General features: G+C 35.8%; 48 protein-coding genes and 10 pseudogenes (2 of these 58 running past the window's edge). 3 read left to right on the top strand and 55 right to left on the bottom strand.

Annotation, left to right across the window (positions count from 1 at the left end; translation table 11 throughout):
- The 21 genes and pseudogenes from LEP1GSC190_RS07365 to LEP1GSC190_RS20740 form a co-directional block, all read right to left on the bottom strand.
- Positions 1-757 (bottom strand): annotated as a pseudogene (locus LEP1GSC190_RS07365) (IS110 family RNA-guided transposase); it reaches 338 nt to the left of the window's first position.
- A gap of 160 nt (positions 758-917) precedes the next feature.
- Positions 918-1,826 (bottom strand): glycosyltransferase family 2 protein, encoded by a 909-nt coding sequence (locus LEP1GSC190_RS07360; RefSeq protein ID WP_004280241.1) that lies wholly within the window; start codon positions 1,824-1,826, stop codon positions 918-920.
- Between the two features lie 5 nt (positions 1,827-1,831).
- On the bottom strand, positions 1,832-2,806 hold the full coding sequence (locus LEP1GSC190_RS07355; RefSeq protein ID WP_004279964.1) for a glycosyltransferase family 2 protein: 975 nt from the start codon (positions 2,804-2,806) through the stop codon (positions 1,832-1,834).
- Between the two features lie 531 nt (positions 2,807-3,337).
- Positions 3,338-4,222: a glucose-1-phosphate thymidylyltransferase RfbA gene (rfbA, locus tag LEP1GSC190_RS07350; protein ID WP_004280167.1), complete on the bottom strand. Its 885-nt coding sequence runs from the start codon at positions 4,220-4,222 to the stop codon at positions 3,338-3,340.
- Entirely contained in the window at positions 4,223-5,272 is a 1,050-nt protein-coding gene (gene rfbB, locus LEP1GSC190_RS07345) for a dTDP-glucose 4,6-dehydratase (RefSeq protein ID WP_004280595.1), read from the bottom strand. It lies immediately after the preceding gene.
- The gene (gene rfbD, locus LEP1GSC190_RS07340) at positions 5,269-6,189 is read right to left on the bottom strand and encodes a dTDP-4-dehydrorhamnose reductase (protein ID WP_004282548.1); all 921 of its coding nucleotides are present in this window, start codon (positions 6,187-6,189) and stop codon (positions 5,269-5,271) included. The genes rfbB and rfbD overlap by 4 nt, the downstream gene beginning before the upstream one ends.
- Positions 6,190-6,192: 3 nt before the next feature.
- Positions 6,193-6,753 (bottom strand): dTDP-4-dehydrorhamnose 3,5-epimerase, encoded by a 561-nt coding sequence (rfbC, locus tag LEP1GSC190_RS07335; RefSeq protein ID WP_004280431.1) that lies wholly within the window; start codon positions 6,751-6,753, stop codon positions 6,193-6,195.
- Positions 6,754-7,052: 299 nt separating this feature from the next.
- On the bottom strand, positions 7,053-8,813 hold the full coding sequence (locus LEP1GSC190_RS07330) for a glycosyltransferase family 2 protein (RefSeq protein ID WP_002762895.1): 1,761 nt from the start codon (positions 8,811-8,813) through the stop codon (positions 7,053-7,055).
- 1,001 nt (positions 8,814-9,814) lie between these two features.
- The gene (locus tag LEP1GSC190_RS07320; RefSeq protein WP_002762891.1) at positions 9,815-10,660 is read right to left on the bottom strand and encodes a glycosyltransferase family 2 protein; all 846 of its coding nucleotides are present in this window, start codon (positions 10,658-10,660) and stop codon (positions 9,815-9,817) included.
- A gap of 541 nt (positions 10,661-11,201) precedes the next feature.
- Positions 11,202-11,999: a glycosyltransferase family 2 protein gene (locus LEP1GSC190_RS07315; protein WP_004280393.1), complete on the bottom strand. Its 798-nt coding sequence runs from the start codon at positions 11,997-11,999 to the stop codon at positions 11,202-11,204.
- Between the two features lie 269 nt (positions 12,000-12,268).
- The gene (locus tag LEP1GSC190_RS07310; protein ID WP_004280824.1) at positions 12,269-13,360 is read right to left on the bottom strand and encodes a DegT/DnrJ/EryC1/StrS family aminotransferase; all 1,092 of its coding nucleotides are present in this window, start codon (positions 13,358-13,360) and stop codon (positions 12,269-12,271) included.
- On the bottom strand, positions 13,357-13,788 hold the full coding sequence (locus LEP1GSC190_RS07305) for a sugar 3,4-ketoisomerase (protein ID WP_004280663.1): 432 nt from the start codon (positions 13,786-13,788) through the stop codon (positions 13,357-13,359). The genes LEP1GSC190_RS07310 and LEP1GSC190_RS07305 overlap by 4 nt, the downstream gene beginning before the upstream one ends.
- 622 nt (positions 13,789-14,410) lie before the next feature.
- A complete protein-coding gene (locus LEP1GSC190_RS07300) occupies positions 14,411-15,424 on the bottom strand; it encodes a glycosyltransferase family protein (RefSeq protein WP_004280269.1) in 1,014 nt (337 codons plus the stop codon).
- Between the two features lie 274 nt (positions 15,425-15,698).
- Entirely contained in the window at positions 15,699-16,580 is an 882-nt protein-coding gene (locus tag LEP1GSC190_RS07295; RefSeq protein WP_004280238.1) for a TIGR04325 family methyltransferase, read from the bottom strand.
- A 262-nt stretch (positions 16,581-16,842) separates the two neighbouring features.
- A protein-coding gene (locus LEP1GSC190_RS07290; RefSeq protein ID WP_100224632.1) for an IS5 family transposase occupies positions 16,843-17,651 on the bottom strand; the annotation gives its coding sequence in 2 pieces (ribosomal slippage) (positions 16,843-17,312 and positions 17,312-17,651; 810 coding nt in all).
- Between the two features lie 741 nt (positions 17,652-18,392).
- Positions 18,393-18,629: pseudogene (locus LEP1GSC190_RS20195) on the bottom strand (transposase); the annotation flags it as partial.
- Positions 18,630-18,738: 109 nt separating this feature from the next.
- On the bottom strand, positions 18,739-19,644 hold the full coding sequence (locus tag LEP1GSC190_RS07285; RefSeq protein WP_004280660.1) for a glycosyltransferase family A protein: 906 nt from the start codon (positions 19,642-19,644) through the stop codon (positions 18,739-18,741).
- Positions 19,645-19,647: 3 nt separating this feature from the next.
- Positions 19,648-20,991, bottom strand: a complete 1,344-nt coding sequence (locus LEP1GSC190_RS07280; RefSeq protein WP_004280559.1) for a flippase — start codon at positions 20,989-20,991, stop codon at positions 19,648-19,650.
- Positions 20,992-21,487: 496 nt separating this feature from the next.
- Positions 21,488-22,272 (bottom strand): IS5 family transposase gene (locus tag LEP1GSC190_RS21020; protein ID WP_420844245.1). Its coding sequence is split into 2 segments (ribosomal slippage): positions 21,488-21,924 and positions 21,924-22,272, totalling 786 coding nucleotides; the frame shifts between segments, so codons are not numbered across the junction.
- A 51-nt stretch (positions 22,273-22,323) separates the two neighbouring features.
- A pseudogene (locus tag LEP1GSC190_RS07265) lies at positions 22,324-23,486 on the bottom strand (IS256 family transposase).
- A gap of 252 nt (positions 23,487-23,738) precedes the next feature.
- Positions 23,739-24,058 (bottom strand): annotated as a pseudogene (locus tag LEP1GSC190_RS20740) (transposase).
- Positions 24,059-24,158: 100 nt separating this feature from the next.
- On the opposite strand from LEP1GSC190_RS20740, the pseudogene LEP1GSC190_RS21015 reads away from it, so the two are divergent.
- Positions 24,159-24,284: pseudogene (locus LEP1GSC190_RS21015) on the top strand (IS5 family transposase); the annotation flags it as partial.
- Between the two features lie 39 nt (positions 24,285-24,323).
- On the opposite strand, the gene LEP1GSC190_RS07260 reads toward LEP1GSC190_RS21015, so the two are convergent.
- From LEP1GSC190_RS07260 to LEP1GSC190_RS20735, 24 genes and pseudogenes are all read right to left on the bottom strand, one after another.
- Entirely contained in the window at positions 24,324-25,625 is a 1,302-nt protein-coding gene (locus tag LEP1GSC190_RS07260; RefSeq protein WP_004280841.1) for an O-antigen polymerase, read from the bottom strand.
- A 40-nt stretch (positions 25,626-25,665) separates the two neighbouring features.
- Positions 25,666-26,931: an exopolysaccharide biosynthesis polyprenyl glycosylphosphotransferase gene (locus LEP1GSC190_RS07255; RefSeq protein ID WP_004280746.1), complete on the bottom strand. Its 1,266-nt coding sequence runs from the start codon at positions 26,929-26,931 to the stop codon at positions 25,666-25,668.
- 19 nt (positions 26,932-26,950) lie between these two features.
- The gene (locus LEP1GSC190_RS07250; RefSeq protein WP_004279944.1) at positions 26,951-28,147 is read right to left on the bottom strand and encodes a glycosyltransferase family 4 protein; all 1,197 of its coding nucleotides are present in this window, start codon (positions 28,145-28,147) and stop codon (positions 26,951-26,953) included.
- Positions 28,148-28,156: 9 nt separating this feature from the next.
- Positions 28,157-29,284 (bottom strand): non-hydrolyzing UDP-N-acetylglucosamine 2-epimerase, encoded by a 1,128-nt coding sequence (gene wecB / locus LEP1GSC190_RS07245; protein WP_036047963.1) that lies wholly within the window; start codon positions 29,282-29,284, stop codon positions 28,157-28,159.
- Entirely contained in the window at positions 29,277-30,287 is a 1,011-nt protein-coding gene (locus LEP1GSC190_RS07240) for a polysaccharide biosynthesis protein (protein ID WP_004280227.1), read from the bottom strand. The genes wecB and LEP1GSC190_RS07240 overlap by 8 nt, the downstream gene beginning before the upstream one ends.
- On the bottom strand, positions 30,280-31,176 hold the full coding sequence (locus tag LEP1GSC190_RS07235; protein WP_004280426.1) for a dTDP-4-dehydrorhamnose reductase family protein: 897 nt from the start codon (positions 31,174-31,176) through the stop codon (positions 30,280-30,282). The genes LEP1GSC190_RS07240 and LEP1GSC190_RS07235 overlap by 8 nt, the downstream gene beginning before the upstream one ends.
- 41 nt (positions 31,177-31,217) lie before the next feature.
- On the bottom strand, positions 31,218-32,063 hold the full coding sequence (locus LEP1GSC190_RS07230; protein WP_004280555.1) for an NAD-dependent epimerase/dehydratase family protein: 846 nt from the start codon (positions 32,061-32,063) through the stop codon (positions 31,218-31,220).
- Positions 32,056-32,769 (bottom strand): sugar phosphate nucleotidyltransferase, encoded by a 714-nt coding sequence (locus tag LEP1GSC190_RS07225; RefSeq protein ID WP_004280193.1) that lies wholly within the window; start codon positions 32,767-32,769, stop codon positions 32,056-32,058. Before LEP1GSC190_RS07225 ends, LEP1GSC190_RS07230 begins: the two co-directional genes overlap by 8 nt.
- Entirely contained in the window at positions 32,762-33,760 is a 999-nt protein-coding gene (locus LEP1GSC190_RS07220; RefSeq protein WP_004280233.1) for an NAD-dependent 4,6-dehydratase LegB, read from the bottom strand. Before LEP1GSC190_RS07220 ends, LEP1GSC190_RS07225 begins: the two co-directional genes overlap by 8 nt.
- Positions 33,761-33,817: 57 nt before the next feature.
- Positions 33,818-34,900 (bottom strand): glycosyltransferase family 4 protein, encoded by a 1,083-nt coding sequence (locus tag LEP1GSC190_RS07215; RefSeq protein WP_004279917.1) that lies wholly within the window; start codon positions 34,898-34,900, stop codon positions 33,818-33,820.
- 19 nt (positions 34,901-34,919) lie between these two features.
- Positions 34,920-35,684, bottom strand: a complete 765-nt coding sequence (locus LEP1GSC190_RS07210; protein WP_004280036.1) for an AglZ/HisF2 family acetamidino modification protein — start codon at positions 35,682-35,684, stop codon at positions 34,920-34,922.
- A gap of 3 nt (positions 35,685-35,687) precedes the next feature.
- Entirely contained in the window at positions 35,688-36,302 is a 615-nt protein-coding gene (gene hisH / locus LEP1GSC190_RS07205) for an imidazole glycerol phosphate synthase subunit HisH (RefSeq protein WP_004280357.1), read from the bottom strand.
- Positions 36,299-37,441: an N-acetyl sugar amidotransferase gene (locus LEP1GSC190_RS07200; RefSeq protein WP_004280272.1), complete on the bottom strand. Its 1,143-nt coding sequence runs from the start codon at positions 37,439-37,441 to the stop codon at positions 36,299-36,301. Before LEP1GSC190_RS07200 ends, hisH begins: the two co-directional genes overlap by 4 nt.
- A 46-nt stretch (positions 37,442-37,487) precedes the next feature.
- The gene (locus LEP1GSC190_RS07195) at positions 37,488-38,390 is read right to left on the bottom strand and encodes a glycosyltransferase family 2 protein (RefSeq protein WP_036047968.1); all 903 of its coding nucleotides are present in this window, start codon (positions 38,388-38,390) and stop codon (positions 37,488-37,490) included.
- Positions 38,391-38,428: 38 nt separating this feature from the next.
- Positions 38,429-40,321, bottom strand: a complete 1,893-nt coding sequence (locus tag LEP1GSC190_RS07190; RefSeq protein ID WP_004280058.1) for a TIGR04326 family surface carbohydrate biosynthesis protein — start codon at positions 40,319-40,321, stop codon at positions 38,429-38,431.
- Positions 40,314-41,312 carry a phosphoglycerate dehydrogenase gene (locus LEP1GSC190_RS07185; protein ID WP_004280071.1) on the bottom strand — a complete coding sequence of 333 codons (999 nt, stop codon included), beginning with the start codon at positions 41,310-41,312 and terminating at the stop codon, positions 40,314-40,316. The genes LEP1GSC190_RS07190 and LEP1GSC190_RS07185 overlap by 8 nt, the downstream gene beginning before the upstream one ends.
- Positions 41,313-41,356: 44 nt before the next feature.
- Entirely contained in the window at positions 41,357-42,319 is a 963-nt protein-coding gene (locus LEP1GSC190_RS07180; protein ID WP_004280032.1) for a methyltransferase domain-containing protein, read from the bottom strand.
- Between the two features lie 86 nt (positions 42,320-42,405).
- A complete protein-coding gene (locus LEP1GSC190_RS07175) occupies positions 42,406-43,362 on the bottom strand; it encodes an FkbM family methyltransferase (protein WP_004280817.1) in 957 nt (318 codons plus the stop codon).
- Positions 43,363-43,487: 125 nt separating this feature from the next.
- Positions 43,488-44,000, bottom strand: a pseudogene (locus LEP1GSC190_RS07170) (IS630 family transposase); the annotation flags it as partial.
- Positions 44,001-44,035: 35 nt separating this feature from the next.
- Entirely contained in the window at positions 44,036-45,265 is a 1,230-nt protein-coding gene (locus tag LEP1GSC190_RS07165; RefSeq protein ID WP_002749093.1) for an IS256 family transposase, read from the bottom strand.
- A gap of 85 nt (positions 45,266-45,350) precedes the next feature.
- Positions 45,351-45,831 (bottom strand): annotated as a pseudogene (locus LEP1GSC190_RS07160) (winged helix-turn-helix domain-containing protein); the annotation flags it as partial.
- A gap of 82 nt (positions 45,832-45,913) precedes the next feature.
- Positions 45,914-47,026, bottom strand: coding sequence for a hypothetical protein (locus tag LEP1GSC190_RS07155; RefSeq protein WP_004280054.1), 1,113 nt, complete (start codon positions 47,024-47,026; stop codon positions 45,914-45,916).
- Between the two features lie 108 nt (positions 47,027-47,134).
- Positions 47,135-47,803 (bottom strand): hypothetical protein, encoded by a 669-nt coding sequence (locus LEP1GSC190_RS07150; RefSeq protein WP_004280208.1) that lies wholly within the window; start codon positions 47,801-47,803, stop codon positions 47,135-47,137.
- Positions 47,804-47,957: 154 nt separating this feature from the next.
- A pseudogene (locus LEP1GSC190_RS20735) lies at positions 47,958-48,654 on the bottom strand (putative sugar O-methyltransferase); the annotation flags it as partial.
- Between the two features lie 331 nt (positions 48,655-48,985).
- Between LEP1GSC190_RS20735 and LEP1GSC190_RS07135 the strand changes: the two are divergent.
- Positions 48,986-49,165 carry an IS5 family transposase gene (locus LEP1GSC190_RS07135; protein WP_002747124.1) on the top strand — a complete coding sequence of 60 codons (180 nt, stop codon included), beginning with the start codon at positions 48,986-48,988 and terminating at the stop codon, positions 49,163-49,165.
- On the opposite strand, the pseudogene LEP1GSC190_RS07130 reads toward LEP1GSC190_RS07135, so the two are convergent.
- Positions 49,142-49,533, bottom strand: a pseudogene (locus LEP1GSC190_RS07130) (transposase); the annotation flags it as partial. The gene LEP1GSC190_RS07135 and the pseudogene LEP1GSC190_RS07130 sit on opposite strands and share 24 nt — an antisense overlap.
- Here LEP1GSC190_RS07130 and LEP1GSC190_RS20180 point away from each other — a divergent pair.
- Positions 49,534-49,790 (top strand): annotated as a pseudogene (locus tag LEP1GSC190_RS20180) (IS5/IS1182 family transposase); the annotation flags it as partial.
- A 311-nt stretch (positions 49,791-50,101) separates the two neighbouring features.
- On the opposite strand, the gene LEP1GSC190_RS07120 reads toward LEP1GSC190_RS20180, so the two are convergent.
- The 9 genes in view from LEP1GSC190_RS07120 to LEP1GSC190_RS07080 are tightly spaced (at most 54 nt apart) and all read right to left on the bottom strand, a layout consistent with a single transcriptional unit that may run on beyond the window.
- Positions 50,102-50,866: an inositol monophosphatase family protein gene (locus LEP1GSC190_RS07120; RefSeq protein ID WP_004280361.1), complete on the bottom strand. Its 765-nt coding sequence runs from the start codon at positions 50,864-50,866 to the stop codon at positions 50,102-50,104.
- A 16-nt stretch (positions 50,867-50,882) separates the two neighbouring features.
- Positions 50,883-51,911 carry a Gfo/Idh/MocA family protein gene (locus tag LEP1GSC190_RS07115; RefSeq protein WP_086005246.1) on the bottom strand — a complete coding sequence of 343 codons (1,029 nt, stop codon included), beginning with the start codon at positions 51,909-51,911 and terminating at the stop codon, positions 50,883-50,885.
- A gap of 2 nt (positions 51,912-51,913) precedes the next feature.
- Positions 51,914-52,669: a 3-deoxy-manno-octulosonate cytidylyltransferase gene (gene kdsB, locus LEP1GSC190_RS07110; protein ID WP_004280443.1), complete on the bottom strand. Its 756-nt coding sequence runs from the start codon at positions 52,667-52,669 to the stop codon at positions 51,914-51,916.
- 36 nt (positions 52,670-52,705) lie between these two features.
- Entirely contained in the window at positions 52,706-53,461 is a 756-nt protein-coding gene (locus tag LEP1GSC190_RS07105) for an HpcH/HpaI aldolase family protein (RefSeq protein ID WP_004280627.1), read from the bottom strand.
- A 1-nt stretch (position 53,462) separates the two neighbouring features.
- A complete protein-coding gene (locus LEP1GSC190_RS07100) occupies positions 53,463-54,098 on the bottom strand; it encodes an SIS domain-containing protein (protein ID WP_004280836.1) in 636 nt (211 codons plus the stop codon).
- Between the two features lie 54 nt (positions 54,099-54,152).
- A complete protein-coding gene (locus tag LEP1GSC190_RS07095; protein ID WP_004280060.1) occupies positions 54,153-54,995 on the bottom strand; it encodes an FkbM family methyltransferase in 843 nt (280 codons plus the stop codon).
- Between the two features lie 30 nt (positions 54,996-55,025).
- A complete protein-coding gene (gene pgl / locus LEP1GSC190_RS07090) occupies positions 55,026-55,685 on the bottom strand; it encodes a 6-phosphogluconolactonase (RefSeq protein ID WP_004280777.1) in 660 nt (219 codons plus the stop codon).
- A gap of 17 nt (positions 55,686-55,702) precedes the next feature.
- The gene (locus LEP1GSC190_RS07085) at positions 55,703-57,472 is read right to left on the bottom strand and encodes an LIC12162 family transferase (protein WP_004280842.1); all 1,770 of its coding nucleotides are present in this window, start codon (positions 57,470-57,472) and stop codon (positions 55,703-55,705) included.
- Between the two features lie 21 nt (positions 57,473-57,493).
- On the bottom strand, positions 57,494-57,671 hold the end of the coding sequence (locus tag LEP1GSC190_RS07080) for a putative sugar O-methyltransferase (protein ID WP_004280480.1). 878 nt of this gene lie beyond the right edge of the window; only the last 178 of its 1,056 coding nucleotides appear in the window; the start codon falls outside the window, past its right edge — the gene reads right to left on this strand; its stop codon occupies positions 57,494-57,496.

The following is a 57,671-nucleotide window of genomic DNA, read 5'->3' as shown; positions in this document are numbered from 1 at the left end:
AACCGGCTGTTTTGAATCGTTTGAAGTCACAAACCTCACAAAGTAAAAACATTGCGGTTAAATAATCCACTCCTCGGAAACATCTTAATATTCCTACTTTCTCTCGATACGGTTCACTTTCCGCTATCTCTTGTATTCTCTTATCCATCGCTTTTAAATTCTCTTCTTGAACTCTTACCCGACTATAATAGTCGTTAAATGTCTCTTGAAGGATCTCGTTGTTAAACTGTAGATTGTTCAACCATTTGTTATGACTGACTGTCCAATACTTTGTTGCTGAGTAAGTTATACCCTTTCTTAATAAGAATTTCATCAACCTTTGACGATTCCTTCCTAAATCCAAACGAAGACTGTCACGGGATCTTAGATAATCCCTTACCGCTTCGTCCTCTTCACTCGGTACATGAATCGATTCTAATTCTCCACTTCGTAATAATTTTGCTAATTTGATTGCATCTCTTTTATCCGTTTTGATCTTATCCGAGCTTTGTCTTGGTATCTTTCCGGGTGCTACAAGGATACAATTCACTCCCAAAGACTTTAGATTTCTGTAAAGTGGATAACCCGTTACTCCCGCCTCGTAACAACTATGTATCTCGTTCCATTCTGATTTTAGTTTATTGACGAACTTTTTGATCTAAACCTCATTATGTTTTATCTGCTGTTCTTTTACTATTTCCTTTGTATTGTTCGTTAAACACGCAATTCTAATCGTTTCTTTGTGGACATCCATTCCTACATATACTTTTCTTTTCATTACGTTCCTTCTGTTGGTTTTCTTGTTTTGTGGTAAATGCTTGCATCTTACCCACGCTTTTCAAGCCCAGAAGGGGCGCCATTTTGTCTGATATGCGAGCTTTCAAATCGAAGATCTACAGTCCAAAAGCAAAAGGCGATAAATCGGATTTTTCATCGACCTAACTCTGGGACATTCTACCAACAAGATGTTTATAAAAAGACGATTGTTTTTTCGTAACCCCATCATAGATTCCCCATAGAATATGACGATACGTCTGGTATTTCGAATTTGAAAAAATGGGCAAAATCAAAAAACGAAAAATCGCTTTAAAAACCACTTCTAATTTAAACCGAAGTGGAATATGAGACATTCTACACATATATATTCCGTTTCTAAATAGAAAATACCACCGAAAAGGAGAATGAATCGCTACTTTAAAAAGTCCCAAAATGCTTCTGGAATCGTTTCCTATGGAATGGTTCATTTTCACTTTGGAAACGATTTTATGAACATAACCTTTATAATTTGCCCGAAAGCACCACTCGTAATCCAAATAGTCTATAAAGAAATCCTGATAGATCAAACCCACATCCCTAAAGACATCTAAGGAATAAAAACTTCCCGAAGTAATTAAAAATTCCACGTTCAGAATTCCAGATTCATTCTCCCGAATTCTGTAAATATTACGATTTTTGATTGTATCAAAAATATTAGGACCGAAGGATGCTATTTTCTCATTCCGGGACTTTTGTATCCCATATTCCCCGACTTTTTGCAGAAAAGTTCGAATCGCCGACGTTTCCAAAAAGCTATCCTGATCGAATAACCAAACATGTGTATATCGATTCGTTTGTGCGTATTCGATTCCTCGATTTAAAGCGAACCCTAAACCTAGATTGGATTCGTTTTCTATAAGTACGTTTTGTTTTCCAATCTTGGAACGGATTGAAGATATATTTTTGGATCGGTTATCTACGACTAAAACCGGAACGGAATTCGAATTTAAGTTTTGGATATTTTTGTGGGTAAAATTAAAATCTGGGTTGAAAGTGACTATAACAGCTAACGGAGAAAATTTCTCTAACATACATTTTACTTTTTACGAAAAGGAGTAAACCACCTACGGTCCATCCATATTAAAATTTCGTCAGATTGATAGTTTTCAACATTACAAATCTCTAATCTTTTACGGATGATCCCAGGCAACATCCTTAAAAAATCGAAAGGTACCCCCAATATTTTAGGACTCGTAAAGACCGTATGAAAACAAATACTTACTCCGAAAAAAAACATATGATGAAATATATAACGTAAAGCATAAGACAGTGGCATATTTTTCCAATAAACGACTAACGCGTTTCTTAAGCCGTAATAGAGGGAAAACGTGCTTTTCTCTTCCGTGGACCCAAATCCGTGATGATAAACTTTGATATTCGGACTAAAAAGTACTCTTTCTCCCGTAAGCCTGGCCCGAAAGCTTAAATCTACATCTTCCATATAACAAAAAAAATCGGAGTCAAATCCGCCCATTCTTTCATAGACTTCTGTCCGAATAGCCATCGCACCTCCGCATGCGGAAAAAATCTCCGCTTCTCTCAAATACTCTTCGGAGAGAACTCTTTTATACCCCCTTCTCCATGCAGCCCCCGAGACGTGATAAATATCGCCCGCTCCGTCTATTAACTTCTTTTCCACCTGATCGTCTTTAAGCATTAAAAAGGAAATGATAGAATACTCCTTTCCTTTCGATTCAAGTGTCTTCTCGCATTCGGAAAAGAAATCGTCACTCAAACGAGAATCCGGATTGATCAGTAAGGTCCAATTTGACTTAGGCGCTACTTTGATCGCTTCGTTGTTTCCACCTGCAAAACCTAAATTCTTAGAACTAAAATAAATCAATCTCCTATCTTCTTTGGAAAGCCGTTTGAGTTGTTCCTGCGTATCATCCTTGGAATCATTGTCCCAAATCACCCAAGTCCAATTGGGAGGCAATTTCATGGAATCGTTTAATGCAGAAATGTATTTTCCTGAATTGTATGTAACTGTTATAATATTATAATATTGCATTCAAAAACTTAAATTCCGATCCACTCAATTCTGTAAAAATTAGCATCTACGCACAATAAAGTCGTTGAAAATTAAATCTTGCACCATTTCTTTTACATTCAAACGAATAATTGGAACCGTTTTGTTAATCGGAGATATCAAATTCATAAACGATTTTAATGAAAAAATGTGGAATTAATGAAACCCTTGGAAGGATCAATTAAGAGAAGTCAGCTAGAATCATTTGATAAATTCGTAATAGAAACGCTCGAATTCCCACTTTTTAGATGTCAATTTGCAAGTTTGATCGTTGTCATTGGATCCTCCTTTCCGACAACCATGAGACCATCTGCTTCCTAGATCAAAAATCCTGAAGTTTCTGGAGACAAATTCTAAAACAAAAAAAGAAACTAAGATCGAAAGAAGAAACCCTCATAAAAAAAGGGAATATAATAAAAACTGCAAAACGTCGACAAATAAGAAATAATACGCTGATATAAAATCCAGAGATAAAAACTTTGGGAAGTTTTAGAACGTAAAATCTTCACTTATTCAGTAAATTTTTTCTTGAAGTATTTTTACAAGATATTCTCCATAACCTGTTTTTTTAAGAGGAACTATCAATTTTTCTAATTGAGACCCATCTATAAAACCTTTTCTAAACGCGATTTCCTCCGGGCAGGCAATTTTAAGTCCCTGTCTTTTTTCAATCGTTTCTATAAATACAGATGCCTCTAAAAGAGATTCGTGAGTCCCAGTATCCAACCAAGCGTATCCTCGTCCCATCACTTGAACGTCTAAAATTCTTCTTTCTAAATAAATCCTATTTACGTCCGTAATTTCCAATTCTCCCCTTGCGGAAGGTTTGATGGACTTGGCGATATTTACGACGTCCTCATCATAAAAATATAATCCAGTGACTGCGTAATTGGACTTCGGCTTAGAAGGTTTTTCTTCGATCGAAACCGCACGTCTTTCCGAATCAAATTCCACCACTCCATACCTTTCCGGATCATGAACCGGATACGCGAACACGGTAGAACCCTTAGTTTTTTTAGAAGCGTTCTCTAAAAGAACAGCAAGATTATGACCGAAATAAATATTATCTCCAAGAATCAATACGGACGGATGCCCATTGACGAAATTTTCTCCGATCCAATATGCTTGCGCCAATCCTCCCGGTTCGGACTGAACCGCATATTCGATAGAAATTCCCCATTGTTTTCCATCTCCTAAAAGTTCCCGATACATAGGAGTTGCCTGTGGTGTGGAAATTAAAAGTATTTCTTTAATACCCGCTAGCATAAGCGTTGTTAGTGGGTAATAGATCATCGGTTTATCGTAAACCGGCAAAAGTTGTTTGGAAACGACGTAGGTAACCGGATAAAGCCTTGTTCCGGAACCGCCTGCGAGTATGATTCCTTTTCTTGATTTCATCTAACGTTTCTCATATTGATTTTGATAATATTCTTTATATTGACCGGAAAGAATTTCCTTCCACCAAGACTCGTTGTCTAAATACCACCGAACCGTTTCTCTGAGAGCCGATTCGAACGCGAACTTGGGTTTCCATCCCAGTTCTCTTTCAATTTTGGAAGGATCAATTGCATAACGAAAATCATGCCCAGGCCTGTCCTTTACATGTTGAATCAATTTAGAATGCGGAACTCCGGAAGGATGAAACTCGTCCATGATCGAACAGATCGAATTTACTATATCTATATTTTTTTTTTCGTTTCGAGTCCCTATATTATAAGTCTCCCCCGGCAATCCTTGGAACAAGGCAAGACGTAATGCTTCGCAATGATCTTTAACGTATAACCAATCCCTTATATTCCTTCCGTCTCCATAAACGGGAAGAGGTTTCCCTTGTAGACAATTCAAAATTATCAAAGGAATCAACTTCTCTGGAAAATGATAGGGGCCGTAGTTATTGGAGCAATTCGTAGTCACGACCGGCATTTGATACGTATGAAAGTAAGATCTTACGATATGATCCGAACCGGCTTTAGAAGCCGAATAAGGTGAGTTAGGCGCATAAGGGGTTTCTTCGGTAAAATATCCAGTATCTCCTAAAGTCCCGAACACTTCGTCCGTAGATACGTGAAGAAATTTTTTTCCTTCATAAGCCCCCTTCCATTGTAACCGAGCGGCATCCAAAAGATAAAAAGTACCCAGCACATTCGTTTTGATGAACTCTTCCGGGCCCAAAATGGAACGATCCACATGACTTTCCGCCGCAAAGTGCGCTACGTAGTCGAATTTATGTTCTTGAAAGATCGAAAATACCTCTTCCTTATTTGCAATGTCCGCCTTTACAAAAATAAACCTAGGATCTTTTTTCCAGGATTCCAAACTTTTCAGATTTCCCGCATAAGTCAGCTTATCTAAGACGATTACCTGATATTCTTTGGTATCGTTTAAAATGAGATTCACAAAATTAGAGCCTATAAAACCGGCTCCGCCCGTGACTAAAATTTTTTTCATACTTTTTTTCCGGAAATCTCGGCGAGTTCTTTCAGACAGAGAGTTAAATCTTCTTTCCAATGTGGAACAGGACCAAAAACTTTTCGAGTTTCATTTAAATCTAAAATTGAGTATCTAGGCCTTGGAGCAGGCGTAGGATAACCTTCCGTAGGAATCGGGAAAATCGGTTTTAAATTCTCTATCAAAGAAAAAGAATATGAGATATCTCGAATTGCAACCGCAAAATCATACCAACTCGCGACTCCGGAATTGGAAAAATGCAAAACCTTCGAATACCCCTCGCCCTTTAGAATTCCATAAATTAAGAATATTATAAAATCCGCAAGCCTTCCTGCCCACGTAGGCCTTCCCAACTGGTCCTCAATTACTTTTAATTCAGTGCGATCGAAATCCTGTAAAAGTTTTAGAATCGTTTTAGGAAAATTATTTCCGTGCGAGGAATACACCCAACTGGTACGGACAATGTTGGCTTGCCTAGAATCTGCAAACGTATTTCGGACCCAGCCTTCCCCTTCCGCTTTCGATAATCCATAAATCCCTTTCGGAGAAAGAGTCGAATCCGGTTTCCAAAAGCGAATCGTATCTCCGATCGTTTCCGAATTTGCATCGAAGACAAAATCAGTGGATATATAAATCAGATGAATGTTTCTTTTTAGACATTCTTCCGAAATTTTTTTTACAGATAAGGAATTGATCTTGTAGGCTTTTTCCGAATCCGATTCCGCCTTATCCACTGCCGTATAAGCTCCACAATGAACTAAAATTTTAGGAGAATCTTTTAAAATTTTTTCTACAGAATCAAGATCCGTTAGATCCCATTCTTCTCTACCGAATCCGACCGATTCTAAACCTTCGGATTTGAATCGTCTGGCCAATTCCCAGCCCAATTGACCATTTTTTCCTGTATAATAAATCATATTTTAATATACGAATGGACTTTTGAAATCGATGAGAAAAGGGGTTTCTTGATCCCTTTGAGACACTATAAATTCAGAATCAGACAACCAGGTTTTCCAAGGAATGCCTAACGCAGGATCATCCCAGCGAATTCCAACCTCGTTTTGAGGGTTATATTCCTTCGTCACCTTATATAAAAAATCCGTTTTATCTTCTAAAGTTAAAAATCCGTGAGCGAATCCGGGAGGAACCCAAAATATGTTTTTATTTTCCTCCGATAGTTCAACGGAAAACCATTTTCCATAACTAGGAGAACCCACCCGAACGTCCACCACCACGTCTATCACCTTACCTCTCACTACTCGGACTAACTTTCCTTGTTCGTAAGGAGGAACTTGTAGATGCATCCCCCTCAATACTCCTTGAGAGGATCTAGAATGGTTATCTTGAGAGAAGTGAGTCGGTATATTCTCACTTTCGAATAGTGATGCCTTAAAAGTCTCAAAGAAAAAACCTCGTTCATCTCCAAAAACTTTGGGTTCGATTAGAACAGGACCTTCTATGGAAAATCTTTTAAATTGCATATAAATTAACTTGTTTTAGGAGATAGGGTCTTTCAAAAACTACGGCAAAAACATTTCGCCTTCGAATAAAAGTACTTCAAAACTATAATAAATTATTCTTGAGATAAGTTATAATTTCATTAAGCCTTTCAATCTACATCCCAGGATTACCAAAAAATCCGAATTGCTTAAGATCGCGATCAAAATTTTCATCTTTCTCATTCACAGAAAATATGAATTTATTCCCGACGATTTCTTTGGGAATTCTAAGTTTTGGGGCAGAATGTAAAGTTTTAAATCGATTCTTTACATTCGCTTTATCAGTTTAGACTCCATTTTCTTCTGTAAATCTTATACTGCAAACTATGAAAAAAATTTCTAGGATACATATCAGATCCTAATAAGTCGCTATGAGGAGAATAAAATCTGTCTGATTCCAATAAGCCTCCCCATTTTCTGATTAGCAATTTTCGATCCGATCTACCAATTTTATATTTAGAATCATATTCCTGAAAAGATCTCTTAAGTGTATAAGAAGAGACAAAACTTGAGAAAGGGTTACTTACAATCCTAAAATTTTCCTCAAGGAGCCTTAGAGAAAAATCCACGTCCCAATAGTCGCTTTGAAAAGATTCATCAAGGCCATTTAATAAATCCCAATTCTTTCGAGATACCAAGAACACATTACGCGAAATTGCAGAAACGTTCTTCTCGACAAATTCTCCAGACCAAATTTTAGCTCCCGCTACTGTAACCCCATTACCCGCAATACCAATGAATCCTCCTTTCCCAAGAAGCAAAGAAGAATAAATGAGTTCATTTTTTTGATTGAAAATAACCGGACAAACTGCGCCTATTCCCGAAGATTGCGCATGCTGCAGCAACTCATACAACCAATTCTCGTTCTTCGGTTTAAAACAAGGGTTCCAAAATAAAACGTAAGAACCTTGTGCATCAGAAACAATTGAATTGATATTTTTAGCGTAAAGATCCGAGCTTGAAAATTCAAATATTTTAAATCGAACTCGACCTTGAAATTCTTTCAAAACAGATCGAGGAATTTCAAATTTCGTCTGATTCTTTCCAACGCTTAGAAAAATTTCTAAGTGAAAATCAGAAGGGGTCAATCGAATCATTTCATAAATATCTTGAAATCCATTTCCCAGTATAGCCTCTATATCAAGAACAACAACCGAAATCAATTTGTTTGATTTCAACCTACGAATTGGATGATAGGTAAACGGATAATATCCTGGAACGATTTTTTCTACTTCTTCTCTTCTGTCTTTATAATATTCTAAGATAGCCCTTTTAGAACTTTCTTCACAGATTTTCGCCTTTTGTCTTGAAAAACTTTCTCCATGAAGACGCCATACGTATAAAAAATATGGAAGTCTTCTAATACGATCCGTATATCTACACGCGCGAAGCGCAAATTCATGATCCTGGCTTCCGTCGTAACCTTCCCGAATTCCACCCATTCGATAGATTAAGTTTTTTGAAACTATCACAAAATGGCAGATATAATTATAAGATATTAATTTTTCAGGCGAGAACTCCGGTTTTGTAGATAAGGAAAATACTCCGGGAATCTTGGATTGAAAAATCTCATCGGAATAAAGAAACTCAGGTCTGTTTTTTTCCTCTTGGAGAGCTTCCAATACGATTGATAACGCGTTTTTTGACAAACGATCATCGTGATCTAAAAATGCCACATATTCACCCCCGGCGCATTCGAACGCTTTCCGAGTCGCTAAACTGATTCCTTCATTTTTATCCGAACGAAAATATCGAATTCGAGAATCTGTTTTACATCGTTCTTTCAGATAATTTCCGGGGCTTTCATCCGGAGAAGCATCATCAAGAAGAATTAATTCCCAGTTTTTGTAAGTTTGCATCTCAACGGAGCGAACCATTTCCTCTAGATATCTTTTTCTCGTGTTATAAACGGGCACAAGTATGCTAATCAAAGGTTGATAAGAATATTCTGATTTATGAGTATTCTTATTCCACGAATAGAGAAAAAAATAATATTGATACTGCCTCAGCCAATAGAGGATCTTCCTTACAAAGGTCTTCATGCAAACCTCTTTAACACTGCAACACGATATAGATTAACAAAATGCTTTAAACGACTTCGCTCTTTGAACATCACATTTGATACATTCCAAACAAGCAAGGATCGATTCGAATCTTAACAAAGTTTTTAACTGAATTTGTTTTCGAGTAAACTTACGTGAGTTCGGGGTAAGAAAACAGGAGCATGATTTAAATACGAAAACCTCCACAAAATCAGAATTGCTTATTACTATATTATCCCGACTATCGTCAATTGGTATAAGAACCCTGCCGGAACTGCATTGTGAAAAACTTTTTACTATTACTACTCAGTCGCATAAATAGAATACCGAGTTAAAATAAAAAGAATGATCCAACGAGTTTAACATTCCCTTTAATAGTTTCAAAACACGCTCAAACAACATATAAGATAGTTTGATTGGAACCTAAGATTTTTTGGTAATAGATTTGTCTTTAAATGATTCCAGACAAACTCATGTGGATTTAAGTCAGGAAAGTATCTCGGAAGAAAACATGTAATAGCTAGAACTTGTTTTTACACTTATATCTATTAAACTATTATTATTTTCACCTTCAGGGTATTATTTTTATCCGACTGAGTAATAAAACGCGTAAAGAAACATAGTTTATGGTAACCACTGCTCTTCAAACAATGAGAAGTTTGCCCCAGAAACAGTTCCGCCAGAGCTTTTACAGATTAAATTCTTTTGACGATTTATGAATCTCATTGTTGGAATACTCTCGTAGTGAAGTATAGCATTTTGTTTTTATAGAAAAATGAACATATGAAAAAACGCCGAATTTACGTTATTTGAGCTTTGCTACAATTAAAAATGTAAGAACTACTTTTTTTTAGGAAACCTCTATAGAATGAATTTTTCATCGATGGTGGTTCCCAAAAGCTACGGAAATTCGATTTCAAAATTGCTCTTTTTAGATTTTTCCAAGGTCTTTTCGCTGTTTACAGTTAATCGAAATTTAAAGCCTTACATTTAATTTTGAATCAGACGTTTAAGAACTTTCTTTTTAATAGGGAAAGATGCTTTAGAAAAGTTATCAACACCTTTATAAACGAGTAAACGAATGGATTTTTAGTCAAAATTAAAAATTCGTCTTCCAACCGCTTAGCCTCCAAATGCCTCTGAAATAAAAATTGAATATTCTTCAAATATAATTCTTTATGATTTTCATATAGTTGCATATATAATGGAAGAAAGTGGTTGAGAGATCTTTGCGAACGGGACGAATGTCCAATCCTATAGTAAAATAAAACCTTGGGAATTCTATAAACCTTTCCCCCTTTTTCAATCAACGAAAGCCAAAAATCATAATCCTCCCATTCGTTTTTCATATTTTCATTAAATCCACCGACTTCCTTCCAATCCGACTTTTTAAATACGGCGGATACAAATATACAATTGTCCAAAAGTATATTCGGAAAACGATATTCAGGAAGATTCCATTTCCCTTTTATAGATCCGAAAAACTCCGCTTCGCAATATACGATCCCTAAAGACGGATTCTTTTCGTAAGCGGATATCGCTTCCAAAAGATAATCCTCGTGAATCATATCATCCGAATCTAAAGGAAGTATAAACTCTCCTTGAGCCGTATCAATCCCAATATTACGTGCCGTCGAAGGTCCAGAACGCGGAATAGAGAGAACCGTAAAACCGGATTTATTTTTGTATTCTTCTATAATTGAAATTGTGAATGGATCGATAGACCCATCATCTACGATTATTACTTCCCAATTCTTATACGTCTGTCTCAATATACTCTCAACGGTTTCGTGAATATATCGACCATAATTATAACATGGAATTACGATAGAAACTAGAGGATTCATTTAGGTAAAATTATATTATTTTAATATTTCTTTTTAAGGAGCACTAAAGATAATTCAATTTATATATCTCTTACTTTGAACTTGCTAAAAATATACCGTCAAAAAATAAAATTCAAATAAATCTAAAACATCCACTAAAATAAATAAAAAATTTTCATGCCGTCTTTATAAAATCCAAACACGAAGGTTGTAGAAATTAAATTTCCGCATAGATCATCATTGAGCAACTACCGTATAATGAAAAATGCATTTGTTAGAAAGCTCTTCATTTCAAGTAGACGTTACAGATTCCTCAACACAATAAAAGAGTCTTTTAGAAAACAATCTGAAGAAAAAATTTTGATTCTAGGGCGCGGAAACTAACTCTTACAAATTGAATTATGAAAATACCATGGGAATATACTCAGAGTTTGCACCAAAAACTTAGAATTATATGTTATTTAACAATGAAAAAACGATTTAAAATCCAAACGTAAATCAGCGAAAACTACTATGTTTGCTGTCAGAAACTTAGAAATTATAATTAATCGTGGTTTCCTCTTCAGACCTTAAGACAAGTTCTTAATAAAATAAGCGTTTTTCTTAAAATAAATTTTCCTAACGAAAATAAAAATCGAATTACCTTCAAAAGATCTCTATATAAAAATAAAGTTACGCGATTAAAATAAAGCGATTGAGCCCTCTTTCTCTCTTGAAGAAGAAAATTCTGATTTTGCGGTGCAGAACTCAATCCTTGCAAATTGAACCGAGAGAATATTACAGGAATATATTTTGTCGAAACACCTGCTGAAAAAATCTTCAGCCAAAATTCATAATCCGCAGCAATTCTAAAATTAAGATCATACAACCCGTACTGTTCAAACAACTTTCTTTTTATTAAGCACGCTGGATGCCAAATTGTATCGAGCAGAAGATGACTTAACGTCATCACAGGAGGCTGCCTACCCAAACGTAGATTCCCCTCCTTAGACTCAATAAGCATATCTCCATAAATCAAATCGGAACTCAGTTCGAATGAAAGTATCTCACTAAGTGTATTTTCACTCGCAAGAGTATCGCCCGAATTTAAAAAAAGGATATATTCTCCTTTCGAATTTAAAATCCCTTTATTTTGACCATAGTAGATACCTAGATCCGGTTCGCTAAGCCAAAATGAAAATAGATCGCTATATTTTTGAATTACACTCAAACTCCCATCTTTGGAAGCCGCATCTATTATAATATATTCAATCTGTTCAAAACTTATCTGATTACGCACGGATAAAATAGTTTTTTCTAAACCGACACGGTCATTATAGTTGATAGTAACAATCGAAATCTTAGGTTTTTTTTCGGTCATTGATCGAAATATCTTTTTGAAACCATTTCATACGATAAAGTTGTTGAAAAGTTCAGCTTAACAAAACTGCTTCAATCGATCATTTCCATGAAACGGAAACAGATGAAAAATTAATTTTTCAGCAACTTTACTATTAGTTATTTTTCCCTTTTATATGAGGATCCTCTGGATTGAGCACAATACTCTAAATCATTTTCCTCTTTCGTTTCTAAAAAAGGAATCAATCTTTATTTTGTAGTAGATACTCTTGATTTTATTCAATTCTTTATTCAAAATCCGTTCATAATCTCCACAACTTTACAAATATCATCTTCGGTATGAAAAGTTGAAATAGGAAGACTAAGTGTCGTGCCATGAATTTCCTCTGAAATTGCGAACTCGCCTTCTACGTATGGAAATACGTCCTTCATTGCAACTTGTTTATGAGGAGGTATCGGATAATGAATTTCCGTTTTCACTCCGTTTTTTAGTAGATAGTTTTGCAACTCGTCGCGCCTTGTATGACGAACATTAAAGATATGATATACGTCGTAAGTTTCCTCGTCAACTACCGGTTTTATAAAATTGTCTTTTAGATTTTCCAGATAAATCTTAGCTAAACTTCTTTTATGTTCGTTCATTGCATCCAAATATTTCAACTTGATATTTAAGATTGTAGCCTGCAACTCATCCAAACGGGAATTATATCCGAGTAAATCATTCTTGTATTTGATCGAAGAACCATAATTTCTCAGTTTTCTAATTTCCTCGTAATATAGATCGTTATCCGTTACGACAGCGCCCGCATCTCCAATAGCCCCCAAATTTTTAGTGGGATAAAAACTAAATCCGTTAATTTCTCCAAACGTTCCCGTTTTCTTTCCTTTATACAAAGCACCGTGAGATTGTGCACAATCCTCTACTAAAAATAGATTATTTTTTCTCTTAATCTTCAAAATAGAGTCCATCTCGCAAGGCTTACCATACAGATGTACAATTAGAATTCCTTTCGTTCTGGAATTAATTTTCTCTTCTATTTTTTGGGGATCAATATTATAGGTTCCAATGTCCGGTTCAACCAATATAGGTTTCAAACCTGCATGCAAAATTGCTAAAATAGAAGCTATATAAGTATTCGAAGGAACTATAATTTCAGAGTTTTTTTCTAAATTCAATGCCTTCAGTGCTAGTATCAGCGCATCCAGACCATTCCCTACTCCAATACAATACCGGTTTCCATTGTATTGAGCAAATTGATTCTCAAAATTAGAAACCTCTTTTCCTAATATATACCACCCGCTTTCGATGGTTTCAGAAAACCGCGCTTCATACTCTTTAAAGAACCGCGCATTCGTTAAACGCAAATTTTCATATTCAATCATATAGAATTTCTCTCGGTCAATCGGATAAAATCCGAATAATTTCTTATATAGTCGTCTTCTTTATAATAATCGGAAGCGGCAACAAGAAGAATACAACCAGAAGAAAAATTCTCCATAGTATGCCAAAGCATCTTCCCCAAAAGCACCCCAACGTTATCTTTATTCATTAAGATTTCCTGTTTTGCCTTCCCGTCATCCAATTTTAATGTAAAACTTCCGTTAATGCAAAAGATCACCTGTTCAATTTCTTTATGAGCGTGTTGTCCTCTAACGCTCACAGAATTTTCTAAATTGTTAATATAATAAACTCGTTTTATTTCGAAAGGCACATCTTTCATGCTTTCTAATATGATTAAATTTCCATCTCTATCGTCTCTGACTTTTTTTAGGTTTATATAACTTGAATTTTTAACTATAATTTGATCCATAAAAATTATCCAAACACACTATCGCAATGATCCCTTTTTAAATTCCACACCAACTGAATCGATGAATCACATACGATACTCTCTACCAAAATAAGGCCTAATTCAATGCAATACGAACATTGAATTCTAAGGCATCTATAACACAAACTTCAAAATCCTAAAAGATATACATACTACTATATAACTACAACATTATACGAAACCACTTTTAGAACATTTATATCATAGTAACTTCAATATTACCTTAGAAATTATCTCAAAAATATCTTAGAATAATCGAAATGAGCGCTAAGCAAAGATTAAGAATTATCCTAAAACCTTAAAAATTAATTAATCATTCGATAAATTCGTAATAACACGTTGAAATTCTGCAGATACGTTCCTTTGCGGAATTTGCGAGCTTCCAAACAGATTTTATTTTTATTCAATTTCTGTAGAAGTCCTAAATTTTACTAAGAACTGCATACAAGTGCCTAATATTTTACACTGAAACAGGGCTTTAGAATTAAAGTACGGTACTTAATTTTATAGAGATCAGTAGGACAAGCTCTAAGTATTTTTTGAAGTAGCTCTACAGTTTATTGATTACAATTGATTTTTAAAATTTAAAATAGGTTTCGAATCATTTCTTACTTAAAAGAAAACTTTGACCGCTTCTCAGGATCTTTTTTAAAATTACCAAACTATAGAGCAGAACATTCCAAAAAACTCCATTCAAAATGGAGTAAGAATAAAAATTCTTTTTCTCCATCATGATGCACATTTCCCAAATATTCAAACTTCTTAATTTCAGATTAAAACGGGAAACCACATCGATCAATTGTTCCACATAAACATCATAAATAACCTTTAACACCTTGTAATTCAATCTATAATCGGAAATTCCAGTTCCATAGATGTTCCCCTTGTAGAATTTAAACATATGAAAATGATAAAATATGAGAGGGTTTTCATTGATCAAAATCTTTTCGTCTTTCAATCGAATTTTGTATTTTTCCGCGTTCCAAAGTGCAACACCAGTTTGTTCATTTTTTAATACACATATGTTTTTGTAAGTTTGCGGCCATACGTCCAAATATTTTTGATCTCCCAAACGACCGTCTTCCACTCGGTTATAACACCACTCCAAACACTGCTCTCTCCAACGGCTGAGACATTTTATTCCTATCTCGTCCCGTTTAAAATATACCATTTGGACATTGTAAATTCCGTTGGCTTCGAGATGCTTAAGACGATCCGGAAAGCGATGTGGTATGATCATTATGGAATGTTTTCCGATTTCATCGTAAATAGGACTCACGTCGGAAAAAAAATATATGTCGGAATCCAAATAAGTAACGTGATCTATATTTGGATTTTCTTTTAAAATATAAGCCGGCAAAACCGGAGAAAGAGTCCAGCAATATTCCTGCCAAGTCCGATTCCCTTTCGCAACGAGAACGTCCTCGGACTCAATATCGCTTAATGAAAGTATTGTAACATGATCGAATGAATTCTCCTTAAAAAAAGTATAAGTTTTGTCGTCCATTGCAAGCACCCAAAGATGAAAGTCTCCAAAATGGCACCGAACAGATTCGTACAGAGATAATCCCAGAGGTAGATAATTAGAATCGAAAAGTGTACAAAGATACTTCATTGTCGGATTTTTTTAAATCATATTAGATAAGTGTAAATTTGGCAAAATCTGCCTATAAAGATTATCTCAAAAAGATTTTTAACTTTTGTATGCTGAGTTACTACGGCAAATAGAAAATTTTTGAGATATATTTTATTTGAGTACAAATCTTATTGATCGATCTCTTCGAATTTTGAGCCTATTTCAAAATCCTAAAAGAAATTAACCACCATCTTTGAGCAAGTTTGTAATAAACAATATAGGAGCATACGTTTTAAGATCTTGAGATAGCACCCTATAAAGATTTTCTGAACTCAAAAATCATTCCCATTTCCCGGGTCGGTATTCCTTTCAATATATCCGTTGCTTGCAAATAACTATTAAAATCTGCTACTAAGTCGTATTTAACTTGAAACAAGGAAACGAATTCTTCCAAATTAAAGAACCAAGCGGGATAAGAAGCATCGTAAATTTCAGGAGGAACATGTTGAACTGATACGATAGAATTCGGCAAGTCTATAAAATAGGTCCTATCTATTATAATATAAGGAAAATTGTAATTTATTATTTTTTTGATTAACTCAAAAGGATCTTTTAGATATGGAAAGGAACTCGATGCTAAAAATACATTAATTTTTCTATCTCTATCGCTAATACAAGACTCGATGGAATCATAAAAACTTAGGATGTCGTCTTCAAAGTGTTTTTTGCCAACTTGAACAAAATTAGATTGTTCTACTATATTCCAAGATAGTTTTTGTATTCCTTGTAAAAAGTTTCTATTCTGATAATAACTACTTCCTAAAGATCCTCCGAAGTCTAAAACATCCAGCCTTAAATTGGACTTAGTCGCCGAATAAAGTAAGCCAGCAAGCAACGGCCAAGAATATTGAACCTTGTCAAATAATACGGAATCTCTTTCGTAAATCGCCTCGCCTTGTTTTACTTTTAACAACGATCGCGTGCACTTTTCGATAATTTTCTCTGAATCGTAAGATCCACACAATGCCGCCGCCTCATCCCAAGTTTTATACAGTCCGTTAAAACCGCTGCGAACAATCCCACTGCGTATTTTGATTTTAATCCGTTTGGAAAATTTTCTCTTTCCGAATCTTAGCAAATCCCAAATGATAGGAGGTAAAAAATTATATGCTATTTTCTTTATATAATTTCGCAAACCCATTTCCTTATCTTTAATAATAATTAACTTTGTTAAAAAATTAAAGTTTCTATATCCTAACTTTAAACCCTAATAATTGTTAAGTTCAATTGAAAGAATTTCTAAAAGATCAGGCAAATTCTCTCTAAGTGCTGTATGACAAAATATGTTCATAACCTAAACGACGACTTTGCCTCAAATTTACAACGCTCCATTACCGCGGAACCAATCATAAAAGGATCAACACAAGGCTCATTTTATTTAGAGCTTGTCCCAAAACCTATTTCCAGGACATTCTAATTAAAATGATAGCAAATGCGATTTGGAATAATGCCTTATAATTTTCAAATTTGAATTCCCAACAAGTTTTTATGGCTCTAAATGCATTAAACCAAGCAAAAGTACGTTCGACTGTCCATCTAAAAGGATTTAGCGGAGCAATCCATTCAGGATTTCTCGCATTCTTTTTATTTGGAATTCGATATTGAATATTCTTCTTTTTTAAATTGTTCTTAATCGTTTTGTTAGAGTAAGCCTTATCTAAAGAAAGGATTTCTGGTTTAAGCAATTTTTTGTTTCTAAATACTTTGAACTTTTCTAAAGTAGGAAAAAGTAATTTAGAATCGTGAGTTCCTGCCGAAGCGATTACAAAAGCTACAGGTGCTCCACGCCGATCGACGAGAATATGCCTTTTAAGGCCTCTTTTGCCGCGATCCGTCGGGTTTGGACCCGTGAAAGCCCCCCTTTGGGAGCTCTTGCGAAGCTACCATCAGATGCCATTCTTTTAGTTCTAATTTTAACAGTGCGCTCATAAAGTTTTAATGCTTCTTTTTCAATTTTATCAAAAACTCCGCTGGCTACCCATTCCTGAAATCTTCTATGTAACGTTGATTTTGAACCGAACATCGGAGGTATATATCTCCATTGAATTCCTGTTCTTACCCTGTAAAATATTGCGGCCATCGCCACTCTATCATCAAGCCGAGGACGACCTCCTTTCTTGGAGTTTGTTTTACGCTTTGGTAGCAAGGGATGAAGGCGTTTCCAAATCTCTTCAGGGATATCTAAATGACCTAAATCTGATTTCATATGTCATATCTATTTCCTGAGACTACAAGTACAAGGAGGTTTTGGGACAACCTCTAAGTTCTAATTTTAGAACTTGCCTCCAAACTTTGATAGAAATATCATCGTGAATCTTTCACGAGACGAAGGAGTCCCATAGATTTCTTCCTTTTGACTATTGATTGGCTTTCGAATAGGCTTTATTATTGTTAAACTCCGTAAGAACCTACATTCTGAGATTTTGAAACAAACTTTTATTGAAAAAATTTGATTGGAACGGATCAACTCAAGAACTTTCGTCTCGGATATACCTCGAACCTTTTATGGCACGTTTTATTTATTTTGCATGAAAGTAACTATCTTGGTAAATTAACGATAATTCGCTTTTTTATTTATAACTTTATTTTAGTTGATATTTTCTTTTAACGCTTCTTTCACTAAAACTCATCGAATGTTATAATACAATCTCGCATTTGTTGGAAAAGAGATCGCTTTCCCCTGAACCGTTTCTCACTCTTTTAAACTTTTGATCTTTCATCTGGTCTTCTCCTTATCCTAACAAGACTATCTCTTCTAAAAATTTCTATACCCTTGGATTCGCTTCTCCACTTTACTTAGAGCCCGTCTCAAAATGTAGGAACTACTACAATTTTAAACGACAGAAAAAACAGCCAATGCGATGTAGTCTGTGGGAACTCTCACGTTTTTTAGAAACTTACCGGATCGTTTAGAGATATTCTTTTAAGGTTTTGAGGCAGGCTCTTAACTCGTTAGATCACAAGGAAAATCATGTTTGAAATATTTATTTCTGCAAAATATTGCCAATAAGAATTCTCTAAATAACCTTCTAAGACTGCTTCATCAAACATGTTATACACATACATACTCAAGGGATAAAGGCCTATCAATAAGCGTATTCGTTATACAGGTCATCCTGTTTTCCCTACGCAATACTTTCCGAATCCTTTCTCAATTTTTTTTCCAGTTTATCTTTTTCGATATTTAGTATAACGGATTTATTTACGTTATACTCTATTTGGAACCTTTTTCAGGGCGACGAAATAAGCGATTTAAACCTTGAGCAAATCAAGATTTTAACGTCCAGCCTTATTCAAAATCGTTTTATAAAACGCACCACTCGATCGAAAATCCTGTCTTTAACACTCGATCGACTAAGTTTACGAAAATAATCTCGATACAAATTCCTTACTTTAACGTCTTCTTCAATTTTAATTTTTTCGATTCGGATCGGCGATAAACTCAATTCAACGTCGTATTCATGCGTTGTATCGCAATGTGTTCCGGAAGCGTCCAATCCAATATTAAACACTAAAGATCTGGCCGGATACAACGTTAGTTTATTTTGTAAAAAAGCGGAAGCATACCATCGTATAGCCCAGGAATCGTTTTTACCCGCAATTTGATCCTTTAACATTTGAGTATAAGGGTACGAACCCTGCATATCAAATCCATACATTAGATTTTCCGAAATTAACTTATCTAAAAGTTTTTTTCCATCTTGCTCGAATAAATCCCATCCGCTCTTCCAAGTCGCCCATCCCCAACAATCAGCGCCTCTTAAAAAATACGTCTCCGGTGTTTTTACTCCGAATGGTAAACGATAAGCATGTATGGAAATCACACGATCTACATTTTTATAATATTCCAATCCATGATTCAGATAAGTCAAAAAATACTTCGAGGTGATCATATCATCTTCTAAAACAATAACTTTTCCATACTTTCCTACAAGCTCCGTCACTCCCGATATAATGGATTTGGATAATCCTGCATTTATTTTCTTTTCATAAATAGTGACTTTTTTGAAACCTATCGCATTTTTGACAACCGATCTGACCTCTTTGATCTTATCCGTATTCAAATCGGATTTAGGCCCGTCGCAAAATACAAATAGTTCCGACTGGTCTGCATCATCATTCCTTGATAAAGAATCAATAGTTCTTCTCGTATGTTCCGGTCTATTATAAACAAACAGTGCGATCGGTGCTAATTCCATCACTCAACCATCCTTAAGGAGCCGACTTCTAAGATGATTGAGACGACTAAACATTTTCCAAAAGAAAACCGATTTTAATTGGATAAAAAATATTTCGCGAGTACGTTTGAATAGAAGATTGAATAAAGTGCTAGCTACAAATTGAGAAATTACCGTAGCAATGGCGGCTCCTTTAATTCCGTAGAGTGGAATTAAAAAGTAATTTAGAATTATATTCGTCAAACAACCAGATATACTTTTATACAATTCACCCTTTGGTAAATTTTCCGTTAAATAATATCGACTACTTGCGACTCCTAAAAAAACAAAAATTCCAGCCCAAATATGAATCGCCAATATGGTTCCTGCTTCCGAAAATTTTTCTCCGAAAAATAGACGTATAATCGGATCCGATAAAAATGTCATCGGGATCGCTATCATCAGGGCTAGTAAAAACATAAACGAATGTAAAAGACCCAAACGCTCTAGATATAATTCTTGACTAAACTCTTTCGCTTTTAAAATAGCGGGAAAGATCGACGAAGCGACCGCCATAGGGATAAAATACCAAACTTCGCTAATTTTAACAGCCGCGGTATATACTCCTACTGCTTCGTCTCCCATCATCTGGCCGATCATAATCTGATCGATCCGCATATATACAATTACGGCCAATCCGGAAAGCAACAACATCCAACTATCTCTCAATAACGTTCGCGCCCTTCTCCAATTTGTGTGAAACACGGATAAAGATCCATTATGATATTTATATAATAAAGAATAACCGAATAAACTAATAGATGATTCGATTAGACCAACCCAAATGAACGAAAATATTCCCAAACCATTCAAAATCAACAAAATCCTTATTCCGGAAAATACGAAAAATAATCCGTTATCAAGCCACACAAAATATTTGGATAACACTTGCGCTTCGTACCAATACTTTACGACACCAACGGCCCGAAAAATTAACGTTAGTCCGACAAGAAATACCATCCAGAATAGATCCGACTCATCAGGTCTAAGAAGGGGAATAAGTAGAATTGCTCCTGCAAATGCAATTATTCCAGCAATAAATTGCAGTAAAAACGAGGTTGAAATGATCTCTTCTTTATGGGCTTTTTCCTTAATGAGCTCTCTTACAACAACTCCATCGAGTCCTAAATTTGTAAAACTACCGATCAACGCGATATATGCGACTACATAATTTAACTTTCCATAACTATTCGGACCTAGGTAACGGGCGATCCAAACTCCCAAAAACATTCCCATACCCATTCTGAAAATTTTATCAAAAAACAACCAACCACTATTGTGTAGTATGTCTTTTAAATTCGGATATAGTGCGTAAAGCTTTTGTAACATTACTTCTCAGTATTTTAGAGCACGTCTCAAAACCTACTTGTACTATAGAATGCTAAGACAATACTTGGGGAAATGGACAAATATTATTCAGAGATACCGAATGGGATACCCTATAGAGCCTTTACTCCCAAAAAATAAACAAATCCGAAAGGAGGTACACTTTGTTTCTGCAAGAGTTGTAAAGTTCTAAAATCAGGATACTATTCTACCTAGTCGTCCCTGAAAAATTGAGATTTTTGACGAAAAGAAACAAGATTCAAATTGAAAATAAAAACGATGAAGAGATAAAATTTCCCAAATAACAAAAAAAGCTCGAATGAGCTTAGAGAAATTAAACCCAGCAGCGGATAACTCGAGGGTGTCAGCGTTCCTGTGTAAATGACATATCTTAAAACGAATCGAACTTCAACCGATCGCCGAAAATAATCAAAAATTGATTCATTGCTTTTCCCCAATCTTGAATAGGCATGGTCCATTTTTTAGACATGAGGTTATCTCAAAAACTCCTAATAACGATCATGATACATGCGAGTATCAGAATTCCATAAAAGTTTTGATCGTTTCGTTCGTATCGAGTTGCAAATCTTCTGAAGTTCTGTAGCCAAGAAAAAGTTCGTTCAATTTTCCATCTTCCACGATATTTCCGCAGCTTACGTCCATCCTGTGTCTTTTTCTTTTTTCGATTTGATTTGTGTGGAGCGATCAAATTTACTTTATATTTCTTTTTAAGATATTCATCTAAAGGATCAGAATCGTAAGCACGATCTCCGACTAAATCTTTGATTTTGCCTTTGACTTTTTTGCGGATGATTGCACCTTCCGCGAGCTTACTTTCATGCGGCGAAGCACTTTCAATCCCGGCGGAGATAGGAATACCATTTTTGTCGACGATAACCATGACTTTTGTACCCTTTCCCCGTTTAGTTTTGCCAATACGTAGGCCCCTTTTTTTCCAGGAACAAAAGTCCCGTCAATGAAACACGTACTTAAATCCATCTTGCCTCTTATTTCTAAGTCATGAAGAAGCGCTTCTAAAATTTTATCCAGGGTTCCATTTTTGCGCCATTCTTGAAATCTTCGATGGCATGTTTGATATGCGGGATATCTATCAGGTAGGTCTATCCACGGAGCACCAGTGCGAAGAATCCATAATATACCGTCCAAAATTGATCTTGAATTTACACGCGGACGACCTTTACCGTCATCTCTTGCTTCGGGTTCTACAAGTAAATCGCAAAGCAAATCCCATTGTTCGTTCGTTAAGTCACCTAATCGGCTCATAACGATCAATTATATTATTTATAGTTTAAGTACAAGAAATTTTAAGTCTGACTACACGGATGACGGTTTTTGAGATAACCTCATATTATTCAAAGCTAAATAAAGAAGCTTGATAGCCGCTTCATCGGTAGGAAACGAACCCCGATTCTTGATAATTTTTCTTAGCCCCATATTCACAGATTCGATAGCGTTTGTGGTGTAAATCGCCTTCCGAATATTAGGTGGATAGGCCAAAAAAGGAATCACCGATTCCCAATTGTTTCTCCAGGACTTGCTGATCATCGGATATTGACTGTCCCACTTGGCGGAAAAATCATCAAGGCTTTTCTTAGCTATCTCTGCCGATGGAGATTTGTAGATAGCCTTTAAATCAATCATCAACTCCTTCTTCTGTTTGTAAGAAACCCATTTCAAAGAATTCCTTACCATATGAACGATACAAAGTTGAACTTGTGCATTAGGAAAAACTGATATGATCGTATCCGGAAATCCCTTTAACCCGTCGACACAAGAATTAAGATATCTTCAACTCCGCGATTCTTTAAATCGGTTAAGATCTGAAGCCAGAACTTCGCTCCTTCAGTGCGTTCTACCCAGATCCCAAGAATCTCTTTTGTTCCCTGTAAATTGATTCCTAAAGCCAAATAGAAGGATTTGTTCACTACGTGGTTACCATCTCTCACCTTTACGACTAACGCGTCCATGATGAGAATCGGATATACTTTATCCAAAGAACGATTCTGCCACTCGATCACCGTTTCCAGTACCGAATCGGTTACTTGAGAAATTAGATCCGATGAAACCTCAACTTGATAAATTTCTTGGAGATGTTCGGAAATTTCGCGAGTTGTCATTCCGCGTGAATACATCGAAATGATTTTGTCATCGAAGCCGGTAAAACGTGTCTGACCTTTTTGTATGATCTGAGGTTCGAAACTGCCGTTTCTGTCTCGAGGTATTTCCAAATCGATTGTTCCAAAATCTCCTTTGAGCTTTTTGTTACTTTTTCCATTCCGAGAATTTCCTGTGTTATTGCCCAACGAGGAATTCTTCTCATATCCAAGGTGATGCGTCATCTCACCTTGCATCGCTCGCTCTATCAACGACTTCGTTAGTTGCTTTAAGAGGCCTGCATTTCCCAGTAGATCTTCAGGACTCTTATCTTTGATTAATTCATCGAGTAGCTCTTCAGCTCGATTTTTGGGGTTGCTCATATTGGGTTTATCCTTGTTACTTTTTGGTTATTCACAAGTCATTTACACAATCAAGCCGACACTCTCGGACAGGTTTCAACATCTCATAAAGCTTTCTGCCTCCCGTTGAGACAAAAGATGTCGAATTCTCTTACTTCATTAAAAAGTAGCTCTTCTGTTGAAATTAATGCCTTATTCATTTTAGGTATGAACTTTTAGTAAAACTCCTGACAAGACTTTCCAAAATATCGACAAGCATCCGGTATATTTATCCTAATATTCAATTTCTCTAAATTTCTCCCCGCTTCTTTGATACAAGATGACCATAGTTCTTTAAATCTCTCTCCGCAACCTTAACTAAACCCTTGTAAAGAATATTCTATATCGTCACATGTGATAACACTTTTTCAAGTTCTCGTATCCTTTTCCCTGCCTCTTTCAGCCGGTTCAATTCATTCTCCGTTTCCACTCTCACTATTTTACTCATCAGATTGATTTTTACTATACTTTTTTAACAAGCTTCGAATTGTCACTGAACCTTTGATTCTTAGTTTTTCATCGCCTGGTTCTGGTTGTATTTGCCATTCTATCATTTCCTCGGCCACTTTCCTCTTGAATGTGTATGTGTCACTGTAACGTTCGTTCTCATTTTACCTGCATTTTCCTGAAAACTTTTTATAGAACACTACAAGTTGGATCGTTGAAAGAACGAACAGTTGGAACAATCGATTCAGAGCCATTCTGATTCATTGGGAAAAAAATCAGAAAATTATCTGACATCTTTTTATCTCGTACGCTTTTAACTTTTTTAATAGGTAGTTTTGAGACGTACTCTTAGTTCTTGTTGAACGCTTTAATTCAAATAAGCCAAATGAACCATAATATGAATATAGTTTGAGTAATCTGCTCTGCCATTACAGGTTTAAAAATACCAAAAATTCCGACAAAAAATAAAGAAGCCAAAAGAGAAACATAATATGGATTAAGCGAAATAAATGACTTTGAAAATTTGGTCACGCAAAACCCAAAGAGAATTCCCATCCCAATAATAAAAGGAATTCCCCCATCCTTATAAAGAGTAAAAAGTACAGAACCGAAGGCATTATATTCTTTAGGTCTTCCGTCCTTCGAATACCCTATAATCCTGTTTTTATTTAAATACTCTCCAATCAAATCGCCCTGTACTTGTATATGTAGTGGTATACGAAAAAATGCTAAGGCAACCGAAAAGCTACTTTCTAAAGTACCTAACGAAGCTCTTCCATACGTCCTCTCATGTAGTAGTGATTTTCCGTCCTTCAACTCACTATCAAATATAGAAAAAGACTCTGTGTGGTAATCGATAATGTAGATATTTAAAAATTCGTGGAAATCAAATTGCCAATTCGAATTTCTTATAGCACTAATAAAAAAAACTCCAAACAAGATACATGTAGCAATGAGAATATGAATTAAACTGATAGAACTCAAAAAGCTTTTACTATTTCTAAAAACTTTAATCATTAAAACCAGAATTAGAACAATCAGAACGTAATAAAACCCAAAACGACCCAAAAACATCAATGTTTCCATTATCGTAAGAATCGCACCTAAAATCAAAATTCGCATTTTTTTTAATCGCAAATAAAACGCCGCACCTAAGAACAAAGATGCAAAAATAATTGGAGTTACTACTAAAGAATAATAATATAAGTATTTATTCTTCCCGAACAAAATCGACTCGCCGTAAACTCCGTATGCATAAGTTCTAAACGCGGACGGATACATTGCATCTGGTTTCAGGTTAATATAAATTGATTTTGATAAAAAAAACAAAACGATCGGAAATATGAAAATCAGAATAAAGTAAAAATAATATTTCTCCTTATCTTTAATGAGCAGACCGAAAAAAGAACGAGGCATAAGGCGAGCTTTATTTTGTGTCTTTATATCCCAAAATTTTGCAACACCAGCTCCCGCTGTCACCGAAGATAAAAGCATAATATAAAGAGAATATGTGTAATCGGAAGGGATAAAAAGCCCAGTTAAAGAGAACGAAGACAAAAACATCCAAAAAAACCAATAGGCTTGGATTAAAAGAAGAATCCAGCTTGTCTTTTTCAAGAACAGATAAGAAAATGCCAAATTTAAAACGCCAAGCACAAATATAATAAGCGACATCAATTCCATCGTACCTAATTCAATATTTTATTTCTAACTTCTATCTAGCTCCAAAACCTGTCAGAATCGTTTTAACGGTTTTAAAAGCAATCAACATGTCGAGCCAAAATGAAAAATTCTTTATATAATAAAAGTCGTACTCTAACTTCACGTTCATTCCATCCACTTCAGCGGCGTAACCCTGTTCTACCTGCGCCCAACCGGATATACCAGGTCTAACAACATGTCGATAAGCAAAAAAAGGAACGTCTTTTTCATACCATTCCGAAAGTTCCATGGATTCGGGCCTAGGTCCGATAAAACTCATATTTCCTAATAAAACGTTAAAAATCTGAGGAAGTTCGTCGATTCTATATTTCCTCAGATACTTGCCCAACTTAGTGATACGTGGATCGTTTTCCCCTTCCGTAAATCCTTTTCCCTTTATATCCTGAGACATAGTCCTGAATTTTATGACCGTAAACGGTTGGCCGCGAAACCCCATACGTTTTTGAAGGAAAAATACCGGACCTCGACTTTCCATACGAATCAAAACGGAAGTAATCAAAAGTATGGGAGTTAAAAAAGGAATTAAAACGACCGCCGTAAGAAAATCAATGAAACGTTTTATTCTTTCATAAAAAATGAACGGTAAAAGAGTTCCTAACTCATTTTCCGAAAGATGATTGATTTTCACTCTTCCGGTTAATGATTCTATAATCTGCTTCGTATGATAAACTGGAATTCTAGAAAGAGTACACTTGGCCAAAAACTTTTCCCAATCCGAAGTTAAATCTTCGGACAGTAAATCGGCAACCACCCCGTCAAATCGTTGTTTTTCGAGGTCCGGCTTTTGTAAAAAAACGAACTCCGTTCCGTGAAGACTAGGAAAATCAAGCGCTTCTCCGAATGGGATCAAGGCAAATCTCTGTTTTCTATATCGATGACCTAAAAAATATCCGATATAACACCAAACAAGAGTTACTGCAGCTCCTAGAATCATTCCTTGAATACTATAATCCAAACGCACCAGTAAATAGATCAACATCATGAAGCCATAAATTATCGCGGCGGAAGGGAGGATATATGCGGAAGATTGCGCCCCTGGATATTTAAACAACTTCCGAAGAGAAGTCGCCATAATGGAAAAAGAAATCAATACTCCGATGAGAGTATTAGAACTATTCGTATCGATATGTTTCCAAAATTCCAATCCCCATCTTGGAATCACCGTGATCACTATAATCAAAACGGCCCCAGTCAAAAGTTGGAAAGTATTACTAAGTAATACTTGTTCATGAATCCTAGAATGACGCCTAATGTACATATAGAATAGATTTTTGATTTTAGAAGCTTTGATAGGACTTTAAAATCGCATCAGCAGCCAAATCTACGGAAAATTTTTGTTTTAATAAAACTGCGGAATTTTCGCCGCATTCTTCACGAACTTTCGGATTCAAAAATTTGAATGCATTTTCATAGAACAGTTCATCCTGTCCTGATATGGAAACAAAACCCGCTCCTGCAGAATGAATAACCTCTTGTAAATCATTCCCAGAATTCACGGACCCTAAAATCGGCTTTCTTTGACGCATATATTCGAGTATTTTGCCCGGAAAGTTGTGGGTTTGATGTTTTGCACTGAGAGTAAACAGACCCACGTCGAATTCCGATAGCATTTTCTTATATTCTTCTTGAGAAACAGAATCGAGCAAAGTTACATTCGAAATACTTTCTGAATACAACGTTTTCTTCACCAAATCAAATTCATCCCCGGCCCCTACTAACAAAAAATGCGCCTCTTGGTTACGCTGCATTCGTTTCGCAAGGTGCAAAATATTTCTCATATCCTGCGCCTGGCCGATATTTCCACCGTAAAAAAAAACGATCTTATCTTCTAAATTCAATCTTTTGCGATAAAAATTTCCTTGATTCAATACCAAGGTTGAGTCAGTAGCCCAATTGTAAAGAAGTTGAATATTTTTAAATTCCGGAAACTTTTTAGAAAACCATTCCATGTTTTTAGGCGATTGAACTGCGATCGCATCTGCAACTCTATAGCTTTTCATTTCGCAATATCTCAAAAAGAACGTTAAGGGAGAATATTTATGGATCAAGCCGCTATCAATTACCCACTGCGGAAATAAATCCCTAAGAATTAAATAGGCAGGGGCTCTCCAAATCCGTTTCAATTTTCGAACCAGACCGAACCAAAAAATCGAAGGAGAATAATAGATTATATAATCGTGCGGGTTCGAGGTAAGATAATTCTTTAATGATTTCCAAGATCTCTGCGAAAGTAAAGCTTCGTTTATCAATCTTTTGAGTTTCGAAATATTCTTAATCGGACCAGAACGAAAACGAAGAACTTTGACTTGATCCAATTCGTCCAGACGAAACGGAACAGGTAGATCAGCCCCCGGAGTGACAACGGTAACTTCATGATTTCTCGAAACAAACTCCAGCGCCAGTTCATGCATCATCTTCGCAGCAACCTTGATACTACCCGGAAGATAATCATCTACGACGATGCAAATTCTCATAGAAAATACTTAACTTTTATGCCATACGGTTCGATTGATATAATCCGTATAACTTTGAACGATGGAGACGATCTTTTTAGAAACCTGTCCGGCAGAATAATCGTCAACTACTCGATAATGCCTAATACCGGCCCTATATTGACCCACTACAATTCGAACGGATTCAAGAATTCTCTCTTTTGAGAGCCCGCTCATTATGAGAGTGCCGACGTCCATCCCTTCCAGACGTTCATGAGTATTCCGAATGGTAACTGCGGGAAGGTCAAGTAAAGACGCTTCTTCCGTTATCGTTCCGCTATCGGAGAGAATACAAAACGCAGACATCTGTAATTGAACATAATCGAAAAATCCAAACGGTTTTAAGAAGGTTATCAAAGGATTCATTTCAACTTCTTTGAAATCCTCCAATCTTTTGCGAGTTCTGGGATGTGTGGAAACGATTACTGGCAGGCCGTATTCCTCACAAATTACATTCAAAGATTCCAATAGCCTTTTTAGATTTTCTATCGTATCCACATTTTCTTCCCTATGAAAACTAACTATAAAGAATTTATATTTTTCTAATTTAATTTTTTCTAAAATATCTGATTTTTCGATCTTTGCCTTGTAATATTTAAGAACCTCGTCCATATGAGATCCGGTTTTGATAATTGTTTCAGGTTTGATTCCTTCCGCCAAAAGATATCTTCTTGCATGCTCCGTTAAGACAAGGTTGATATCACTCAGATGATCCACAACTTTACGATTCAACTCTTCCGGAACCCTTTGATCGAAACAGCGATTTCCCGCCTCCATATGAAATATGGGAATCTTTCTTCGTTTGGCGGAAATTACCGCAAGACAAGTATTCGTATCTCCGTATAAAAGCAAAGCGTCCGGTTTTTCTTTTTCAAAAACTTCATCCGCCTTCAAAAGCACTTGAGCAATCGTTGCAGCCGCGGATTCCCCGGCTGCATTTAAGAAATGATCGGGCTTACGGATTTCTAAATCTTCAAAAAACACTTGATTGAGTTCGTAGTCGTAGTTTTGGCCAGAATGAACCAATATATGTTTGAAATTTCGATCCAATTCAGCAATGACCCGACTCATTTTAATGAGTTCCGGTCTAGTGCCTACGATAGTCATTACCTTAAACATTCAATTTCTCTTGAATGTAATCCAATTTAAGTAAAAGTTCTTTAATTTCCGGAACATTCAATCGTTTCGTATTGTGAGAAGTATAATCGTCGAGTTGCGAAACTTTTTGTTCGCCTTCCACAAAATACTTATTGTAATTTAAGTCTCGGTTATCCGCCGGAATTCGATAGTAACGTCCCATGTCCTCGGCTTTGGCCATTTCTTCTCTGGAAACCAAGGACTCGTAAAGTTTTTCTCCGTGTCTGGTTCCTATAATTGAAATGCTATTCTCTTTTTTGAATATTCCAATAAGCGCTTCCGCCAAATCCTGAACCGTGGAGGCGGGAGACTTTTGTATAAATATATCCCCTTGTTGTCCGTGATTGAATGCGTATAATACCAAATCCACCGAATCCTCTAAAGACATTAAAAAGCGCGTCATATGCGGATCAGTTACGGTTAACGATATATTTTTTTTAATTTGCTCTATAAAAAGAGGAATCACAGAACCTCTAGAAGCCATAACATTTCCATACCGAGTCGCACACAGAATCGTTCTCCCTTCCGGGATAGTTCGCGATTTTGCCACTAATAATTTTTCAGCCATCGCTTTGGAAATCCCCATTGCGTTAATCGGGTAAACCGCTTTATCCGTGCTTAATAGTACAACCTTTTGTACTTGATTCGCAATGGCCGCATTGAGAACGTTTTCGGTTCCAATTACGTTTGTTTTAATCGCCTCCATAGGGTAAAATTCACAGGACGGGACCTGTTTTAATGCGGCCGCGTGAAAGATATAATCGACTCCGATAGTCGACTGAAAGATACTGTCGTAGTCTCTTACGTCTCCGATATAGAACTTTACTTTTTCATTCGATAAGGATATTCGCATATCCTCTTGTTTTTTTTCATCCCTGCTAAAGATACGTATTTCTTTTACATTGGTTCCCAAAAAACGTTTTAAAACCGTATTCCCGAAAGAGCCGGTCCCGCCGGTGATCATCAGTATTTTATTATTAAACATGGATATTATCCAAATATTGTTCTTTGTACTTTTTCATCAAAAGAATTAAATTCTTCCATGGCAAAGGTTTATAAGAAGTTTCTTTTCTGAATTTGGTTGAATCCAAAGAGCGATCTACAATTACTTCTTCGCTCTCTAAAATTTTATTATTTTTTCCATACACTTCTCCAACTAAACTCAGCAAATCGAATTTAGAAATAGGATCAGAAGAAATATGATAGAGTCCATAGAGTTTCGGATTGGGAATGATTACTGTCTTGATGATTTCGGCGATTTCACAGGAAGGAAGCCCCGAAAAAAAGGCATTTTTATATCCTTTCACTTCACCGTTTTGTGATAAAAACCAATCGACCAAGGAATAGTTCGAATTGAGTTCATGGCCGATAATGGAAGTGCGTACCGTAAACACATGAGGTTCTTCCCGGATTTCTCCGATTTCTTTAGATCTGCCGTATAAATCCTCCGCATCGGGCGTATCAGTTTCTGTATAATTCCCCTTTTGACCGTTAAAAACACAATCCGTGCTGATCAAAATCAATCTGGCCCCGACCAATTTGCATAGATTGGAAAGTCTGTGCGGTAAAAGAGAATTGATGGGCAAAACGGTAATTGGATCCTTCGCCAATTTTTGCTGTTTGATGATTCCCACACAATTAACAACGATATCCGGTTTTATGTTTGAAAATAAACGAAGTAACTCGTCCTCGTTTAAAACATCCATATTCGATGTGATCTTTTCCGATTCCGCTTTCGTAAAGAATCTCAAATATTCAATACTTCTAACTGTTCCCTGAACTTCAAATTCGGCGTTCTCGGATAGAACGCGAAACACTGCGTTTCCCAACATTCCCGATACACCTAAAACCAGTATTTTTTTCTGAGACAACATGATACAATTTAAATTTCCTAATTCGTCGTTTTGTTTAAAAATCAGAGAACTTTCAATATTTCGGCCAACCCGTTTCGAAATGACCAAATCGGTTCCCATCCTAACACTTCTTTTGCTTTGGAAATGTCGGCTACGACATTGGAAATTTCCTCCTTTCTTTCTTTGAATTCCGATAAAACCGGTAAATTCGTATGAGCTATCTCCTGAGCGATGGAAATGACTTCCTGCACCGAATAAGAAACTCCAGAACCGATATTGAACTTGTGAAAACCGGTAATAGGAAATAAAGCGGAGGAAATCGAGTTCAAGACGTCCTCCAAATAAATAAAATCCCTTTTAGGTGCTAGATCCAAAACACGAACTTCCTTCTTGGTTTTAATCTGTTTAAGAATTGTCGGGATTAAAAAATCCTCCCTTTGTCTCGGACCGTAAACATTAAATAATCTTAAAACCTTAATATTCATATTTTTAAATTTAGAATAAAACTCGCAGACCTGCTCCGCCAGATGTTTAGACAAAGCATACGGATTGTTCGGCGCGATTCTATGAGTTTCAGAAATCGGAATTTTTTCGGGTTTCCCATACAAATAGGCGCTGATAAATACGAATTGTGCATCGTATTTAAGGGCGTAATCCAGTGCATTCTGAGTGCCCATTACGTTGGAGTTGATAAACGAACGAATATCTTTCCAACTATCGGGTACATATGTTTGGCCCGCCAAATGAACAACGGATTTTGTTTCAGGCAATTTTGACCAAGTCAAAGGATCGCACACGTCCCCCATCTTTCGATCAAGCGCACAAACGGATAAACCCTGGTTTCGAAATTTTTCGACTAAAGGTTGCCCAATAAAGCCGGATGCTCCTGATACCAACACATCAATCATGAAATAAGGTATTTTTCATTGTTTCAAATTCTTCGATCGCTTTCTCATAATCGTCCGGACGTCCAATGTCTAACCAATAGCCCTCATGCGGTCGAACTGAAACAGGTTTGTCTAATTTAATTAACTTTAGCATTAGGTTATCAAATCCAAAAATGCTATCTTCAGGAATAAAATTTAGAGCAGCCTGGTTTACCATATACACACCCATGCTTACTTCATAATTTTGCGCAGGTTTTTCTCGAAAACCAGTTAGAAGTCCGTCGTTATCTGTTTCTAAGACTCCATAATCAATCATCTGTTGTCTTTTTTTGGATGAGATAGTAAAGATAGATTTCGATTGAACATGCACTTGATAAAAATTAGCAAAATCTATATCCGTAAGTACATCTCCGTTCATTACTAAAAAATCATTTGGCAGATCAGAAATCAACTTCAACGGTCCCATCGTGCCCAACGGTTTATCTTCTAAAGAATAATCAATCTTCGTATTCCACCTACTTCCATCTTGGAAAAAAGCTCGGATCAATTGAGCTTGATGATTTACGGCCATAGTAATATGAGAAAATCCTGATTTTACCAGTTGTTTAACAATAACTTCTAAGATAGGGTATTCTCCAATAGGCATCAATGGTTTAGGAAGTACAGTAGTATAAGGACGTAATCGTGTCCCTTTGCCACCCGCTAGAATAACCGCGCGTTTAGACATTGTAGACCTCTGCCTTATAACTCTTTAAATTTTCAGGATATCGAAACCACTCAATGGTTTCAGTAAGACCGCGTTTAAATCCTTCTAACCCACTGTAGGCCGGTTGCCAACCAAACAAATCTTTCGCTTTCTGATTGGAAGACCAGAGCCTCTCCACTTCACTTTTTTCGGGTCGTATTCGATTAACATCGGATACGATCTCAACTTCCTTGTCTAAAATACTTGCGATCAGCTTCACTGTATCTCCAACAGAAATTTCAAATCCATTTCCGATATTGATCACCTCTCCAAAACCTTGTTTGGATTTTAAGGCGCTAATAAAACCGTTCACGGTGTCCGTTACAAAGTTAAAATCACGGGTTGGACTCGTAGAACCCAATTGAATCTTTGTTTTTCCACTGAGCAACTGAGTAATGACCGTCGGAATGATGGCCCTTGCCGACTGCCTGGGACCGTATGTATTGAATGGTCGAACGATGATGACCGGTGTTGAAAAAGAGGAATAAAACGAATAAGCCAGTTGATCGGCGCCGATTTTACTTGCAGAATACGGAGACTGTCCCTTCAGAGGATGTTCTTCCGTAATGGGAACAAACTGGGCCGTACCATAAACTTCGCTCGTAGAAGTATGAATGACTTTGCTTAAATTTAGATCCCTTGCCGCTTGCAGAACATTCAACGTTCCTTTAATATTCGTGTCGACATACGTATCCGGAGAATGATAGGAATAAGGAATACCAATAAGAGCTGCCAAGTGCAGAACGGCGTCAATTCCCTTCATCGCGGTTCTGACTCCGTTTGGGTCGCGAACGTCACCCGTAAAAATTTCGAATTTACCCCTGACGTCGCTGGAACAATAATCCAACCAACCCCAAGTGTTAAAAGAATTATAATAAACGAAAGCTTTGACTTCGAATCCCGATCTAACCAAAGCCTCTGTAAGATGTGAACCTATAAAACCGTCGGCGCCGGTAACTAAAATTTTTTTCAAAGGAGGACCTCTTCGTTTTATTTATGAATGAATATAAGTTTGGATTCAAAAAACGGATCACAAACCGATCACATTCTTAAGATTGGAAGTATAAATACCGACTCTATATTTTTCAACAGCCGATTGATTATTATACAAAGCAATTTTTAAAAGATTCTTTTGCTTTACGAGTAAATCCGAAAGAATCTTCGTAATTGACTCGGGTGAATTTTCCTGAATTTGAAATCCGTTTATTTGATCTGTAAAAATATCTAAAATTCCACTCTGACCGGTTGTAATCACCGCGCAACCTGCGGCATACGCTTCTAAAATGGAAATCGGCTGGCCTTCAAAAAACATTGTTGGTAGACAAAAAATATGCGTTTTTTCGAATAATTCCTTCTTCTTCTCATCATCAATCAAACCGTAATATCGAATGTTCTTTTTGCCTTCAATTCTTTCCTCGAAAATCGACTTTTCCTCTTCTGTGTCAAATCTTCCAGCAAATTCAAGCACGTATTTTTTTTGAAGATCAGATTTCAATGATAGAAAACCTTCAAGTAATATCAAATATCCCTTCAAAGGAATCATATTACTGATAAATAATAATCGAATTGGATTTGGCTGTTCAAACTTTCGTCGAATTGCTTTTTCTGGAAGAAATAAATAGTCTTGAGCAAAATTGGGGATGATTGAAATTTTTTTCCGATCCACATAATCTCGGAAAATTTCCAAATGGGAATCCCCGGAAAGAATCACTCCACCCACTCTTTTGATAAAAAATCGATTGAATCTAAATACCCAAGGATATTTATCAAACAAAAGCCTTTTTAAACTCCCACCGTGAAGATGAATGTACATCTTCGGAAGCAGATTAAAACAGATCATATAAATCAAAACATCCTTTAAGTTTCCCGCAAGAGATTCAGAAATTGTAAAGTATATGGCGTCCGTTTTCGACTTTTTAAAAAAAGTTCGAACTAAAACCTTTAAAATTTCAACAACCCTTTGTATGGAATCCATTCCTTCCTTCAGACTTTGTTTCCTAAGATTAATCACTTCGACGTTATGTTCGGAAACAATACTGTCATAAAATTCCTTACTGACCAGGGAATGACCGTTGATCGGAGGCGGCAAAGGAGCAATATATAAAACTTTCATAATAAATTTGGCTTCCTATTCAGGGAAATAACGCTTCTTTATCCGTTCCATTTGGATAGTTGATTAAAACCGCCTTATGTACTCCTTTATAAACAAAAAGACTTCCCGCAGCTACGCCGATAATTCCAAGTTCCTGAATTAGATTTTTGATGTGATCCAGCGAACCCGCTCCGCCTAAAACCGTAATCGGAATCTTACAGATACTTTGAATCTTTTTGATGATCTCGATCTCATAACCGGCCATAGTTCCGTCGCGATCAATGGAATTGAGTATGATTTCACCTGCGCCCAATTCGATAACTTCTTTCACCAAATCCTCAAGATGTTTTCCAGTTTTTTTAGTTCCGTTATGAATCATCACTTCGTATCTTCTCGATAACATCGCTTTTTTAAAGTCGATTGCTACGACCACACTCTGACTTCCCAAGTAGGTGGCCATAGTGGAGATCATTTCCGGATTTTCGATTGCGAGTGAACTTACAATTATTTTTTCCACACCAAAACTCAAAATTCGATTCGCCTGGTCCAAATCCTTAATTCCACCACCGTAACACAAAGGCATTCTGCATTCATTCGCCAAACGTTCGATTAGACGATAATTAGGTTCCTTTCCTTCTTTGCTGGCGGAGATATCTAAAACCGCAAGTTCATCGGCTTCTTTTTCATTAAAAATCCTTACGGCATTCAATGGGTCACCGATATATCTTTCGTCGCCGAATTGGATCGTTTTGACCAATCCATTCTCTTGTAACAACAATACGGGTATGATTCTGGGTCTTAACATAAATTATAAACTTGCAAAATTACGAATCAAGGCGACTCCATTGTGGTGACTTTTTTCGGGATGAAACTGAGTTCCGTAGATATTTTCGCGATTCACCGCACATGCAAAATCCCCTCCATAGTTCGCCATCGCAATCACATCTTTCTTGTCCTCGCATTCTATATAATATGAATGTAAGAAATAGAAACGAGGATTCTTCTCCAAATTTTTCAGTAACGTATTTTCTCTCGTAGAGTTAACTTCGTTCCAACCTATTTGAGGAATGGCAAGAGAGGAATCGGATCGATCAAAGTTGAACTTTTTCACTCTTCCCCCAATCCAACCTAGACCCGATTTACTACCCTCTTCGCTGGAGGAAGCTAAAATTTGCATTCCCACACAAACGCCTAGTATAGGAATTTTTTTGTTGATTATTAAATCGGAAAGCACGTCCCGAATGCCCGATTCGATCAACTTATCCATCACGCTATCGAACGAACCCACACCCGGCATAATGATTTTTGCACAACCTTTTAGTTCCTGTTCGGTTTTAACGATCTGATGATGAAAATTCAAACCTTTGAGAACGTTCGCAAAAGCCTTTAAGTTCCCGACTCCGTAGTCTAAAATTCCAATCACTGGATGATCCTTTTTTCGATCCCAAGCATTCTAAAAATTTTAGTTCCAAGACTGATCAAACCGCTTGTGGATTTATAGTCTCTATAGGATTTATTTTCCAACTTTTCCAATCTCTCTAGTTCCTCTCTTGTGATATCCAATTTGGAAGCGATATAGTCGAAATCCTTAGAAATGGAAAGTTGATCATACGGCGTTTGACCGATTTCTTTCAAAGCATCTTCCCGCATTTTTTGATTGGTCAAAATCAGACTTGAATAATGGGCTTTTCTTTTATCGTACCCGAACTTATTCGGCAGCCAATATCCTTCATAAAATTTTGTGAATCTGGATTCGTAGTGTTTATGACTGTATCTCTGCCAACCGAATTTGGTTTCAAGTTCTCGAATGGCTTCTTCTTTGGTATAGGGAACGTAATTCAATGGCTGAACAACTTTCAATCTTTTGAATATTCTATAGTATATTTTATATTTGAATATCCCCGCCAAAGGAAAGGTCTTTAGCTTTCTTTTTCCAAATTTTTTATGAATATCCTTCAACTGTCTTAAATCCGAAGCGTGATAGTGCCATTCCAAAGGTTCCCGTATACATTCGGTGGAATAGTTTCCGCCGTTTAAAATATAATGAAACCCGTGCTTTGCGCAATAATTGTAGAGTGAGGCAAAAAAGACATGATCTTGCGGAGTATCTAAGTGAGGAACGCCTGCCTTAAAAAAAGACAACTGTAAGTCTTTCATCTCTTCCCAATTTACCACTTCAGTGATTAGGTCCAATTTCAATCCATCGACTATCTTTTCGATATTATTAACCGCTTCTTGAGAATTCCAACCCGCGTCCACATGAAACAAAAGAGGTCTTAGACCGAATTTTTTCTTTGCTAAGTAGGCTAAGTAAGAACTATCCACACCTCCACTTATACCAAGGATACAATCATATTCCTTGCCCTTACCGGCCAACTTGACCTTGTCTATCATCTCCTGAAGTAAAGAGGGGTTACTTAGTTTTTTATCCCATTCGGGTTTGATATTTTGAAAAAAGTTCAAACAATGATTACAAATACCCTTTTCGTTGAATGTTATATTTGGATCGGTAGTGTCCATTACACAACTCTTACACACTATAATCTCTTTTGAATTTTGCATTTTGCCTCTTAATGATGATGATTTAAAATTCAAACAAAAACGCCTATTAAAATCGAAAAAAATTCAATAAATTCTTGAGTCGAAATAGGGTTACGTATTTCCATTTGATTCGAAGTGGTGCCTCTTGCAGAAACGCAATTTCATTCTTTGCATCCTGCAAATTGCCTAAAGATAGATGGACTAAGAATCTAGTTTTATAAAACCACCACGGGGTTTTACCACGATTTGAGATGTATCTATCAAAATCCGATTGATATTTTTTCTGCAAAGTGCGAAGTATATTCAAAGACCGTATTGGATTTGTCAAATTACCGCCTCCAGTCCAGTAATAACCGAGGGTTCGCGGAATTCTATAAAAGCGATCAGTAATTTTTGCGATCCTCAACCAATAATCATAATCCTCACCTGCAACCAAACCCGGTGTTTCATCCAAACTTCCCACCACATCTAAAACGGATTTACGTACGACCACACTCGAATTATTAATCGCGTTTCCGTTTACAATTAGATCCCGCAAAACCGGTGACTTTAAGATTCTCGTCTTTTCTTTTTTCCAAAAGAAAAATTGTGAAGTTGAACTTATTTTATATAAATCGTGATAGACTAAATCGATATTTTTAGATTCCAAAATGGAAACGGACATTTCCAACTTTTTCGGAGCCCACCAGTCATCTGAGTCTAGTAAGGCAATGTATTTGCCTTTTGCCTTCTGGATTCCAAAATTTCTTGGTCTGGACGGTCCCCCAAAATTCTCCAAATGATAATAATTGATTTTAAGAGAAAATTGAAATTCCTTTATAACGGCCTCGGAATCATCCGTCGATCCATCATCGCAAACGATCACTTCAAAATTCCGGTATGTTTGAGAAACCAAGCTAAAAAGACATCGCCTTAAATCATTTGCCCTATTGTAAGTTGGAATCACAATGCTTACTATGATATCTTTCATAATCTGATTTTAGTCATATAATTAAAATTTTTCCAACCTCAATCAATTGCCAAAAGTTTTTTCCATTTAGGCAAATTCGGATCTATATAAAATAGAGAGTTTTCTTTTCCTACTAATACGTCGAAGTCACTCTCTAGCGCGTTCGATAATTCATTTGCGGTAGAGACAAAAACAACGTCATTCATACCCAAAAGAGGACTCATATTCAAAGAAGTCCCGTCTAACACGGAAACCACGGGAACTCCAGAACAATAAACGTCAATCGCTGCAGAAGTGATATTGCTTGTATAAGCAATATCCACTTCCTCTAATAAATCCGTAATTGGTTCATGACGAACTATTAGCTGCAAAGAAGGAAATTCGTCTTCTTGAACCGGGCAAGCAGGATGAGATTTTAGAATAAATATATAGTCCCGATTCAAAAATGGAATCGCATTGACCAACATTTGCATTTGTAATTTTGTGACTGACTCTACATAATCCGTTAAAATGAGAACTTTTACTTTCGAAGAATGAATTCTGAGTAATTTTTTTCTTGTAATTATTTCGGAATTGATTTTTAAATAACGCAACGCTTCTACTTTAACCATTCGACCTTCCGGATATTTCCCTTCACAATAGGCGCTCCAAGACGCACTTCCGTTGATCGCAACCACATCTGGCATCGGCCAAGAATTTTCATTTTTTCGAATATAACTTCTTGGATCACGAAAATATCGAAGATCCCAAAATCGTACCGTTGCATGAGATACTCCGATCAAAGGTCCGTTCACTCTGGATTTCCATGCATAAATTAAAGCCATCTCCCAGGCTTGATTTTCCTGAAGGTAAATCCCGAACTTTTGTGAAGGTAAATCTTGTAAGTTTGCTTCGATTAAATTGAGAAAAAAAAGATTTTGAACCGAACTAGGCCCGATCAACGAATCTAAAAAATCATTTCGAATCAGAGGCCAAAAATCGAAAGCCAAAATATTTGTTTTACAAAATGACTTTAAACGTCGGATGACAAAATGAATCCAGTAAACTCGAATATAATCTAAAATCGTTTTTAAAATTGTAAGAAAACTAATTTGTCCTTCTAAAAAATGATGAACTTCATTTTCATTTTGATTGAAAGTTTGCGCCAAAGAAATTGCTTTTTTTGAACTTGGAACTTGACTGTATGGAATGAATATATGAAACCAAAGCGTTTTTAGTTTCAAATTTCTCAAGACATCAACAAGGTCCGTCCAATAATTTGATTCAAAAGAAACATTATCTTTAGAACCAAATCTCAAATGGAAAAAATAATCAAAAACAGAGGTTTGAAAATTTTTTACTCTTTTTCCGAAGGTACTTTGCTTTCGCAGTCCCCAAACCAATCGTAAATAACGAAAGAATGCAATACTAGCTCTGAAAATATAAGGCGATCGTTTATAAAAAACCCAAAATGGATTAATACGATTATTGTAATCTTTGATTCCATTTTGTTGGGAAAAACGAATCTTGTTTTCTTTACAGAACTTACGAATTATCTTCTTTAAGTCCGAATTAGAAGAGCTAAAAATGATTTCTAAAGCATTCTGGTTTGATAGAATCTCCTCTAAAGCAAGAAGCTTTATAAAAGGAGTCATAAAGGAAGATTTTCCATAATTGCTTTCCACAATCAACGTCATCCACCAGTAACTAAGACCAGGACGAATTTGTAACCAATCAACAACTCTTTTATTTCTAAAGCGTATTTCTCCTAATTGATAAAGGATAGAGTTGTATTGTTCTCTCAAGCGAATTCGATTTTGATCAATATATTTTGGAATCGAAAATCGAGCTTTAGAAGGATCTTCTGAATAATCGTTCCAAAGATAGATTCTACCAGAAAAATCTGGCAGATTTCGATCAACTGAATGATCCCAAATTAAGATAGAATTTTGATGAGAACTCTGGTTAAACAATCTGATTTTGATATTCTTCTTCGGGCACCGGATTGAGTAAACTCTGACCTTGAAAAAAACGAACTACCTCTTGTGCTGAACCTTTTTCCATTAAAAGCCTACAGTCATAGGAACAAGATCCCATATGTTCCGTAAGTATAATATTATCCAATTCAATTAGATTTCCTTTATATGGTTCTTGTTCAAAAACGTCAATTGCAGCCCCTGCAATCCGATTAAACTTTAATGCGTTGTATAGATCACTTTCGTTGACAATCCCCCCTCTAGCAGTGTTGATCAAAAAAGTATCTTTAGAAAAAATGCTGAATTCTTTTTCTCTGATTAAATTTCTAGTTTTATTCGTCAAAGGAACATGCAAAGAAACAATATCAGAAGTCGCGTAGATCTCTTCTTTACTGACAAGTTTAAAATTAACGTTTTTACCTTTCAAAACTTCTAAGATTTCTTTTTCTTTCTCTTTGAGATCATTGATCAAAATCATTTTAGGTTTAAATTCGGATAAAATACGAATTACGTTCAGTCCGACTCTGCCAGCGCCAATAATTCCAATCCTAGACTCGCCCAATCGTTTTCCAGTAAATCTAGACCAACCTCCAACTTTCAATTCCTGATGTGCTGAAAGGACTTTTCTTGTGAGGGAAACCATTAAGCCAATCGTCAATTCCACTACTGCCATAGTAACCGCATCTGGAGTGTAAGCGACTGCAATTCCTCGCTCCTTACATAGCTTTAATGGAACAGAATCCAAACCAATCCCAACTCGAGAAATAATCTTTAAATTTTCGTTCTTATAAATCAGAGGAGTCAAATCTTCTGTCCCTGCAATAATACCGTCCACGTCTTTTGCAAACTCAGAGACTTCAATAGGAGTCAACTTTCGTTTTAAAGGATTGGTAAAAATTTCCCAACCAGTTTCATGGAGAATTTTCAAAGGTTCAGAATTATAAAAACCGAATGGGTATGTGGAAATAAATATTTTTTTTGATTTCATAAACGATCTAATAAAATTAAAACTTAATAATGCTTTAGAATAAATTATTTTTTAGCAAAAACCCATATGTGCGAACTTAATTGGTATTTTTTTAGAAAAGATTGAAATTCAGAAATCGCATCGGCTCCTCGATTCCTCAATACTCGGATAAACTCAGTTTCATAACCACTATTCAATACGATGTCCACGTCCAACTCACCAGGAGTAAGAATTTCTACTTCAGAAAATCCTACATCCTTAAAAGCAATTTCAAATCCGTAAACACTCATAAAATTAAGATGATGGGGAGGAAAAACACTATTCGATTTTTCTTGAAGAGTCAAAATATCAAAACCTTCATACCCTAACCCCGTTAGCAGACAATATCCACCCGGTTTGACTAAATTAAAAATTGAATTTATAAATTTCGAAACAGAAAAAACGTGTTCGATCACTTCAGAAGAGATAACTAAATCAAACTGATTAGACCACTCTGCAGAGTTTTCTGCAGTAGTATTTAAAGTATTGATCCCTTTATTCTGAGAAATTTCCACCATCTCTAAAGATGGTTCAATACCGAAAACTTCGGAACCGGTAAAAAAATGAAGCATCTCTTCTAAAAATATGCCATATCCAGAACCAACATCGCAGATCTTTGCGGGATAAAATTTCTTTTCTTTAAAGTATTTGAATATTCGTTCGGCTTTTGGTCGGAATAATTTTTCTCGTCTAGACTCGGCCACGGTAGGAAAAAATACGTCCGACCAAAACTGAGACGATTCCGCTGCTCTATAAAATTCTTCTAAAATTTCCTCAGACGGCCTTGGATTACAAAATAGGCTCCCGCACTCATTGCACAAAACATAGTTATATTCATTTTTATAGATATGCTTTGTATAACTTTCTGATTTGCATGCAGGACAGGGAATTTCCAAGAATTTAGCTTTATCTAATTTCTTGGAGTCTGACTCCACTAAATTCAAATACTTGAGCAGTAAATCTTTGGGACGGATTTCATTTTCTTTCATTTTAGAATATAGTTTTCAATTTAAATATTTTCGCACAAAAACAAAATAGATAGTTCTTACGATTAATTGAAAATTAACTTTTATATTTATAGATTTCCTAAATTTTTATCTGAACCTGAATACCATTCATGTTCTTCAAAAATATTTGTAATTTTTTGTAAAATATTACGTAAATGCCCTTTTCCACGAAACTTAGGAATAATTTGCCACTTTTTCTGCTTTGCAATTAATTTATTAATCAAATTATAAGTAGCGTTATCAAATCGCTTCTTAAAGTCACCTTCATTGAATAAAACCTGGGCTAAATCAGTATAACCATAAACAAGATAAATACAAATTGTCCGAACCAATTTCTCATTACTTAGATTTGCAGCTGATAAAATAGATTCAGGAGTTTTAAAATAAAGGGTGTCGCAAAAAATTAATTGCCCTTTGTCAATTCCTGTGGCAAAGCTATCCTTACGTTTCCAATAATAACGCTGCAAATCGAAAAGCGTAAATCCTTGTTTTCGAATATACTCATCAACTTCAGGAAACAATGGTTGATTCAAATACATTGGAACAAATTCTATTTCAATTTGTAAACCAATTGTATCATTTAAATAATGAGAAGCGCCCTTCAAAATAGATAGTTCCAATCCTTGAGTATCAACTTTTAAAAAATCTATATACCTAACTTCTTTATCCTTTAAAAGAGAATCAATACTATCTGTTTTAATCTTAATCGCCCTTTCTACATCGTATCTTTCTGCATCAGGAAATGCTTTTAAAAATTTTAGATTTGGCAAGTAAGCAGAAGAAACTTGTTGTCTTTTACATAAATTAAATGAAATTTCCTGTTTTGAATCTGACAGAGCAGTACCAATTACTAATATCCTAGTATCTTTTTGCTTTATTAATTGCTCATATTCTCTAGGATCTGGTTCAAAAAGTATCCCTTTGTAAAAAGAAGTAAACTTCTCCCATCTGGGATGTATACCTCCACTTGCTCCGACATCCGCTATTATTAGAGGGTTGGTTTTTAATAATTTATTAGTTATCATCAAACTTTTCCTAAATTTTATAAATTTTTAACATCTTATAATAAAACATCTTACATCTAAACCTTTCTTTCCACATTTAGAAGTTTATATAGACACTTACTGCTCATTCTATAGAAATAAGTATTCTAAGTTCCCGCTTGTCTCCAACAGTTTTCAAAATAAACCGTACTATATTTCAATTTTCTTAAAGTATATTTGGTTCTATTAAACAAGGAACTCAAATTGACCGGACAAAAATTCGCCATGTCGTTTCTTTTCCAACGACGCCAGATATATTCTGGGGGATTTAACTCAGGCGCATAAGGAGGTAAAAATTCAACTTGAAGCCGCTTTGTATGTTCTTGTAAAAATACATTTACGGCTTTACTTTTATAGGCGGATAGATTATCACAAACTAATAAAATCTTTTTACGATTTTCCTTTAAAAGCATCTTTAAAAAATGAATGAGATTCTGACTTTTAACGGAGCCTTCTATAACCTGAAAGTAAAAATCCTTTTGGGATATAGCTCCTATCACTGATAATTTTTTCCAAGACATCTTGTAACGAATGATCGGTGTCTTACCTATCAATCCCCATGTTTTTGCAGGATACGGATTTTGACTGATTCCACTTTCATCCAAAAATATGATCTCAAACGAGGGTGTCAGCGTTCCTGTGTAAATGACATATCTTAAAACGAATCGAACTTCAACCGATCGCCGAAAATAATCGAAAATTGATTCATTGCTTTTCCCCAATCTTGAATAGGCATGGTCCATTTTTTAGACATATTATTCAAAGCTAAATAAAGAAGCTTGATAGCCGCTTCATCGGTAGGAAACGAACCCCGATTCTTGATAATTTTTCTTAAACCCATATTCATAGATTCGATGGCGTTTGTGGTGTAAATCGCCTTACGAATATTAGGTGGATAGGCCAAAAAAGGAATCACCGATTCCCAATTGTTTCTCCAGGACTTGCTGATCATCGGATATTGACTGTCCCATTTGGTTGAAAAATCATCAAGGCTTTTCTTAGCAATCTCTGCCGACGGAGATTTGTAGATAGCCTTTAAATCAATCATCAACTCTTTCTTCTGTTTGTAAGAAACCCATTTCAAAGAATTCCTTACCATATGAACGATACAAAGTTGAACTTGTGCATTAGGAAAAACTGATATGATCGTATCCGGAAATCCCTTTAACCCGTCGACACAAGCAATTAAGATATCTTCAACTCCGCGATTCTTTAAATCGGTTAAGATCTGAAGCCAGAACTTCGCTCCTTCGGTGCGCTCCACCCAAATCCCAAGTATCTCTTTTGTGCCCTGTAGATTGATTCCTAAAGCCAAATAGAAGGATTTGTTTTGAACGTGGTGGCCGTCTCTCACCTTTACGACTAACGCGTCCATGATGAGAATTGGATATACTTTATCCAAAGAACGATTCTGCCACTCGATCACCGTTTCCAGTACCGAATCGGTGACTTCTGAGATCAGATCCGCTGAGACTTCCACTTGATAGATTTCTTGGAGATGTTGGGTAATTTCTCGTGTGGTCATTCCGCGTGAATACATCGAAATGATTTTGTCATCGAAGCCGGTAAAACGTGTCTGACCTTTTTGTATGATCTGAGGTTCGAAACTGCCGTTTCTGTCTCGAGGTATTTCCAAATCGATTGTTCCAAAATCTCCTTTGAGCTTTTTGTTACTTTTTCCATTCCGAGAATTTCCTGTGTTATTGCCCAACGAGGAATTCTTCTCATATCCAAGGTGATGCGTCATCTCACCTTGCATCGCTCGCTCTATCAGTGATTTCGTTAGTTGCTTTAAGAGGCCTTCATTTCCCAGTAGATCTTCAGGACTCTTATCTTTGATTAATTCATCGAGTAGCTCTTCAGCTCGATTTTTGGGTTTGCTCATATTGGGTTTATCCTTGTTACTTTTTGGTTATTCACAAGTCATTTACACAATCAAGCCGACACTCTCTCTCAAACCCGTTTTTCTACGCTTTTTTTATATCCGGCCACGACCACCTTTCCATTTTCCAACTTTGAATCGCCTTTTCATCTCTTTCCAATGCTATTCTCTTTGGTTTTTAATACGAAAATTCGAATTGGTGTAACACAATCCCTACGTAATCTGGATGAAACTTCACTTTGAATTCTTTTCGGATTATCTCCGCTATCCGAAATTTTGTCCAATAGTTCATTCGGATATTCATAACTTGTCGCTCCTTTCAAGAGGATCCATTTTAATTCCTTCTTTTGCGCGTTTGTTAATTTTGACGGTCTACCTCTTTGACCATTCCACTTTACACCTTCTATTCCTTCCTCTTCGTATCTTTCACGCCAACGCATTATCGATTGTTTACTTACTCCAAGTTCTTTTACTACTCTATAACACGTATACCCTTACTTTAGAAGTTGGATCTCTTTCAATCGACGTTTTTCTAATCCCTTTAATCTCGTCTTTTCTAAATTCTTCATTTTGTATATCTTTAGTCTTTATATTCTTTTGGGTACTTATTTTTATAGGAATGAGTAATAAACTTTTTATAGGAACGTTATGTTATGAAAACGTTTCTTCACGATCTACTTTGCAAGAACGTTTACAGCTAAAAAAATATCCCAAAAGAATATAGTGAATCGGAAAAAGGTAGCGAGAATGAACAATTGGAGAAAGAACGATGATAAAGACAAAAGTCGTAATAAACAACAGAGTGTCCCCATTTTTACGATTCAAAAAAACATTATAATTAAATAAAATCTTAAGCATCACAGGAATGAACCAAAGAAATAAAATTGCAAAAGGAAGTTCTTTCAAATAATATAGATTCAGTTTTCCAGTATTATAGAATTCAAAACCTACTTTCACATTATCAAAGAAATACTGAATGACTTTCGGAATTGCAAAAATAAGGTTCCCGATACCTGCTTCTTTATTGAGAGAATAGACTACGGAGGTAAAACCTAAATTTATCTGAGAATCTACGAAGAGATAATCTTGGTCGCGAGAAATGAAGGTTTGAACAACCAAAAACAAGATTACATAAATAAAAGCAACTGCTTGTGTTTTCTTGACATGAAAACCTCCAAGAAAGCAAAGCATCAATAAACAACCATAGTGAACTCTTACAACGCTTAGAATGAGAATACAAATTCCCATCAAAACCCACTTTTTCTTACAAAAATAATAGAAACTTCCGAAAACTAGAAATAGAGAGATCGGCTCTTTATTCATCATCTGCGAATAATAAATCACAGCCGGATTAAGGAAAAAAAAAGCAGGATGGATCTTAAAACCAAAGATCTCAGTGAATATTTTATCTAAGAATCGAAAAGCACCTAAATAAACGCATGAATTGAACAAATAACTGATATAAACTATGGAAACTTCGTTAATCTCTAAACTAAATATTTTTGTGAGGAGGAAATAGACAAAAGGCAAACCATTATCATTAATACCGGTTCCCCAGCGAAACGAATAATTTGTACCAAACAACATAGCGATCAAGTTTGGGTAGTATGCTTTAGCATGATCCAAAGCTAAAGGATAAAAGAAATGACTCGCAGGCAGAAATCTACCATACCACTCTAACCAATCTAGACCGAATGCATTCAAGTAAAGATAGGAAAGTATAAAATACAAACTGATGGAAACCGTAAGATGAAGCGAACGCATTCTTAGTTTCATAGTGTGTTATAGTTTTAAAGCATATTAAAACTTGGAGTCCTTCTTAAAAATTTCTTTGTATTTTCTTTGATAGGACGATCATACTTTGAGTCAGAATCATTTTGGCTCCTTGAGTTTTCTTCGAACACTCAAGAAAAACTCGAAACAGATCACAAAAAAACATCCGGCGATCAGTCCAAAAACAATTCCTGCTCCGACAATTATGACAGGATTCTTCGCCACAGGAACCGGCAGAAGACTTTTAATTGCTATCGCATCAATTTGAGAAGCAGGAATGTTTCCCAAAGATCGAATCCCGTTGAGAAGATAGACATGATTCACTTGCGCTCGATGCAATTGATATAAATTTTCTAAAATTTCTTTATGAACCTTTTGAACTTCAGGCTCATCTTCTGATCCACCACTACTAGTCAAAATGATCAAATTAGTATTGCTCGGTTGAGAAACCGACACTGAAACTGATTTTTGCCCAGCCTTCGAGCGAGCTTCATACATTTTGGGAATATAAATTGAATTTAATTTTTCCAAAACAGTTTGCGGAGTTTCCACATATTGTACCATTCCAAATTCATTTTTACCAATTACACCTAAGCTAAAAATGGATTTAAATTCAAAAGTAATCTTTGTAGAATTGATACTCTTCTGCCTGAATGCATAAAAAAACGCTATCGCTAAAACAAATGCGAAGACGCATAGGAATAGAGTTTTTCTGCGAATTATCAGTATAACAAAATCTAAAACTGTAATTTCCGTTTCTTGTTTCAAAATTTAACTCCTACGGTTTTTTAATAAACACAAACTTTACATTCACTTTCGGCCCACTCAAAAGCCGATTTTAGTGAATCACAATCTTTTTTATAAATCTGATTTATTCCGAATTCTCACAAAATATAAATAGAATATTTTTTATCCGATTGAGTTATTTACGCATCCTTTCCAGGCATAACCCAATCGCATCTAACTGAACTAAACGACTGAATCGCAAAATTTCATTGATTAGAATTTGATCCGATTTTTCCAAGGAAATTCGAAAAAACGATTGGGAACTTCATTTTGGATTTTTGTGTATGGATCTATGGATCACGCCCCATTGGAATTCTCTCAATTCTGCTTGAAATGAAAAAATATCCATTCTTCTTCGTTACATTTTGTACCAAACCAAAGTATACGGAAATTTGTTTTGGTTTCATTTCCTGAAAGGAATGGCAATTGATCGAAAGGTCTACATAATTCTTTGGTAATAAATCAATGCCTGTCGTTGTCAAAAATAAGAAATCATAATCTCTAGGAAGGATTTTATTAACTTCATTTGGTAATACGATTTTCGCTTCTGAACATATTTTAAAACGATACGCCGCACAAATTAGAATCATTTCATGCAAATCGACGATAACGCATTGAACCGGGGATAAACTATTGTATAAAATAAAAGAAAAATTTCCATTTCCACCTTCGATTTTAAGAACCCTCCTTATCTCTCTTTTTTGTATAACCTTTTAATAAATTTAGATAATAATAATTGAAATAAATATTAGGGAGACTAAGTGACCAGACCAATAACTATAATGTCTGGATACAGACTTTGCATCTGGAAAAATTTCCGAATTTTTCTTAAGAGCCTGTCCCAAAACCTTAGTTACAATGATTCAGTAAGTCCGTAATAAAATATAGGAGTTGCCATCAATTACGCCCCTTTGGTAAGTTACGAGCTTTCAAGCATATTTTATAACTGTTAAGTTCTCGTCGAAGTTTCTATATTCTGAGGTTTTGGGATACGCTCTAAGTTCCAAGTATTAATACGGTATGGAGAGAAATCAGGATCGGAAAATAACAGACTCATGACTGCATCAAATGGAGATTTGTAGAAGCAACTTTGTCTGATTGAAATATTTAGAGGTTGTCCCAAAACCTCCTTGTACTTGTAGTCTAAGGAAATAGATATGACATATGAAATCAGATTTAGGTCATTTAGATATCCCTGAAGAGATTTGGAAACGCCTTCATCCCTTGCTACCAAAGCGTAAAACAAACTCCAAGAAAGAAAGTTGTTTTCGGTTTGATGATAGAGTGGCGATGGCCGCAATATATTACAGGGTAAGAACAGGAATTCAATGGAAATTTATCTAAAGAAAGGATTTCTGGTTTAAGCAATTTTTTGTTTCTAAATACTTTAAACTTTTCTAAAGTAGGAAAAAGTAATTTAGAATCGTGAGTTCCTGCCGAAGCGATTACAAAAGCTACAGGTGCTCCACGCCGATCGACGAGAATATGCCTTTTAAGGCTTCTTTTGCCGCGATCCGTCGGGTTTGGACCCGTGAAAGCCCTTTGGGAGCTCTTGCGAAGCTACCATCAGATGCCATTCTTTTAGTTCTAATTTTAACAGTGGGTTCATAAAATTTTAATGCTTCTTTTTCAATTTTATCAAAAACTCCACTGGCTATCCATTCCTGAAATCTTCTATGTAACGTTGATTTTGAATCGAACATCGGAGGTATAAGGCTTACTCTAACAAAACGATTAAGAACAATTTAAAAAAGAAGAATATTTAATATCGAATTCCAAATAAAAAGAATGCGAGAATCCTGAATGAATTGCTCCGCTAAATCCTTTTACATTGACAGTCGAACGTATTTTTGCTTGGTTTAATGCGTTTAAAGCCATAAAAACTTGTTGGAAATTCAAATTCGAAAATTATAAGGCATTATTCCAAATCGCATTTGCTATCATTTTAATTAGAATGTCCTGGAAATAGGTTTTGGGACAAGCCTTATTAATTTTACCAAAAAAGCGAATTATAATGGAATTCGATGAAGGCACATAATAACCCGCGTAACCCTTCCCGAATCTTCAGTTAAAATGGATGTCAATTCTTTAGCCTGTTCCTGCCAATAATCAAATTTCGAAATGGTGCTATCAGGTAATATAAATTTTTGAATCTTTAAATTCTTTGAGTCTATTGATCAAATCTTTATTTAGCCTTGTTTTATATCCCATTACAAATCCTTTTACGTTTACGCTTTCAGATTCTATAGACAGCCAATGACTCATTCTCCCCAAAAAATCTCATAGACTTCCATTTGTCGCCCGAACATCATATGTATATTGTGAAACCAAAGTTTTATGAAAAGTGGCTGCTCCCCCGGCTCCTAAAACAACCGGAAGCCCACCACCTACATCCCAAAGCTGAATATTATTTTCCTTATAAATCTCTGCGGCCCCGGACGCTACCATACACAAAGAAAGAGAAGCAGAACCGAGCAACCTCACTTTTTTATATTCTTGAAACTCTGAAACAAAATTGTGCAGAGTTTTTGTCGCAAAGTCATTTTTCACCGGTATCCCAGTACACAAAACTGAATCAGATTTTAAATAAACATTACTCACTCTAATTTTTTTTCGATTCTTCCAAGAAGCGTTCCCCACAACCCCGGAATACAAATCGTTTCTAAAAATATCATAAACAACTCCTAAAATTGGAACCTCTGCATTCCAAAGCCCAATCGAAACTCCGCTCATTGGAATTCCTTTTATATAATTCAAACTTCCATCAAGAGGGTCCACAATCCAGCGTAACTCTGAATCCGTTTGAGAGTAAGATACACTTCTCATTTCTCCTGACTCTTCACTTAGAATTGGAAGTTGAGAGTTTTTAGAAAGATATTGAATGATTTTGCGTTCAGCTTTTAAATCTGCTTCAATTTTTACATCATGAATTTCAGAAGCATGAATACGCAGCGAAGCAGGATTTCTTTTTTGCAATGTTTGCCCAACTTCGGAAGCAATTTCTTGTGCAAACCGTAAAAACTGTACCTTCGATTTTATATTCATGAATGAAAGAGAGACATTAAAATTCTATTTGATATCTTTCTCTCCAAACAGGATCTGCATAATAAATTTGATATACTAGTTTCATAGTTTGATACGCATCCAAACTGGAACCAGTTCGGATGGGTTCATCTTTTAGAATATGATTCGTGAATTCGTTGATCTCATCTCTCCAAGAGTTATCTTCCAAATAATTGATCGTTTCCATTCTTGGATTTCCACCCGACTCTAAATCCTTAGGATAAATGGTTAACGTCTCTTGCCCATACGATTTCGAACCTGAAAGAATTCCCGAAAGCACAAGACTACCTTCTCCCATATTAATCTGTAAGTTAAATCTATGTCGCCATTCGGTTGCCGTAGATTGAAACTGAACAATCACTCCAGATTCAGACTTCATCAAAGCAAACGCATTGTCTTCTACGTCTAAATTCCAATAGCTATTGGAAACATAACTTTTGATTTCGCTCATCTCGCCTGCAAAAAGACGAATCAAATCCACCATATGAATCCCTTGATCTAAGAGGATGCCGCCTCCCGCAATTTCTCGATTGGCTCTCCAACCGTCAGCAACATTTACAATGGCTGATTTTCCATAGATCCCACGAATATTGATGACCTTTCCCATCTTACCGGAAGAGACAATTTTTAAGGCCTCTCGAATGGAATCATGATATCTATGATTGAATCCATATTTTAATTTTAGAGTCGGAAACTGCCTTTCAACTTCACGAACTTCGCTTATTTCTTGAACATTTCTACCGGGTGGTTTTTCACAAAAAACATGCAGTCCATTTTTTAGACCAAGAATCGTAGCCTCGGCAGCCACATCATTGGTCAAACAAACAAGCAGTATATCCAACTCTTCTTTTTGAATTAAATTTTGAAACTTTTGATATACATTCAAATTCTCAAATGTGTTTCTTCCGTCCAGTAAACTCTTATCACAAATTGCGGTAACTATTAAATTAGGATTTTGTTTGATATATTGGTGTCTGCGTTTTCCTACGACCCCATATCCTGCAATACCAATTTTAAGCTTCTTCATACTCATGATAAATACTTCGATAGCAACGAGTCCGTTTTAAAAACAGACTCGACTCTGGAAACGTCTCCTGGAACGTCCACTCCAATCATCACCCCTTCTGTTAGCACCATTCGCACCTTATAGCCGTGTTCGATTGCACGATTCATATCCACCGATTCGATAACCTCCAAAGGAGTCGGAGCAAGCGCTGCAAAAGTTTGCAAGAAATCGTTTCGAAATGCAATCACCCCTAGTTGCTTGAGCTTTAAATAATCTTCATTTGAATATTTTTTTCGAGACGGGATTGGTTCTCTCGAAGCATAAAGTAGATCCCAATTTTTATCAACAACGACCTTAGGAACGTTCGGACTTTGAAACTCTTCTTCATCTACAATTTTTGTAACTAAATTTGTACAATAAATCGAAGAGTCATTTAACATCGGTTTGACCAAATCGTCCAACATCGCTGGCAAAATCAAAGGCTCATCTCCTTGGACAACGATAACGATATCTCCTTTTACATAAAGAGCTGCTTCTGCAACCCGGTCAATACAACCTCTGTGAACATCCGAAGTCATCACCGCTTTTCCACCGAAAGACTCTACTCTTTGTTTGATGACTTCATCACAAGTGGCTACAACCACCTCATCAACGGAAGAGGACATCTCAACCCTACGCCTGACGTGTTCAATCATTTCTAATCCGGAAATTTTCGCCAATGGTTTATCCGGAAATCTGGAAGAAGCCATTCTCGCCGGAAGTATTGCAATCGTTTTCATATCTTTATTCTAAAATCAGTAATTAATAATTTTAAACTATTTTAATTCTTTAAAATTCAAGCTTGCCTGCGTATTTAACATAATCGCATCCGTAGAATAGGCAATAAATTTCTTACCAGCTTGAATCTCATCTTTTACTTTTTGAAAATCTGCTTGAATCACATGTGTTCCAAGAGGAATTCCATTTCTTTCTGCCGCTTTTTTCAAAGCTTCAATGGCAGCTAAAAAATCGGGATGTTCAAATTGGCCCGTCAATCCCATCGAACCCGACAAATCGTAGGGACCGATCATCATGGCATCGATTCCTTTTATAGAAAGAATCGAATCGATTTGTTGGATAGCTTTGATATTTTCGATTTGAATCACACGAACTAAATCAGAATTAGTCTTTTTCGAATCGGAATCGAAGTATTTTCCAAATAGATTTGCATTTGAATAGCCCACTCCTCTCGTTCCATCCGGAGGATAACTACTCCATTTCAGAAAATCTTCCACTTGTTCTGCAGTTTCTATCATAGGTACGACAATACCTTTAGCACCTGCATCCAAAGCCTGTTTGATATCCTTCAAATGATTCTGAGCAACTCGTGCAAAGGGCAAACTTCCGCCGATTTTGATCGCCCTAAAAATGTCAGGAAGAAGATCCAGACCAAAAACACCATGTTCTAAATCCAAAGCAATCCAATCAAAACCAGCACTTCCTAAGATTTCCGCAATCGAAGTATTTGGAATTTGCATCCAAGATCCAATCGTAAATCCGCCAGACTTAAGTTTTTCCTTCACTGAATTCATATTATTTTTCTAACAAAACCGCAAACTCATAGAGCAAATGATGAATAACCTCATGAACTCCTTCTACAATTCCATACTTCCCTTTTGCAGAAGGTACAAATAATACCATATCTGCGGTCTTTAACGCCTGTCCTCCGTCAAAGCCGACCATTGCGATCGTTTTAGCGCCTTTCTCTTTAGCGAATAACAATGCGTTAATCACATTGGAACTATTCCCTGAACTGGAAATGCCGAACGCGATGTCTCCGGGATTGATGAAATTTTCCATTTGTCCAACAAAAACTCCGTCATACCCGTGCGTATAAGTTCCTGGATAGTTTCCAAGAATAAATGGTTCCTTGCCGTCGTTCGCTTGAGCGGTGAGCCAGGCTGCGTTATCCAATCCGAAAACTTTATAATACTTTTGATTCGTCTTGGATAAGTTTTTAGTTCCTTTGCCAAAATCACAGGCTAAATGAGATGCAATTCCATGGCTTCCTCCATTGCCGAAAAAAAATATGTTCTTACCGTTTTCTTTCGCTTCATACAGAGTAACCGCAACCTGTGCAATCGCTTCTAAATCCAAATTTTGAATCGCTTCAATGGATTCTTGTTGAAATGTTTTTGAAAAACTCTTTGCTGTTTCCAATAGATTCATAACTTTATTTGCCTTTTTTAGAGTTAATTGCTAAAACAAAATACACGGTGACACTCAATGTCTTCGAATCCAAATTTGATTGTACGTATTTTGAAACGAGCCCGTATTCGAAATTGAGGAACCTTTTTTATTTTTTAAAACGAAATCTGCTGCTTCTAAGATGGTTCGACTCATTTTATATTGTTCATTAAAATCCTCGTTGATCTCAACCAGGATTTCTTTGACTGTCTTGAGAATTTTTCTCCCGCCCTTCAAGATAATATGTTCGATTCCATCCACATCCATTTTGATATAATCAGGTGCAGGAATACTCAATTCGTGAATTGCATTTTCCATCGACAGACCGATCAAGGAGTATTCGAAAACTCGGCCCAAAGGCTTACCGTCATGACCAAACAATTCTCCAAAAGAAGAAAGAGCACCTCCCCATTCCATACTTGTCATCCGCAACTTATTGATTGAAAGTCGATCCGACAAAGGCAAAGGAACGATAACGACTTGATCCGAGACACGATTTAAAAAGACGTTCCTTGCAAGCAGTTCTAAGTTAAAAACAGAAGGTTCGAAAGAAAAAACCTTTGCATTCTTTTGTTTCGCGGCATAGATGGAATATAAACCGACGTTCGCACCTATATCCCAAAACACAGCGTTTTCCGATATTTGATCGATCCACTCCAAAGTATCTGGTTCTTTAATGGAAAACGTCGATGCCCTAAATCGGTTTAGGTCATTCGGAGCAGTAAAGAACATCTTTCCTTTGTGATCGACTTCGATCACGTGATTCATCAAATTATGGATGACAACTTCCAAAATAAATCTTCCAATTGATGTTTTTCTCAAGAGAAAAATAATAAAAGAAGCTATTTTAATAATATAATTTTTCACAATCCTTTTCATTTAAAAATCCTTTCTATTTAACGAAAGCGGTCAGTCGTAAAAATAACAGAGTTCAATTGACTTTTTAGGAAAAAGAGAAGTAACTGGTAGAGTTTCCCCCATCTTGATTCTTTCAATGATCTTCTTTTTCTTTCTTCCTTTTGCGATAATTAAAATACAATCTGATGAATTAATTTTTCTTAAAGACAAACTTATTCTCTCTTTTGGAGGCTTAGGGGAGTCGTAAATTTCAATTGTATCCTTTTCTTCAGACAAATTCATACCTGGAAATAAGCTCGCAATGTGGCCATCCTCACCTAGTCCCAAAAGGACCAAATCAAAAGAAGGAATCAATTGAATAGATTTTGAATACTCCAAAGCACCTTGTTTTGCTCCAAGATGACCCAGAATTTTAAAGATTTGTTTCTCATTCACAGGAAGAAATTCAAATAGACTTTTTTGAACCATTAGACTATTCGAATCGACGTGGTCTTCTGGTACACATCTCTCATCTCCAAAATAAAAAAACCACTTAGACCAATCTGTTTTTAAATGTTTCAATTCAGAATAAAGGAGTTGAGCCGTATCTCCACCGGTCAGAACTATATGAAACGCACCATTATTTTGGATTTTATAATCGGAAATTTCCTTGATTTTACCCAAACAATCGCTCAAAAAATCTTTTTTATTATAAAATTCAATTATTCGCATTAGAATATGTAAAAGATCTAAAAAGTAGGATGAAGCAACTGATCACTAAATGATTTCCAAGCAACAAACCAATTTTCATTAACTCTGCCGTATTCAGATAGGAAATCTTGTATTCTCTTTTGAATTTCATCAGAAGCCCACCAATCTTCAATTTTATGATAATTTTCATTTAAAAATTGGGCAGCGGAAAAAGAATCTTCGTGATAAATGCCAACTTCTTTTAAACTCATCAAATAAGGTTTAAATTTAGCAGAATATCCAAACATTTCTTCTTTAAAATATAAGATAGTCGGAATATTTAAGGCAAAAGTCTCCATATACGAAGTCGCAAGATGGTCAATCACAATTAATCTTGCTTTAAGAATTCGAGAAAAAATATCTTCATTTATAGAAGAAATAGTTTTAGGTAAACGATCCTCCCTCTTTAAATATTCTAAATTATTCCATCCAAATTGGACCGATGCTCGAAATACAAAATCTCTACTTACTTCTTCAGACAAATTCGCAATAAAGTTCGCTTGCTCTTTTAGATAAGACAGCTGCGACTCTGGTCTAAGTGTACTGTGCAATCGAAGAAAATACGCAAAATGTTCTGTAGAAATATATAAAATCTGTTTTTTTTTTCTAAGATTGGCATTCATTTTTCTAAGATTTACCAAGTAAGGCGATGGCAAGAATGTAAACTTACTTGAATCCTGAGAAGACCAACCCCAAGAAATAAATCCATCACTAACCTCATATTCCATCTTTTCATGAGGAAAAACTAAATATTGATCATACCCTCCGCCATGTTGAACCGAATACCATTTTCCATTTTTACCAGAGGTATATCTAGAAATCAAATCTGCCTTTTTAGAATTATATATATCAAATCCAATCCATATGCCTTCTTCAGAAAAAGAAGGCTCTTTCGTAAATACCGATTCTGGTATATGTTTGATTATGTTTTCAGAAACACAATTTTCGAATTCGTTATTAGAAATAAAATAATCAGAGAAATTAATTTCTCTATGAGCATTTATAGAGTTAAATTCTTTTTTCCGTATTTTTATTTTCCTAAATACAACAGACCAAAATCGTTTAATCGAAAAGCTCTTAAGCGAAAGCCTAATTTTATAAAAAAAAGATAACCCTTTACATTCCCCGAAAAAAAGACCAAAGAAAACTAAAAAAAATTGATAATTCAAAAAAAAGTGTACCTTAGATTTTAAAGTTTGCTTTTGCTTTTGAAAAGCTCGGAAAAGTTCAACACTTTCTTTTTTGACAACGATCGAAGGGGGTTTTAAAAAATTTAGTAATTCTGAATATAGAATCAAATTATATTCATGATCTTTTAGTTTTTCTAAAGCATCTTCACAACTTTTTACTTTTAAATCTCCATGATAATTCACTACAGTTACAACTAAAGGATATTCAACATTAAGACTCTTTATAGTTAAATAACGATCATAGTAAGAACATAACCAATGAACAAGCCAATAAGAACTTCTTAGTTTCCAAAATTTCTCAGATTCTCGCAAATTACATCGATCATTTAAATATTCACTTAAAGAAATGATTAGTCTATCATGAAGTTTAGATATATAAGTCCAATGTAGCTCAACATCTTTCCAATCTTTATAAGGCGAAGGAACCATTTCAAAATCATCTTGTTCAAAAAATTTACGAAATTGATTCCGACTAAAACACCACGGTCCTAAATACAAAGCACGTTCTTCTTCCTTTTTTATTTTTGGCCAAAGCTCGGAATGACCAGTAAGAATTAATAAACGAGGAGCATCCTTCATTTGTTTATGCTTTAAATAGTATCATTTGCGCTTCCAAAATGAATCGCTGTAACCATTTAGAGTACCAAAAGGTGTAAGAGATGCCTCTATATTTGTAAGCTTGAAATGATTGAGATTCTTTTGATAATCTTTTAGCGTTGTCGCCTTTAATACCCCATGTTGGCCTTTTTTGGCGGCCTCCTCCTTTCCCTCCATTGAT

The organism is Leptospira mayottensis 200901116 (assembly GCF_000306675.2).
GTDB lineage: Bacteria > Spirochaetota > Leptospiria > Leptospirales > Leptospiraceae > Leptospira > Leptospira mayottensis.
The sequence above is the reverse complement of the archived record's forward strand: the minus strand, read 5'-3'. Positions and strand labels throughout refer to the sequence as shown.

Excerpts from the sequence above, each read along its gene's own strand:
- LEP1GSC190_RS07360 (WP_004280241.1), bottom strand. The coding sequence starts at position 1,826 with ATGTTAGAGAAATTTTCTCCGTTAGCTGTTATAGTCACTTTCAACCCA.
- LEP1GSC190_RS07355 (WP_004279964.1), bottom strand. The coding sequence starts at position 2,806 with ATGCAATATTATAATATTATAACAGTTACATACAATTCAGGAAAATAC.
- rfbA (WP_004280167.1), bottom strand. The coding sequence starts at position 4,222 with ATGAAATCAAGAAAAGGAATCATACTCGCAGGCGGTTCCGGAACAAGG.
- rfbB (WP_004280595.1), bottom strand. The coding sequence starts at position 5,272 with ATGAAAAAAATTTTAGTCACGGGCGGAGCCGGTTTTATAGGCTCTAAT.
- rfbD (WP_004282548.1), bottom strand. The coding sequence starts at position 6,189 with ATGATTTATTATACAGGAAAAAATGGTCAATTGGGCTGGGAATTGGCC.
- rfbC (WP_004280431.1), bottom strand. The coding sequence starts at position 6,753 with ATGCAATTTAAAAGATTTTCCATAGAAGGTCCTGTTCTAATCGAACCC.
- LEP1GSC190_RS07330 (WP_002762895.1), bottom strand. The coding sequence starts at position 8,813 with ATGAAGACCTTTGTAAGGAAGATCCTCTATTGGCTGAGGCAGTATCAA.
- LEP1GSC190_RS07320 (WP_002762891.1), bottom strand. The coding sequence starts at position 10,660 with ATGAATCCTCTAGTTTCTATCGTAATTCCATGTTATAATTATGGTCGA.
- LEP1GSC190_RS07315 (WP_004280393.1), bottom strand. The coding sequence starts at position 11,999 with ATGACCGAAAAAAAACCTAAGATTTCGATTGTTACTATCAACTATAAT.
- LEP1GSC190_RS07310 (WP_004280824.1), bottom strand. The coding sequence starts at position 13,360 with ATGATTGAATATGAAAATTTGCGTTTAACGAATGCGCGGTTCTTTAAA.
- LEP1GSC190_RS07305 (WP_004280663.1), bottom strand. The coding sequence starts at position 13,788 with ATGGATCAAATTATAGTTAAAAATTCAAGTTATATAAACCTAAAAAAA.
- LEP1GSC190_RS07300 (WP_004280269.1), bottom strand. The coding sequence starts at position 15,424 with ATGAAGTATCTTTGTACACTTTTCGATTCTAATTATCTACCTCTGGGA.
- LEP1GSC190_RS07285 (WP_004280660.1), bottom strand. The coding sequence starts at position 19,644 with ATGGAATTAGCACCGATCGCACTGTTTGTTTATAATAGACCGGAACAT.
- LEP1GSC190_RS07280 (WP_004280559.1), bottom strand. The coding sequence starts at position 20,991 with ATGTTACAAAAGCTTTACGCACTATATCCGAATTTAAAAGACATACTA.
- LEP1GSC190_RS07260 (WP_004280841.1), bottom strand. The coding sequence starts at position 25,625 with ATGTCGCTTATTATATTTGTGCTTGGCGTTTTAAATTTGGCATTTTCT.
- LEP1GSC190_RS07255 (WP_004280746.1), bottom strand. The coding sequence starts at position 26,931 with ATGTACATTAGGCGTCATTCTAGGATTCATGAACAAGTATTACTTAGT.
- LEP1GSC190_RS07250 (WP_004279944.1), bottom strand. The coding sequence starts at position 28,147 with ATGAGAATTTGCATCGTCGTAGATGATTATCTTCCGGGTAGTATCAAG.
- wecB (WP_036047963.1), bottom strand. The coding sequence starts at position 29,284 with ATGTTTAAGGTAATGACTATCGTAGGCACTAGACCGGAACTCATTAAA.
- LEP1GSC190_RS07240 (WP_004280227.1), bottom strand. The coding sequence starts at position 30,287 with ATGTTTAATAATAAAATACTGATGATCACCGGCGGGACCGGCTCTTTC.
- LEP1GSC190_RS07235 (WP_004280426.1), bottom strand. The coding sequence starts at position 31,176 with ATGTTGTCTCAGAAAAAAATACTGGTTTTAGGTGTATCGGGAATGTTG.
- LEP1GSC190_RS07230 (WP_004280555.1), bottom strand. The coding sequence starts at position 32,063 with ATGATTGATGTGTTGGTATCAGGAGCATCCGGCTTTATTGGGCAACCT.
- LEP1GSC190_RS07225 (WP_004280193.1), bottom strand. The coding sequence starts at position 32,769 with ATGTCTAAACGCGCGGTTATTCTAGCGGGTGGCAAAGGGACACGATTA.
- LEP1GSC190_RS07215 (WP_004279917.1), bottom strand. The coding sequence starts at position 34,900 with ATGAAAGTTTTATATATTGCTCCTTTGCCGCCTCCGATCAACGGTCAT.
- LEP1GSC190_RS07210 (WP_004280036.1), bottom strand. The coding sequence starts at position 35,684 with ATGTTAAGACCCAGAATCATACCCGTATTGTTGTTACAAGAGAATGGA.
- LEP1GSC190_RS07200 (WP_004280272.1), bottom strand. The coding sequence starts at position 37,441 with ATGCAAAATTCAAAAGAGATTATAGTGTGTAAGAGTTGTGTAATGGAC.
- LEP1GSC190_RS07195 (WP_036047968.1), bottom strand. The coding sequence starts at position 38,390 with ATGAAAGATATCATAGTAAGCATTGTGATTCCAACTTACAATAGGGCA.
- LEP1GSC190_RS07185 (WP_004280071.1), bottom strand. The coding sequence starts at position 41,312 with ATGAAATCAAAAAAAATATTTATTTCCACATACCCATTCGGTTTTTAT.
- LEP1GSC190_RS07180 (WP_004280032.1), bottom strand. The coding sequence starts at position 42,319 with ATGAAAGAAAATGAAATCCGTCCCAAAGATTTACTGCTCAAGTATTTG.
- LEP1GSC190_RS07175 (WP_004280817.1), bottom strand. The coding sequence starts at position 43,362 with ATGATAACTAATAAATTATTAAAAACCAACCCTCTAATAATAGCGGAT.
- LEP1GSC190_RS07165 (WP_002749093.1), bottom strand. The coding sequence starts at position 45,265 with ATGAGCAAACCCAAAAATCGAGCTGAAGAGCTACTCGATGAATTAATC.
- LEP1GSC190_RS07155 (WP_004280054.1), bottom strand. The coding sequence starts at position 47,026 with ATGCGTTCGCTTCATCTTACGGTTTCCATCAGTTTGTATTTTATACTT.
- LEP1GSC190_RS07135 (WP_002747124.1), top strand. The coding sequence starts at position 48,986 with ATGAAATCAGATTTAGGTCATTTAGATATCCCTGAAGAGATTTGGAAA.
- LEP1GSC190_RS07120 (WP_004280361.1), bottom strand. The coding sequence starts at position 50,866 with ATGAATATAAAATCGAAGGTACAGTTTTTACGGTTTGCACAAGAAATT.
- LEP1GSC190_RS07115 (WP_086005246.1), bottom strand. The coding sequence starts at position 51,911 with ATGAAGAAGCTTAAAATTGGTATTGCAGGATATGGGGTCGTAGGAAAA.
- kdsB (WP_004280443.1), bottom strand. The coding sequence starts at position 52,669 with ATGAAAACGATTGCAATACTTCCGGCGAGAATGGCTTCTTCCAGATTT.
- LEP1GSC190_RS07105 (WP_004280627.1), bottom strand. The coding sequence starts at position 53,461 with ATGAATTCAGTGAAGGAAAAACTTAAGTCTGGCGGATTTACGATTGGA.
- LEP1GSC190_RS07100 (WP_004280836.1), bottom strand. The coding sequence starts at position 54,098 with ATGAATCTATTGGAAACAGCAAAGAGTTTTTCAAAAACATTTCAACAA.
- LEP1GSC190_RS07095 (WP_004280060.1), bottom strand. The coding sequence starts at position 54,995 with ATGAAAAGGATTGTGAAAAATTATATTATTAAAATAGCTTCTTTTATT.
- pgl (WP_004280777.1), bottom strand. The coding sequence starts at position 55,685 with ATGCGAATAATTGAATTTTATAATAAAAAAGATTTTTTGAGCGATTGT.
- LEP1GSC190_RS07085 (WP_004280842.1), bottom strand. The coding sequence starts at position 57,472 with ATGAAGGATGCTCCTCGTTTATTAATTCTTACTGGTCATTCCGAGCTT.